Annotated in this window: 36 protein-coding genes, 1 pseudogene and 1 riboswitch; of the genes and pseudogenes, 18 read left to right on the top strand and 19 right to left on the bottom strand. The window is 44.3% G+C overall.

Annotated features, from left to right (window positions below; translation table 11 throughout):
- The first annotated feature begins 370 nt into the window (after positions 1-370).
- Complete coding sequence (gene purH, locus AC4IFT_RS20910) at positions 371-1,960, top strand: bifunctional phosphoribosylaminoimidazolecarboxamide formyltransferase/IMP cyclohydrolase (RefSeq protein WP_490752604.1); 1,590 nt, start codon at positions 371-373, stop codon at positions 1,958-1,960.
- A gap of 18 nt (positions 1,961-1,978) precedes the next feature.
- Entirely contained in the window at positions 1,979-3,262 is a 1,284-nt protein-coding gene (purD, locus tag AC4IFT_RS20905; protein WP_490737133.1) for a phosphoribosylamine--glycine ligase, read from the top strand.
- Between the two features lie 320 nt (positions 3,263-3,582).
- Here the strand turns inward: purD and AC4IFT_RS20900 are convergent, their stop codons facing one another.
- From AC4IFT_RS20900 to nudC, 6 genes are all read right to left on the bottom strand, one after another.
- Positions 3,583-4,209: a DUF1481 domain-containing protein gene (locus AC4IFT_RS20900; protein WP_490737131.1), complete on the bottom strand. Its 627-nt coding sequence runs from the start codon at positions 4,207-4,209 to the stop codon at positions 3,583-3,585.
- A gap of 89 nt (positions 4,210-4,298) precedes the next feature.
- Complete coding sequence (locus AC4IFT_RS20895; RefSeq protein ID WP_206086787.1) at positions 4,299-4,571, bottom strand: HU family DNA-binding protein; 273 nt, start codon at positions 4,569-4,571, stop codon at positions 4,299-4,301.
- A 199-nt stretch (positions 4,572-4,770) separates the two neighbouring features.
- Positions 4,771-5,358, bottom strand: a complete 588-nt coding sequence (locus AC4IFT_RS20890) for a YjaG family protein (RefSeq protein WP_430255374.1) — start codon at positions 5,356-5,358, stop codon at positions 4,771-4,773.
- Between the two features lie 74 nt (positions 5,359-5,432).
- The gene (gene nfi / locus AC4IFT_RS20885; protein WP_490737129.1) at positions 5,433-6,104 is read right to left on the bottom strand and encodes a deoxyribonuclease V; all 672 of its coding nucleotides are present in this window, start codon (positions 6,102-6,104) and stop codon (positions 5,433-5,435) included.
- Between the two features lie 108 nt (positions 6,105-6,212).
- A complete protein-coding gene (gene hemE / locus AC4IFT_RS20880) occupies positions 6,213-7,277 on the bottom strand; it encodes a uroporphyrinogen decarboxylase (RefSeq protein WP_219245485.1) in 1,065 nt (354 codons plus the stop codon).
- 92 nt (positions 7,278-7,369) lie between these two features.
- Complete coding sequence (gene nudC, locus AC4IFT_RS20875) at positions 7,370-8,161, bottom strand: NAD(+) diphosphatase (protein ID WP_206086791.1); 792 nt, start codon at positions 8,159-8,161, stop codon at positions 7,370-7,372.
- Between the two features lie 266 nt (positions 8,162-8,427).
- Here nudC and AC4IFT_RS20870 point away from each other — a divergent pair, with 266 nt between their 5' ends.
- The 12 genes from AC4IFT_RS20870 (at position 8,428) to thiH (ending at position 19,790) form a co-directional block, all read left to right on the top strand.
- Complete coding sequence (locus AC4IFT_RS20870) at positions 8,428-9,480, top strand: ABC transporter substrate-binding protein (protein ID WP_490737125.1); 1,053 nt, start codon at positions 8,428-8,430, stop codon at positions 9,478-9,480.
- 32 nt (positions 9,481-9,512) lie between these two features.
- Positions 9,513-10,328 carry an alkaline phosphatase family protein gene (locus AC4IFT_RS20865; RefSeq protein ID WP_490752602.1) on the top strand — a complete coding sequence of 272 codons (816 nt, stop codon included), beginning with the start codon at positions 9,513-9,515 and terminating at the stop codon, positions 10,326-10,328.
- Positions 10,328-11,230, top strand: coding sequence for an ABC transporter permease (locus AC4IFT_RS20860; protein WP_490752601.1), 903 nt, complete (start codon positions 10,328-10,330; stop codon positions 11,228-11,230). The genes AC4IFT_RS20865 and AC4IFT_RS20860 overlap by 1 nt, the downstream gene beginning before the upstream one ends.
- Positions 11,220-12,044: an ABC transporter permease gene (locus AC4IFT_RS20855; protein WP_490737119.1), complete on the top strand. Its 825-nt coding sequence runs from the start codon at positions 11,220-11,222 to the stop codon at positions 12,042-12,044. Before AC4IFT_RS20860 ends, AC4IFT_RS20855 begins: the two co-directional genes overlap by 11 nt.
- Positions 12,044-13,060 carry an ABC transporter ATP-binding protein gene (locus AC4IFT_RS20850; RefSeq protein ID WP_490752608.1) on the top strand — a complete coding sequence of 339 codons (1,017 nt, stop codon included), beginning with the start codon at positions 12,044-12,046 and terminating at the stop codon, positions 13,058-13,060. Before AC4IFT_RS20855 ends, AC4IFT_RS20850 begins: the two co-directional genes overlap by 1 nt.
- Positions 13,061-13,078: 18 nt before the next feature.
- Positions 13,079-13,741 carry an HAD family hydrolase gene (locus AC4IFT_RS20845; RefSeq protein ID WP_490752599.1) on the top strand — a complete coding sequence of 221 codons (663 nt, stop codon included), beginning with the start codon at positions 13,079-13,081 and terminating at the stop codon, positions 13,739-13,741.
- 243 nt (positions 13,742-13,984) lie between these two features.
- A riboswitch (TPP riboswitch) is annotated at positions 13,985-14,097 on the top strand.
- 146 nt (positions 14,098-14,243) lie between these two features.
- Positions 14,244-16,229, top strand: a complete 1,986-nt coding sequence (gene thiC, locus AC4IFT_RS20840; RefSeq protein ID WP_490752597.1) for a phosphomethylpyrimidine synthase ThiC — start codon at positions 14,244-14,246, stop codon at positions 16,227-16,229.
- On the top strand, positions 16,213-16,878 hold the full coding sequence (gene thiE, locus AC4IFT_RS20835) for a thiamine phosphate synthase (protein ID WP_490737113.1): 666 nt from the start codon (positions 16,213-16,215) through the stop codon (positions 16,876-16,878). The genes thiC and thiE overlap by 17 nt, the downstream gene beginning before the upstream one ends.
- 74 nt (positions 16,879-16,952) lie before the next feature.
- Entirely contained in the window at positions 16,953-17,711 is a 759-nt protein-coding gene (locus AC4IFT_RS20830) for a HesA/MoeB/ThiF family protein (RefSeq protein ID WP_490752595.1), read from the top strand.
- A complete protein-coding gene (gene thiS, locus AC4IFT_RS20825) occupies positions 17,699-17,899 on the top strand; it encodes a sulfur carrier protein ThiS (protein ID WP_490737109.1) in 201 nt (66 codons plus the stop codon). Before AC4IFT_RS20830 ends, thiS begins: the two co-directional genes overlap by 13 nt.
- A 2-nt stretch (positions 17,900-17,901) precedes the next feature.
- Positions 17,902-18,672 carry a thiazole synthase gene (locus tag AC4IFT_RS20820; RefSeq protein ID WP_490752593.1) on the top strand — a complete coding sequence of 257 codons (771 nt, stop codon included), beginning with the start codon at positions 17,902-17,904 and terminating at the stop codon, positions 18,670-18,672.
- Positions 18,669-19,790 carry a 2-iminoacetate synthase ThiH gene (thiH, locus tag AC4IFT_RS20815; protein WP_490752591.1) on the top strand — a complete coding sequence of 374 codons (1,122 nt, stop codon included), beginning with the start codon at positions 18,669-18,671 and terminating at the stop codon, positions 19,788-19,790. The genes AC4IFT_RS20820 and thiH overlap by 4 nt, the downstream gene beginning before the upstream one ends.
- 69 nt (positions 19,791-19,859) lie before the next feature.
- On the opposite strand, the pseudogene AC4IFT_RS20810 reads toward thiH, so the two are convergent.
- The 3 genes and pseudogenes from AC4IFT_RS20810 to AC4IFT_RS20800 form a co-directional block, all read right to left on the bottom strand.
- A pseudogene (locus tag AC4IFT_RS20810) lies at positions 19,860-20,130 on the bottom strand (type II toxin-antitoxin system RelE family toxin).
- Positions 20,120-20,371: a type II toxin-antitoxin system Phd/YefM family antitoxin gene (locus tag AC4IFT_RS20805; protein ID WP_213914521.1), complete on the bottom strand. Its 252-nt coding sequence runs from the start codon at positions 20,369-20,371 to the stop codon at positions 20,120-20,122. Before AC4IFT_RS20805 ends, AC4IFT_RS20810 begins: the two are co-directional and overlap by 11 nt.
- Positions 20,372-20,454: 83 nt before the next feature.
- Positions 20,455-21,756 carry a uracil/xanthine transporter gene (locus AC4IFT_RS20800; RefSeq protein ID WP_490752589.1) on the bottom strand — a complete coding sequence of 434 codons (1,302 nt, stop codon included), beginning with the start codon at positions 21,754-21,756 and terminating at the stop codon, positions 20,455-20,457.
- A gap of 787 nt (positions 21,757-22,543) precedes the next feature.
- Here AC4IFT_RS20800 and pepT point away from each other — a divergent pair.
- Together pepT and dcuC are read left to right on the top strand one after the other, a co-directional pair.
- Complete coding sequence (pepT, locus tag AC4IFT_RS20795) at positions 22,544-23,797, top strand: peptidase T (protein ID WP_490737101.1); 1,254 nt, start codon at positions 22,544-22,546, stop codon at positions 23,795-23,797.
- Positions 23,794-25,167 carry a C4-dicarboxylate transporter DcuC gene (gene dcuC / locus AC4IFT_RS20790; protein WP_490737099.1) on the top strand — a complete coding sequence of 458 codons (1,374 nt, stop codon included), beginning with the start codon at positions 23,794-23,796 and terminating at the stop codon, positions 25,165-25,167. The genes pepT and dcuC overlap by 4 nt, the downstream gene beginning before the upstream one ends.
- Before the next feature lie 69 nt (positions 25,168-25,236).
- Here the strand turns inward: dcuC and AC4IFT_RS20785 are convergent, their stop codons facing one another.
- Positions 25,237-26,154, bottom strand: a complete 918-nt coding sequence (locus AC4IFT_RS20785; protein WP_490752606.1) for a VWA domain-containing protein — start codon at positions 26,152-26,154, stop codon at positions 25,237-25,239.
- Between the two features lie 337 nt (positions 26,155-26,491).
- Between AC4IFT_RS20785 and AC4IFT_RS20780 the strand changes: the two genes are divergently transcribed.
- Together AC4IFT_RS20780 and AC4IFT_RS20775 are read left to right on the top strand one after the other, a co-directional pair.
- Positions 26,492-27,208, top strand: a complete 717-nt coding sequence (locus AC4IFT_RS20780; RefSeq protein ID WP_490752588.1) for a class I SAM-dependent methyltransferase — start codon at positions 26,492-26,494, stop codon at positions 27,206-27,208.
- Positions 27,209-27,249: 41 nt separating this feature from the next.
- Positions 27,250-27,759, top strand: coding sequence for a pyridoxamine 5'-phosphate oxidase family protein (locus AC4IFT_RS20775; RefSeq protein WP_490737095.1), 510 nt, complete (start codon positions 27,250-27,252; stop codon positions 27,757-27,759).
- 77 nt (positions 27,760-27,836) lie between these two features.
- Here AC4IFT_RS20775 and rpoC read toward each other — a convergent pair whose 3' ends face one another.
- From rpoC to AC4IFT_RS20730, 9 genes are all read right to left on the bottom strand, one after another.
- Complete coding sequence (gene rpoC / locus AC4IFT_RS20770; protein WP_490737093.1) at positions 27,837-32,060, bottom strand: DNA-directed RNA polymerase subunit beta'; 4,224 nt, start codon at positions 32,058-32,060, stop codon at positions 27,837-27,839.
- A gap of 108 nt (positions 32,061-32,168) precedes the next feature.
- The gene (gene rpoB / locus AC4IFT_RS20765; protein ID WP_490737091.1) at positions 32,169-36,197 is read right to left on the bottom strand and encodes a DNA-directed RNA polymerase subunit beta; all 4,029 of its coding nucleotides are present in this window, start codon (positions 36,195-36,197) and stop codon (positions 32,169-32,171) included.
- Positions 36,198-36,553: 356 nt separating this feature from the next.
- Positions 36,554-36,922, bottom strand: a complete 369-nt coding sequence (rplL, locus tag AC4IFT_RS20760; RefSeq protein WP_206086830.1) for a 50S ribosomal protein L7/L12 — start codon at positions 36,920-36,922, stop codon at positions 36,554-36,556.
- Positions 36,923-36,982: 60 nt separating this feature from the next.
- Positions 36,983-37,480 carry a 50S ribosomal protein L10 gene (gene rplJ, locus AC4IFT_RS20755; RefSeq protein WP_102140205.1) on the bottom strand — a complete coding sequence of 166 codons (498 nt, stop codon included), beginning with the start codon at positions 37,478-37,480 and terminating at the stop codon, positions 36,983-36,985.
- Between the two features lie 325 nt (positions 37,481-37,805).
- Complete coding sequence (gene rplA, locus AC4IFT_RS20750) at positions 37,806-38,507, bottom strand: 50S ribosomal protein L1 (RefSeq protein WP_275076776.1); 702 nt, start codon at positions 38,505-38,507, stop codon at positions 37,806-37,808.
- Positions 38,508-38,511: 4 nt separating this feature from the next.
- Positions 38,512-38,940 carry a 50S ribosomal protein L11 gene (gene rplK / locus AC4IFT_RS20745; protein WP_004264379.1) on the bottom strand — a complete coding sequence of 143 codons (429 nt, stop codon included), beginning with the start codon at positions 38,938-38,940 and terminating at the stop codon, positions 38,512-38,514.
- Positions 38,941-39,114: 174 nt separating this feature from the next.
- On the bottom strand, positions 39,115-39,660 hold the full coding sequence (gene nusG / locus AC4IFT_RS20740; protein ID WP_490737086.1) for a transcription termination/antitermination protein NusG: 546 nt from the start codon (positions 39,658-39,660) through the stop codon (positions 39,115-39,117).
- Positions 39,661-40,047 (bottom strand): preprotein translocase subunit SecE, encoded by a 387-nt coding sequence (secE, locus tag AC4IFT_RS20735; RefSeq protein WP_004265885.1) that lies wholly within the window; start codon positions 40,045-40,047, stop codon positions 39,661-39,663.
- A 581-nt stretch (positions 40,048-40,628) separates the two neighbouring features.
- The coding region (locus AC4IFT_RS20730; RefSeq protein WP_445576139.1) for an EF-Tu C-terminal domain-related protein at positions 40,629-40,715 on the bottom strand (87 nt) is incomplete at its 5' end.

The following is a 40,715-nucleotide window of genomic DNA, read 5'->3' as shown; positions in this document are numbered from 1 at the left end:
TGTTCCCGGTCAGTGGATGCGCATTATAGGGAGTCAGAAAAATCTGGCAACCCCTTTTTTGCATTTTTTTATTCAACTGCTGCATTCCACAGCAAAACCCCTACTTATACTGACTTATCCACTAAGTTATCCACACAGTGAAAATAATTTAAAATTTACCGCGCTTTACGCAAACGTTTGCGTTACAATTGGCATGAAATTTCAGCATTGATTTTGTTTTTATGTTCTGAAATTGTTAGTGACTTATATATAGCTATTGAAGAAGCAACCAAATTCCGCTTTTATAAATAGGTATATAAGAAGAGCCAGCGGCTTTTCACTCATTGATATTCGTATTGCCTTATTTATTCAAATCCAAGGGATCTATCTCATGCAACTGCTTCGTCCTATTCGTCGTGCCCTGCTTAGTGTGTCTGATAAAACAGGGGTTGTTGAATTCGCTAAAGCGCTTTCCGAACGCGGTGTTGAACTTCTATCAACTGGCGGTACTGCGAAACTCCTCGCAGAATCAGGTCTTAACGTGACTGAAGTTTCAGATTACACCGGATTCCCTGAAATGATGGATGGCCGCGTAAAAACATTGCACCCGAAGGTTCATGGTGGAATTTTAGGTCGTCGAGGTACTGATGACGCAATCATGCAAGAACATGATATTTCACCTATCGATATGGTTGTTGTGAATTTATATCCTTTTGCTCAAACCGTCGCAAAACCGAACTGCACACTGGAAGACGCTGTTGAGAACATCGATATCGGTGGTCCAACCATGGTGCGCTCCGCCGCTAAAAACCATAAAGACGTAGCGATCGTAGTCAACAGCAATGACTACCAAACTATTATTGATGAAATGGATAACCACCAAAATTCTCTGAATTGGGCAACCCGTTTTGACTTGGCAATAAAGGCATTCGAACATACCGCGGCATACGACAGCATGATTGCTAACTACTTCGGCGAGCTTGTTGCACCTTATTATGGTGACACCACACAGCCTTCAGGCCGCTTCCCTCGCACCTTGAATTTAAACTTTATAAAAAAACAAGATATGCGCTATGGCGAAAACAGCCACCAAGATGCCGCTTTCTATATAGAAGAGAATCCAAAAGAAGCATCGATTGCGACCGCACAGCAAATTCAAGGCAAGGCACTTTCTTATAATAATATCGCGGATACTGATGCTGCTCTTGAATGTGTTAAATCATTCGACGAACCTGCTTGTGTGATTGTGAAGCATGCAAACCCTTGTGGTGTCGCTATCGGCAAAGATATTCATGCAGCTTATGATAATGCATTCAAAACTGACCCGACCTCTGCATTCGGCGGTATCATTGCGTTTAACCGTCCGCTAGATAAAACAACCGCACAAGCGATTATCGAGCGCCAATTTGTTGAAGTGATTATTGCGCCATCCGTCGCTACTGATGCATTACCTATTCTAGAAACCAAACAAAACGTTCGCGTACTTGTTTGTGGTGAATGGAATAAACCAGTTGCAGGCTTAGATTTCAAACGTGTCAACGGTGGTTTATTAGTGCAAGACCGTGATTTAGGCATGGTAGAAAAAGAAGAGTTACGTGTTGTTACGACACGCCAACCGACTGAACGTGAACTAAAAGACGCCCTATTCTGTTGGAAAGTCGCGAAATTTGTTAAATCAAATGCCATTGTTTATTCAAAAAATGACATGACCATCGGAATTGGTGCAGGCCAAATGAGCCGTGTGTACTCAGCTAAAATTGCGGGTATCAAAGCGGCCGACGAAGGTTTAGAAGTTGCAGGTTGTGCGATGGCTTCAGATGCTTTCTTCCCATTCCGCGATGGTATTGATGCAGCTGCCGCCGTTGGAGTGACTTGTGTAATTCAACCAGGTGGATCGATTCGCGATGAAGAAGTTATTGCTGCGGCAAATGAACATGGCATCGCAATGATTTTCACGAATATGCGCCATTTCCGTCACTAATTTATTAGGAGATCACTCATGAACATATTAATTATTGGCGGTGGTGGTCGTGAACATGCATTAGCGTGGAAAGCGGCGCAATCACCTTTAGCAAAAAAAGTTTATGTTGCTCCGGGTAATGCAGGAACAGCGCTCGAACCTGCTCTTGAAAATGTGAACATTTCTGCCACTGATATTGATGGCCTGCTGCAATTTGCCAAAGAAAAACAGATCGATTTAACGATCGTCGGCCCTGAAGCGCCATTAGTGATTGGCGTTGTCGATGCATTTAAAGCGGCTGGCTTAACAATTTTTGGCCCAACAAAAGGCGCTGCTCAGCTCGAAGGTTCGAAAGCATTTACTAAGGACTTTTTGGCTCGCCATCATATTCCTACTGCCGCTTATGAAAATTTCACCGAGGTGGAACCTGCTTTAGCGTATTTAGATAAAGTCGGCGCGCCTATCGTGATTAAAGCCGATGGCTTAGCGGCGGGCAAAGGCGTGATTGTCGCGATGACACTCCAAGAAGCAAAAGACGCTGTGCAAGATATGTTAGCAGGCAATGCGTTCGGTGATGCAGGCCATCGCATTGTCATTGAAGAGTTTCTTGATGGTGAAGAAGCCAGCTTTATCGTAATGGTTGATGGTGAGAATGTCATCCCAATGGCGACTAGCCAAGACCATAAACGTGTTGGTGATGGTGATACGGGACTCAATACAGGGGGCATGGGGGCTTACTCTCCTGCTCCGGTTGTCACCGATGAAATTCATCAACGAGTGATGGAACAAGTGATTTATCCTACTGTTAAAGGGATGGACCAAGAAGGTAACCGTTACCAAGGCTTCTTATACGCAGGGCTAATGATTGATAAAGCGGGCAACCCAAAAGTTATCGAATTTAACTGCCGCTTTGGCGATCCTGAAACGCAACCTATCATGATGCGTCTACAGTCTGACTTAGTCGCACTCTGTTTGGCGGGTGCAAATGGTGAGTTGGCAGGCAAGGATTCACTGTGGGATGAGCGACCTGCTTTAGGGGTTGTTATTGCCGCAGGTGGTTACCCTGGGGATTACCGAAATGGTGATGCCATTTCTGGATTACCAACCACTGAATCCGCTGATAGCAAAGTGTTCCATGCTGGCACTCGCATGAAAGATGGCGAAGTCGTTACCGCCGGTGGCCGTGTATTATGCGTAACGGCACTGGGTGATGATATCGAGAAAGCCCAAACAAAAGCGTATGAAGCTGCTAAAAACATTCGCTGGAATGATAGCTTCTATCGCAACGATATCGGCTACCGCGCTATCGCACGTATTAAGTAATACAAAGCACTAAACCATTCCCTAAGCTGATAAGAGGAAACTTTTATCAGCTTTTTTATTGTTGTTTGTTTTTACTAGTAGGCAATGGCTCTAAGGATTTCAATTCATGGCTAGGTGGAAAAATGAGGATAGTTTGGGGAACATAACGGGCCATTATTGAATAAGTTAATCTGTTTCTAGCTTACCGTAATTTCCTAAATCATTCGCATTGTGGCTAGGCGGCAAAATGAGTATAGCTTGGGGAGCATACATAAGTATGTGACTAGGGTAGCTGAGAGCAGCTAACAACGCCATGGATTGAAAGACGACGAGCAATGAGGTTACAGCGAATCTTTACTAGGTTGCCAGCGGCAAAAATCCGTATCCGCCACCATCAAAAGCTGATTCCCCTCAGAAGATTCTAGCCAGGCCAAGTTCAATTGGGAGTGCCACACTTTCGCACGGCTTTGTAACCAGTTTTCAGCATAGGGTTCGAAAGTCACTTCCCGCACGTCACCTTCACAAGTTGTCACTTTGCCTTGCTGCCAACGCCCTTGGTAAAGTTTAACGCCACCAACAATAAGTGCAGTGTTGGTCTCAAGTACCCTTTGCGCTTCAAAACGCCAACGTGTGATTTCATCCGTAGAAAGTGGGGTCTTGCTGCCATCCTGAGCACGCTGCATAAAAATAACGTCATTATTTTTATCGAAGCGTAACTGTTCTGTGATATCGCCACCTTGTTGATTCAAGATTTGGCTGCGAATTTGCCAGAGATTACCAGAACGGTATTCAAAGAAATTAACGGAAGTGTCTGTGCCTTTATAGGGGCTATAAACCACCATCAGGACAAGAGGTTGGCTTTTTGCATCGTTCAGCCGCCACATCCGAATGACGCCATCATCAGCAATAAACCCGCTTGCACTAAACTCTGGGAGTTTTGGCGCATTCGAGGAACAGGCGCTTAGCATTGAGAGAGCTCCCAATACCAGCAACCCTTTTTGAATAAACAAAAGGGGTAGTTTCTTACCCCCTCTGATAATTCGAGTATACAATGTACTTATTTTACAGCTTCTTTCAGTGCTTTACCGGCAGAGAAAGCTGGTACAGTTGTCGCAGGAATTTGGATCTCTGCTTTAGTTTGTGGGTTACGACCAGTACGAGCAGCACGGTGGCTAACTTTAAAAGTACCGAAACCGACCAGTTGTACACTGTCACCTTTTTTCAGCGTTTCAGAAATAGCATTCAGAGTAGATTCTAAAGCTGCTTTTGCCTGAACTTTGGTCAGGTCTGCTGATTCTGCGATAGCATCAACTAATTCAGTCTTGTTCATAAATTATCCTTACACAGTGTGTTTATCGTTTGCAAAGCATCGAGTGCGTCGGATATGCCAAATTGACAGCCCCTGATACACGCCCCCGATAGCCACTTCTTCTCGCCCCTAAATGTAGACCAGAGTAGGGGCAAATGTGAAGTCTTAGTACTCAGCATTACTGCGCTAAGTCACGTTTTCGATAACGAAAGCGTAAAAATTAGCCTAAAGTAATACCTATATTGCTCACCCCCGCTTCGCGAAGGTCAGATTTTAATCCTTTAATTAACTCTAAGTCGCGCTCTTCACAAGCTGCCAGTAAACGGAAAATGTCCCACTGGATATCCCACTCTTCTTCAATCGCAGGAATTTCTTTGAGTTCTTCTTCTGTCATTTCCCGCCCTGCTTGAGTCATTTCGAGCATGGCAACCGTACGAATGGAGGCTTCGCTAACCAATATCGCATGTTCAAGCGTTTCACCACTCAGTTTTGAGTGAATAACTTCACCCAATGCAATACAGGCATCAATAGCTGGATACACACCATACATATCGAAATCATCTGCTGATGGGATAATTTCTTCTAATTTTTCTAACTGACTGTCGAAATTGACTTTGCTATCTTTAATGACCAAAGTTTCCCAAACTAAATCAAGGATGGAACGATAAACTTTTGCATCGGCAAATTCAGTTTGCTGACAAAACATCTGAAAGTTGGGGTACATTCTTTCACATAGACTTGCCATGAAAGTTGTATGCTGCCAGCTTTCTAATTTTTCCAACCTCAAATGAATGGGATTTCTTAACATAATTTCTGACTCATCAATCTTAATACTTCGCAGTTTACCTGAAAATCTGTCAATGCCACATATTTTGCTGATAATTAGCTGATTTTCTCATTCATTCGCTTAAAAAACGTTCGATTTGATGCAATTCCGTCAGCAAAACGTGTTGGTTCAGGCAACCTATAACCTTTTAGACACTGTTTAACCCACTCTAAGGAAGACGAAAAACCGACTTTATGCCCCGGCGAAACATATAATGGTTTGCAGCGTTTTTTGCTCCGCAAGACCCAACCGAGTTGATTTTCACCTGCCATTAATGGCTGAACACTTTCGGGGGCTTCATCTAATTCGGCTGCATCGCCACATAAACGGCTTTTTGCTACACCTATCGTTGCCACATTGGCTTGCAAACCAAAATGGCAAGCCACACCAAAGCGCCTTGGGTGAGCAATGCCTTGCCCATCCACGAGAACTAATTCAGGCTTATGCTGTATTTTTCCCCACGCGGCCATTAAACCAGGTACTTCACGAAATGAAAGTAACCCAGGTATATAAGGCAGTTGAGTCGGTATGCGTGCGATTTGATACTCAACAAGCTCTAGCTGCGGCCAAGATAGAACTGCCACCACCGCACGGGTGATAGTGCCATCTTGTTCAAAGCCCACATCCGCTCCACCAATCAGTTTCACTGGTGGAAACTCATCTTGCAAAATGATTTTTGAGGCTTGGCTAACTTGTTCTTTTCGTAACTGTTGAGTATCTAAAACCATAGCGCATCCAATGCTTCGATACTGAATTATTCTTAATCATAGATGATAATGGTGTACTTACAAGGTTCCATAAATACACCACAAATCAAGAACATCAAGAAATGATGATTACTGGTGATATTGACGAGAGAAACGGTGAACCGCATCAACAAATGCGCCTGCATGCTCAGGTGGTACATCCTGATGGATACCGTGACCTAAGTTGAATACATGCCCTTCGCCGTGACCAAAACCAGACAGGATATTTTGCACTTCGTCTTCAATACGTGCAGGTGGTGCATACAACATAGAAGGATCCATATTGCCTTGCAATGCAACTTTATCCCCCACACGACGACGTGCATCAGCAATTTCTGTTGTCCAATCAAGACCTAATGCATCACAGCCTGTTGCCGCCATTTCTTCTAACCACTGACCGCCACCTTTAGTGAATAAGGTAACAGGCACTCGACGACCATCATTTTCGCGAATTAATCCATCGATAATCTTATGCATATAATTCAGTGAAAACTGTAAATAATCACGTTTAGTTAATACACCGCCCCATGTATCAAAAATCATGATGGATTGAGCGCCCGCACGAATTTGCGCATTTAAGTATAAAATAACGCTATCCGCCAGTTTATCCAGTAATAAATGCAGTGTATTCGGGTCTTCATACATCATTTTTTTGATTTTAGTGAACGCTTTGCTACTGCCACCTTCCACCATATATGTCGCCAATGTCCATGGGCTTCCAGAGAAACCAATCAGCGGGACATTTCCTTCAAGGGCTTTACGAATGGCGCGAACCGCGTCCATCACATATCCCAGCTCCATTTCAGGATCGGGAATTGGGATGTTTTTCACATCTGCCGCACTGGTGATAGGCTTTTGAAAACGTGGGCCTTCGCCTGTTTCAAAATACAACCCAAGCCCCATAGCATCAGGGATAGTTAGGATATCAGAGAATAAAATTGCGGCGTCTAATGGAAAGCGACGTAATGGCTGAAGTGTCACTTCGCACGCAAGCTCAGTATTTTTGCACAGAGCAATAAAATCACCAGCCTCGGCGCGCGTTGCTTTGTATTCAGGCAAATAACGCCCCGCTTGACGCATCATCCATACCGGGGTCACATCTACAGGCTGACGTAGCAGAGCACGTAGATAGCGGTCATTTTTTAACTCAGTCATTATTTACTCCATTATTATTAGTGGCCGCCGCAAATGGCTATAAGCAAAGATGGCTATTGTAACATGTAAAAGGCAACAATATCAGCGCACTGCTATTTGTCCGATTCGTACTCACTTTGACGGCACAATGCGACTGTATCCTCAATTAAGCGCCTTGCGATGGTATCCCCAGGCGGAATAAGTGGTAAGTCATTGTAATGATACCAATTTGCGCTAACCAGTTCGTTCGGATCAACCTGAATATCACCGCTCTCGTAATCCGCAAGGAAACCCATCATTAAGGAGTGAGGGAACGGCCATGGCTGTGAGGATACGTAGCGAATATTTTTCACTTTTATTTGGCTCTCTTCCATGACTTCGCGCATAACGGCTTCTTCTAATGTTTCACCCACCTCAACAAAGCCTGCCAATACGGTAAATAATGGGTTTTGAGAATGACGTCGGTGCTGTGCCAAGAGAATATGGTCATCACGGCGGATCCCCACGATAATGCAAGGGGCAATTTGCGGGTAGTAACGCTCATGGCAATGATCACACAAGCACGCCCATTCCGTCGCACTATGGCGCATGGCGGTACCACAATAGCCACAATAGCGGTGGGAGCGATAGAATTCCGCCAATTGCACGCCGCGCCCAGCTAGGCGAAATAAACCTTCATCCTGCGCGGCAACAACCCGCGGAGATGCCATATCGGATGGCATTTTTTCCGCGATCAGCCAGACAATTTCCCCTTGCCATTCACCGATTGGCGTCGCACTTTTACCTTCTAATGAATAGTCTTTAGCACTGCCGCGTGGAATGTCCCCTTTCGGTAACCACAGCCGACCAGCGAAACAGACGAACCACCAGCCACTTTCTGTTCCTACTAACGTTAATTTATTCATTTTCTCTATCTTTTTTGGCTTTTCATTGTTGATAAAAAGGTTGTCGATAAAAAAATCAGTTTCGAATCACACAATACACTTCTTTGACACAATGTCATTCAAACGTTTGTTTCATTTTCTATCCCTGTCAATTTTGACACTTTTTAGACAGTTCATCCCCTAAAATGTCTAAAAACTGTCATAAAACGGTCAACTCACTGTCACTTATTAAAATTAGGATGCTCAGTAACCAATCTGGTTCACCGTTCCTCAAAAGTGAGAAAACAATGAAAACTATCGTTCCTGCGATTTTACTATCACTGACCGCATCCAGTATGACATTTGCTGCGGATGCTAATTTAACAGAGTTGATCAATGCGGCGAAAAAAGAAGGGCAAGTTTACAGCGTTGGGATGCCTGATTCTTGGGCAAACTGGAAAGGAACTTGGCAAGATTTAGCCACGCAATATGGCTTAAAACACCAAGATACAGACATGAGTTCTGCACAAGAAATTGCCAAATTTGCCGCCGAAAAAAATAACGCAACAGCAGATATCGGTGATGTTGGTGCTTCATTTGGCCCTGTCGCGGTGCAAAAAGGGGTTACTCAGCCTTATAAACCAACCACATGGTCACAAATCCCTGATTGGGCAAAAGATAAAGACGGCCATTGGGCGTTAGCCTATACCGGTTCGATTGCTTTTATGATTAATAACGACTTAGTCAAAGATGCGCCAAAAAGTTGGGACGACTTACTGAAAGGTAAATACAAAGTCACCGTGGGGGATGTTGGAATTGCAGCGCAAGCCAATAACGCCGTTTTAGCCGCTGCATTTGCCCGTGGTGGCGATGAAAACAACCTCAAACCCGCCATTGAATTATTTGCTGAGTTAGCGAAGCAAAAACGCCTATCCGTTAATGACCCTACTGTTGCAAACATCGAAAAAGGTGAAGTGGAAGTTGGGATCTTATGGGACTTCAACGCCTTGAATTATCGCGATCAGATCAACCGCGATCGCTTTACGGTTGTGATCCCATCCGATGGCTCAGTAATTTCTGGCTACACCACGATTATCAATAAGTTTGCGAAAAACCCAAATGCGGCCAAGTTAGCGCGTGAATTTATTTTCAGTGATAAAGGCCAGTTGAACCTTGCTGAAGGCTATGCACGCCCAATCCGCGCACAATACCTGACATTACCTGATGACGTTAAAGCCAAATTGCTGCCAGAAGCACAATATAAAAATGTTCAGCCAATTAAAGATGCTGAAGGCTGGGAAAAATCATCGCGTAATTTACCAAAAATGTGGCAACAACAAGTTCTGATCCACCAGCAGTAATCGAATTTGTTGAATTTAGGAATAAAAGTCTGATGTCTGAGAAAGTCATACTTGTTGTCCTAGACGGTTTAAGTTATTCAGTAGCCCATCATTGCATGGGCTATCTCAATGGACTCATCAAAGCCGACAGCGCAACACTTTACCAATTGGAGTGCGAACTCCCTTCCATGTCTCGCCCGTTGTATGAGTGTATTTTAACGGGTGTACCACCAGTGCAAAGCGGGGTCGTCAACAATGAAGTTGTACGTTTATCCCACTTTGACAGCATTTTTTCTCTCGCGCGTCTTGCGGGTAAAACCACGGCCGCTGCCGCTTATTATTGGGTGAGCGAGCTCTATAACCGCGCACCCTTTGTGGCGACTCGAGACCGTTTTACGCATGATGAGCTACTTACTATTCAGCACGGCTGCTTTTACCAAGCAGACAGCTACCCCGATGACCATCTCTTTCTGGATGCAGAATATTTGCGTAGTCAATTTAACCCTGACTTCTTATTGATTCACCCAATGAATATTGACGATACAGGGCATAAGTTTGGGTTTGATTCACCCCAATACCGCAATGCAGCTCGCCACGCAGATATTATTTTGTCGAATTACATCCCGACGTGGATTGAACAGGGGTATCAAATTCTTGTCACTAGCGACCATGGCATGAACAACGATCGCAGCCATGGCGGTACACTCTCCGAAGAGTGTCTAGTTCCGCTATTTGTCATCGGTTCAAAGTTTGCCCATCAGCCTTGCGATATTCAGCAAATCAATATTTGTGGCACGGTCTGCCGTTTATTGGGCATCGACCCACTCGATAAATCGGTATGTGATGCACTATTACAAGGAGATGCATAATGGCTGACCTGACTGCACCCTACGAGCAAGCCCAACCACAGCTAGGGAAAATGGCCATGTTAAAAAAAACTTTTGCCCGTTTTCATTGGCGCGCGGCATTATTATTGCTGCCCTTTTTTGTGCTGTTTGGCCTATTTCAAATCGCCCCGATGATTTGGGTGCTTATCAACAGCTTTATCTATGAAGAAGCCTGGTCCTTCAGTCATTACCTTGAGGTGTTTACCAATGATTTTTACCTGCAAGCCTTCGAAAATACTTTATGGTTATCACTAATTTGTAGCGTAGTCGGTTTGTTTATCGCCAGCGTTACCGCCTTTTCTATCTACAAGATGCAAGGCAAGGTGCGTCGAATGATGATTTCATTCACCACCATGGCAAGTAACTTTAGCGGCGTTCCCTTAGCTTTCGCGTTTATCATTATTTTGGGCTTTAATGGCGCAATCACGTTGCAGCTCAAAGCATGGGGAATTATTGAAGATTTTAATATCTATAGCGCCAGCGGATTAATGCTGCTGTACGTCTATTTTCAAATTCCACTCGGTGTGTTGTTGCTTTACCCAGCCTTTGATGCCCTCAAACCTGAATGGGAAGATGCGGCAAAAACCATGGGGGCCAGCAAATTAACCTATTGGTTAAAAGTCGCGATTCCGGTGCTTTCCCCTGCTTTACTCGGCACGTTTATTATCTTAATTGCCAATGCGATGGGCGCGTATGCCAGTACTTATGCGTTAACCAGCGGTAACTACAACCTTGTGACCATCCGTATTGCCAGTTTAGTGTCTGGTGATTTATTCCTCGAACCGAATATGGCGGCGGCATTATCCGTCCTGCTTATCGCTATCTTAGGGTTTATCACTGGGATCCATCATTGGTTAATCAAGCGGAGCTACCATGCAAAATAACAATGTGATTAGCCCAGTAATAACCAATAAGAATGCTGGTTTATGGTTTCATAAGTTAGTGTTAATCAGTATTGCCAGCTTATTAGCGTTGCCGATTATTGCCACGTTTTTGTATTCCATTGCCAGTTCTTGGGGAGCAACCGTATTACCCGATGCGTTGTCCATTAAATGGTATCTGCAATTATGGCAAGACCCGCGCTTTTTAATGGCATTTGGTCGTTCGTTGATTATCTGTTTTGGCACACTGTTAATCAGCACCTTGGTCATTTTACCGATGACATTTGCGGTGTTTTATCGCTTTCCCAAGCTAAAAGGATTGATGGATTTATTGATTATCCTGCCTTTCGCTATCCCACCAGTGGTGTCATCTGTCGGTTTATTGCAAATTTTTGCGGACGAACCATTTATGTTAGTAGGCACGCCGTGGATCTTAATTGGCACCTATTTCACCATCACGTTGCCATTTATGTACCGCGCCCTCGCCAACAGTTTTCAAGGAATTAACTTACATGACCTGATGGATGCTGCGCATTTATTGGGTGCGAATACCTTTAACGCTTTCATGATGATTGTGTTACCAAATATCCGCAAAGGTATGTTGGTTTCATTATTAATTTCATTTTCATTTTTAATGGGTGAGTTTGTGTTTGCCAATATTTTAGTGGGAACACGTTATGAAACCTTGCAAATCTACTTGTTCAATATGCGCCAAACCAGTGGGCACTTCACTTCCGCGCTGGTGATGTCTTACTTCTTATTTACGTTATTGCTGACGTGGTTAGCGATGCGTTTGAATCGTTCAGGAGATGAATGATGAGCTATGTAATTGCTGAGAATTTAACAAAATCCTTCGGGTCAAATCAGGTCTTTGCGGATATTCAATTTACCATTGAAAAAGGCGAATTTATCACTCTATTGGGGCCGAGTGGTTGTGGGAAATCCACTTTATTACGCTGTATCGCAGGCCTCGAGCAACCGAATAGCGGTGAGCTTTATATTAACCGTAAAAATATTACCCATCAGCCTGCCCAGCAACGTGGCGTGGGTATGGTGTTTCAAAGCTATGCACTTTTCCCCAATATGACCGTCGCGGACAATATCGCCTTCGGCTTAAAAATGCGTAAAATCGATAGAAACGAAAGAGCTAAAGCCGTTGCAGAAGTTATCGAAATGGTTGAGTTGCAAGGAAAAGAACAACAATTTCCTCACCAATTATCCGGCGGGCAGCGCCAACGCGTCGCACTGGCAAGGGCGCTAGTGATGAAACCGCAAATTTTGTTACTCGACGAGCCGTTATCCGCCCTTGATGCGCGCATTCGTAAGCATTTGCGCCAGCAAATTCGCCATATTCAGCGGGAGCTTGGACTCACGACGATTTTTGTTACCCATGACCAAGACGAAGCGATGATCATGTCCGATAGGATCTTTTTGATGAATAAAGGGCAGATCGTACAAAGCGATACGGCAGAGAATATTTATACCCAGCCCGCCAACGAGTTTGTTGCTCGCTTTATGGGCCACTACAATTTGGTGGATGCTCACAAAGCCAACGCAATGTTAGGCGTCAATTTACAAGGCACCCTCGCTATCCGCCCTGAGTCTATTTATGTGAAAGAAGCAGGTCGCCAGTATGGTAGCCATATATCACACCCTGTCGATGCCGTGATTTTAGACCATCAACTACTTGGCAATATTATTCGTTATAGTGTTAATACCCCCGCAGGGGATATGACGGTAGATTTGCTCAATCGCTCCTCTGAACGTTTATTTGAACCCGGCACCCGCCTTGAGTTAATGTTTAATAAAAATGAAATTCGTGCACTTAGCTAATCATACGATAGGAATATAATGCAAAACAAATTAGCCATTTTTGACTTAGATGATACGTTGATTCAAGGGGATAGCAGCGTATTGTGGACGCAATATCTGTGGGATAAGCAAATTATCCGTGACCCACAGTTTGTGGAAGCCGATAAAGCCATGATGGCGCAGTACAATGCAGGAACGTTGGATATGCCAACTTACCTGCGCTTTAACCTGCAAACCCTCGCTGATATCAAAACGGAGCAAGTGGATATCTGGCTGGATGATTTTGTGCAAACCGTGATTTTACCGAGGATCTACCCTGATGCGATTCAAACGATCGCCCACTACCGTGCCAAAGGGATCCCAATTATTGTGATCTCCGCGAACGTTTCATTTATTGTCAAAAAGATCGCAGATCAACTCAATGCCGATGTCGCGATGGGCATCGATATTAAACAGCAAAATGGCTGCTACACCACTGAAATTGACGGTATCCCGACCTTCAAGGAAGGCAAAGTTAAACGCCTTATGGATTGGGTTCGCCACCAGCCAATCACCGATGCGTATGTGTATTTCTACACCGACTCTGCCAACGATCTCCCAATGTGCCAATTCGCCGATGAAACGTTTATCGTTAACGGTGACCCACGCCTTCTCAAAGTCGCCAATGAAAATAATTGGCCGCAATATCAGTGGAATTTATAAACCTTATTTTTAATTTTTAATTTTTGAGGTTTTAGGTTTTAGGTTTTAGGTTTTAGGTTTTAACTAACTTGCCTTTCAAAGGTTCCTCTAAATTATTCGTGCTAGAGGAAGGCGGCAAACTAAGATATCCCTAGGAGCATACACAAGTATGTGACTAGGGTAACTTAGTGCAGCCAACGCACCTATCGCGCGAAGAATGACGAGGAAAAAGCTTGAGAATCACAGGAAGCTCTCTATACTGATTAATTCTTGTCGGAGTGCCTAGTATGTGAAAACATCAGGCTGAGACCGTTAATTCGGGATCCGCGGAACCTGATCGGGTTAATACCCGCGAAGGGAACAAGAGTAATCACTCAGCGCCATTTTTGCCATTTTCCGTTTGGTGAAAATTTAAACGCAACGTCTTTTTATTACTCCTCCGAACTCCTGACAAGCAACTTTCTTTCGATAAACCCGCTTGGTGCGTTTTGCATCATAGCCGTGACAATGTCAGGAAATTGCTATGTCCAATATTACAAATAATGTTATCCCGACCGCTGATTTATCCCCACAAGCTGCACCTGCTCGCACACGTAAAGCCCAACGTGACGCCGCTGAAAACTTTATCAACACAGTTTCTGGCGTTTCATTTCCCAATTCTGAACGTATTTATCTCCAAGGTTCGAGAGACGATATCCAAGTTCCGATGCGAGAAATCCAGCTTTCTCAAACCCTTATTGGTGGCGACAAAGACAACCCGCAATTTGAAGACAACGAACCCGTTCCTATCTACGATACTTCTGGCCCTTACGGCGACCCAACATCAGAACTCAACGTCCACAAAGGTCTGAAAAAAATTCGCGCTCCGTGGATAAACGAACGCTCAGACACCACCAAAGTAGAAAACTTAAGCTCTGATTTCACGCAACAGCGACTTGCCGATGCAGGCCTCAACCACTTGCGCTTTAACAACCGCCCACACCCATTAAAAGCACAAGTCAACAAATGCGTCACCCAACTTCACTACGCTCGTAAAGGCATCATTACCCCAGAAATGGAATTTATCGCCATCCGCGAAAATATGGGTCGTGAACGTATTCGTGGCGAAGTTCTACTGCAACAACATCCGGGGCAAGGCTTTGGGGCTAATTTGCCCGAAAATATTACCCCTGAGTTTGTTCGCCAAGAAGTCGCCGCAGGTCGTGCCATCATCCCTGCTAATATCAATCACCCTGAATCTGAGCCGATGATTATTGGCCGTAACTTCTTGGTGAAAGTGAACGCCAATATCGGTAATTCGTCGGTCACTTCATCCATCGAAGAAGAAGTGGAAAAACTGATTTGGTCAACACGTTGGGGCGCAGATACCGTCATGGATTTGTCCACAGGCCGTTACATCCATGAAACACGTGAATGGATTTTACGTAATAGCCCAGTCCCTATCGGCACAGTGCCAATCTACCAAGCCCTTGAAAAAGTCAACGGCGTAGCGGAAAACCTAACGTGGGAAATGTTCCGCGATACGTTATTAGAGCAAGCAGAACAAGGCGTTGACTACTTTACTATCCACGCTGGGGTCTTGCTGCGTTACGTGCCAATGACCGCTAAACGCTTGACGGGCATTGTCTCACGCGGTGGTTCTATCATGGCAAAATGGTGCCTCTCCCATCACCAAGAAAACTTCCTGTATGAAAACTTCCGTGAAATCTGTGAAATTTGTGCCGCTTACGACGTTTCCTTATCATTAGGTGATGGCTTACGCCCAGGCTCAATCCAAGATGCAAACGATGCTGCACAATTTGCCGAGCTTCATACCCTTGGCGAGTTAACCAAAATTGCGTGGGAATATGACGTCCAAGTGATGATTGAAGGCCCCGGCCATGTCCCGATGCAGATGATCCGCCGCAACATGACGGAAGAATTGGAACATTGCCACGAAGCCCCATTCTATACCTTAGGCCCACTTACAACCGATATTGCACCGGGTTATGACCACTTTACCTCAGGTATTGGCGCAGCAATGATCGGCTGGTTTGGCTGTGCAATGCTCTGTTATGTAACACCAAAAGAGCATTTGGGCTTGCCGAACAAAGATGACGTTAAACAAGGGCTTATCACCTATAAAATTGCAGCGCACGCAGCTGACCTTGCCAAAGGCCACCCCGGTGCACAAATTCGCGACAATGCTATGTCGAAAGCACGTTTCGAATTCCGCTGGGAAGACCAATTTAACTTGGCATTAGACCCCGAAACTGCACGTAAATACCACGATGAAACCTTACCGCAAGCCTCAGGAAAAATTGCCCATTTCTGCTCAATGTGCGGTCCGAAATTCTGCTCGATGAAAATTTCCCAAGAAGTGCGTGATTACGCAGCCCAAAAAGAGGCAAACGAAAAAGAAGCGGGTATGGAGCAGATGTCTGAAGCCTTCCGTGCCCACGGTAGCGAGCTATACCATGGCGCAGAAATTGTGAACGCAGAGGTCGCTGATAATGAAAAAATCGCCTAATGCTATTGTTGCGCCAACATCACCTTTTCCAGAGACCGAGCAATACCTCGGCCTTTACCCTGTTGTTGATTCCGTTGAATGGATTGAACGCCTGCTTAGTGCAGGTGTTTCCACCCTCCAATTACGCATCAAAGACAAAGCAGATGCTGACGTGCGTGATGATATCCAAAAAGCTATTGCTTTGGGTAAAAAACATAACGCACGGTTATTTATCAACGACTACTGGCGCTTAGCCGTGGAGTTTGGCGCCTACGGCGTACACCTTGGCCAAGAGGATTTGGAAACCACTGACTTGCTGGCAATCCACCAAGCTGGCCTTCGGTTAGGTATTTCCACCCACGATGAGCATGAGCTAGCCATCGCCAAATCTGTGCGCCCCTCTTACATTGCCATGGGGCATATTTTCCCCACGCAAACCAAAGAGATGCCATCGTCCCCCCAAGGGCTGGAAACCCTTAAAGCGATGGTAGAAGCAACGCCGGATTATCCCACTGTCGCCATTGGTGGAATTTCCATTGACCGCGTACCGGCTGTCTTAGCAACGGGTGTCGGCAGTGTGGCTCTGGTCAGCGCGATCACCAAAGCTGATGATTGGCGGGCAGCCACTGAAACGTTACTGAATTTAATTGAGCGTCATCGCGCTTGTTAATTAATTCATAATCAAATAATTAGCCGTGTATTTAGTGAAATAGACACACGGCTGATAATTCGAGGAATTTAATCATGTTAAGTGACCAAGAATTCATGCGTTACAGCCGCCAGCTATTACTTGAAGACGTTAGCCCTGAAGGGCAACAAAAACTGAAAAATAGCAAAGTGCTGATTGTCGGTTTAGGCGGGTTAGGCTCCCCCGCTTCCCTCTACTTAGCCGGTGCTGGCGTTGGCGAGTTATGGCTTGCTGACCACGATGATTTGCATGTCTCTAATTTACAAAGACAAGTACTCTACGATACGGATGATATCGAACAGTCAAAAGCGCAATTAGCTGCAAAGCGGCTTCGCCAACTCAACCCGCTCGTGAAAACGCACGCAATTGTGCAGAAATTAGAGGTTGAGACATTAATCCCACTCGTCGAGCAAGTCGATTTAGTCCTTGATTGCTGCGATAACATGGCAACGCGCCATGCCGTCAATGCCGCCTGCGTCATGACCAACACAACACTCGTGAGTGGTAGTGCGGTGGGCTTTGGTGGACAACTGATGGTACTCGAACCGCCGTTTAGTTCAGGGTGTTATGCCTGTCTTTATCCCGACCAAGATGAACCTGAGCGTAACTGCCGTACCGCTGGGGTATTGGGGCCTGTTGTTGGCGTTATCGGTACGCTACAAGCCCTTGAAGCCCTTAAATTACTTGTCGGGTTGCCTTCATCTTTAAGTGGGAAATTACGCTTATTCGATGGGAAACAACAACAATGGAACACCTTGCAGCTAACGCCATCGTTGCAATGTCCAGTTTGTCGGGAAGAAGCATGCATATCCTAATTAATGACCAAAATATGACGCTTGATGCCCCGCTAACCGTCAACCAGTTGTTTGAGGCGCTAGGCCGCTCCACTGCGGGCACCGCACTGGCCATCAACCAAGTCATCATTCCAAAGAGTCAGTGGGATTCTCATCTCATTAATGACCAAGATAATATCTTGTTATTTCAAGCTATCGCAGGGGGCTAACCATGTTAAAAATCGCTGATGTGACCTTTCAATCACGCTTATTTACGGGAACAGGGAAGTTTGCCAATGCTACGTTAATGCAAGAGGCCATTCAAACCTCGGGTAGCCAATTAGTTACCATGGCGATGAAGCGGATTAACCTGCGCGGGCAGGATGATGGTATTTTACAGCCACTTCAAGAGCTTGGCGTAAAGCTTTTACCCAATACATCCGGGGCAAAAAACGCGCAAGAAGCCGTTTTTGCTGCGCGACTGGCGCGAGAAGCCCTTGGTACCCATTGGGTCAAACTCGAAATTCACCCTGACATGCGCTATCTATTACCCGACCCTATAGAAACACTGTTAGCAGCGGAGCAACTGGTCAAAGAGGGGTTTGTGGTGTTGCCTTATTGCAGTGCAGACCCCGTATTGTGCCGCCGTCTTGAAGAAGTTGGCTGCGCAGCAGTCATGCCATTAGGTGCGCCTATCGGTACCAATAAAGGTTTAGCTACCAAAGAAATGCTGCGAATTATTATCGAGCAAGCCACCGTGCCAGTCGTGGTAGATGCAGGGATTGGTGCGCCAAGCCACGCCGCAGAAGCTATCGAAATGGGGGCAGATGCCGTACTGGTGAATACGGCGATTGCCGTTGCCAAGCAACCCATTTTAATGGCAAAAGCCTTTAAACTGGCTGTCGAAGCTGCCGAATTGGCTTATCAAAGTGGCTTAGCAGCACCGAAGCAGCAGGCGCAAGCATCCAGCCCACTCACCAGCTTTTTGGGGGCACTATCATGATCCCCCCTTTCCAAGAGCGCCTAAATGCACTGGATTGGGACGATACTACGCTGCGAATTAATAGCAAAACCGCCCACGATGTAGAACACGCCTTAGCCAGTGATATCCTCACCCTCGACGATTTTATGGCGCTACTTTCCCCTGCTGGAAGGCCTTACGTTGAAGCAATGGCGCAAAAAGCACAACGGCTTACTCGCCAACGTTTTGGCCACGCAGTTGGGTTTTACGTCCCACTTTATTTATCAAACCTTTGCGCAAACGATTGTACTTACTGTGGTTTTTCGATGAGCAACAAAATCAAACGTAAAACACTCAATGACACTGAGATTGTCAATGAGTGCGAAACAATCCGTAAAATTGGGTTTGATAGCTTATTGTTAGTCACAGGGGAACACCAGAGTAAAGTGGGGATGGATTACTTCCGTCATACTTTGCCTATCATTCGCCCTTATTTCAGTTCATTGATGATGGAAGTGCAGCCATTAAGCACTGAAGAATATAAGGAATTGAAAACACTGGGATTAGATGGTGTGATGGTTTACCAAGAAACGTACCACGAGCCGACCTACCAACTGCATCACCTCAAGGGCAAAAAGCAAGATTTTCACTGGCGTTTAGCCACCCCTGAACGTCTTGGCGAGGCTGGTGTAGATAAAATCGGCCTTGGCGCATTAATTGGTTTATCTAACAGTTGGCGCACCGATTGCTACATGGTGGCTGAGCATTTGCTGTATTTGCAGCAATATTATTGGCAAAGCCGCTATTCCATTTCGTTTCCACGTTTGCGCCCTTGTGCGGGTGGTGTTGAGCCTGCATCACTGATGAATGAAGCGGAATTGGTCCAACTCATTTGCGCCTTTCGCTTACTCGCCCCGAATGTTGAGCTTTCGCTGTCGACTCGTGAGTCCCCGTATTTTCGCGATCATGTGGTGCCACTCGCCATTAATAATGTCAGCGCAGGCTCAAAGACCCAACCGGGGGGTTATGCAGACACCAAAGAAGAGCTAGAACAGTTTTCACCAAACGATAACCGCAGTGCGGCACAAGTGGCAAATGCCCTCGTACAAGCAGGGTTACAACCCGTTTGGAAAGATTGGGATGGCTATTTGGGGCGTTAAAATTAAAGGGCTAACATGACGTTAGCCCTTTAATTGCCTATGCCTTAGAACTTCTCGTGTCAACGTTCATCAGAAGAAAAGTAAACCACATTCCCCCTCTCTTTTACCGATTGCAATAACCAGTAAAACAATTTTGCCCTCGATCACTTCATAAACTAAGCGGTAGCCTAATGAGCGTAGCTTTATTTTATAACGATTGTGTTTACCACTAAGTTGAGCTGATGGTACAAAAGGATTTTCAAGGCGTTCCGCTAATTTTTTTAAATTGATTCTGAATCGAAGGCGCTAATTTCTGCCATTCCTTTAATGCACGTTTATCAAATTCGAGTTTATAGGTCATCGAGATTTACACTAACGGTATCGAGTGATTGGACACGCTCATCTGCAATCTTATTAAGTTCTGCATCTTCTGCTAGTTCCATAAACCACGCGAATAACTCAGGCGGCACACAATAAAAAGCTGGTTCATTTCGATTAAGAATAGCAACAGGGTTGCCTTCACCTTCAGCAATAATACCCATTGGATTTTTTTTCAAATCAGTGATACTTGCAGCAGTATCACTCAAAATTTGATAAGTCATGCTTTATCTCCAAACTGAAATTTCACACCCATAATGGCACTAGTAAAAGCACCTTTAAAGATACTTTCCGCAATACCACTTTTCTAAGCAATTTTGTCCCACTTAATGGTGTTTTCCAGAATGAGTGCAAAAATAATCCCCATTAAAAGCCCATTACCTAACAGTGAACTGAACATTGTGGGTAACGAATCTAATACCGCTGGCGGTGCTGACATTAAAAATATTCCGACAAAAATCGGCAGCGCTAATCGGTAAATATTACGTGCATTTAATTTCATATCCGTCAGAAATGAGAATGACGAAAACAGCAACGGCAAGTACGTAGCTAACATCACCGCGCTGCCAATCGCGAGGGGCAATGAACGGAAAAATTGCGTCAGTACGGCAATTCCCCCGACACACAGAAAAATCACACTGCCAATGACAAATGAAATGCGAGAACTGTCTTTTGTTTGAGTAATCAAGCCAATAGAAGATACGAAAGGCGAAAAAGGCACAATGCCCAGCGGGGCAGCAAGTACCGTCACAAAGCCTGACATCACAAAACTGCGTCGGTATAGCGACTTCGTTGGTTGTGAATTTGGATAAAAAACATCGGTTCCTCGCATCGCCCCAAAGGTATTTGAGGTGTTCAGAATACCTGCAAAGATAGCAGTTAAAATAATACTCACGCTAATTTCATCCGATTTACCGAGCGGAAAAAGCGCCCACGAAGAAGAAGATACGGGTAATGAACTGCTACCAAACAGTGTGCTATACACTGCCCAACCAATGATTGTCCCAATCAGCAACGCATATTTACTGATACTTGCGGGTAAATAAATAATAACCCCAATCACTAGCGCAAGCACGGCAAGGGCTAGAAAGAAAACAGGGTAATTTACCGCTACTTCTGCTCCGCCAACACCAAAAGGAAGGCCTAACATTCCTTTTAAAAAGATGGTCACCAATTGAGCACCCAACAAAAACATAAACACCACTAACACACCCGGCTTAAATAAACTGGCTAGCCAGCCACCAAGCCCACTTAAACCAATTAAAATGGTGATAATCCCCGAGAGAAAAATACCTATAGCAAGACTCCAACCAATGGTACCAAGGGCAGTTCCTTGCATTGATTCCGATAATGTCACGGTTAAAATCGTCGCCCACCATAGCCCCGTTGGCCCTTCCATCACCGACCGCTTATGCCCTAAAAAAGCTTGCAACAAGCAGGCTAGCGCAGTTAATAGAAATGAATACTGGGTAATGGTAAAAGTAGTTTGGTCTGATAAATGAAAAGCCGACTGTAGCGTTGGAGGAATAACGACCGTATTGCAGAAGATAAAAAAGAACCATTGAAAGCCAGAAATAATATTATTTTTTTTAATGTTAATTGAAGCCATCCTGATCCCTTGCCTTACTGTATTAAATATAGAATATGGCCCCTCACTTCAGTTTTCTTTTTATTTCATTAAGTAAACTCGCTAGGCACCAATTGCATCATGTCAAAAAAACACCATAGGTGCCATTAAAATAAGATTTAAAAATAAAACATATTTGATTTTGTGGTTCAATCCTATTCATTAATCTATTTTATCCATTTATAAATGGATATTAATAATAAACTAGAACCTTAATTCTTGAACTCTCCCACAATTCAAGTAAAAATACTAAACAGTTAATTACAATAGTGCCAACTTCAAAGACAATTAAGTACTACCATCCCAAATTAGTTTTAAATACTAAAACATCACCTTATCCATTCATAAATAACTCACTAAAGAGCGATTTAACTTTCAGAAAATCAAAATAAAAATTCAGTAGTAATGATTAAAATTAATTTAGTTTATCCAGTTTAGATTATTAATAAATAGATTTCAGATAAGGCAAGATAACATCAGATGTTAAATAAAAAAACATACAGGATGGATTTATTACTCTTTAATATCAATAAATTAACATAATTAAATAGGCAGGGTATAAAGTTGCGCATTTTAATTCATTATACGAATAAAGCCAGTATTAATTATTGATTTTATATTCTTCCTAGCATTTCTTAAAAAAATTCAACAGGTCGGATATTCAAGCTCTCTTTAGTTATGATAAAAGAATAATACTGTGAAATGAGATTACAAACACAGCGATAACTAAAGTATAAAACATTCATAATAATGTTGGAGCATGAGAATAATGAATATTGTTGACCGTTTTATTTCTTACACCAAAGTGAACACCACCACTGATCGGGAAAAAGGCGCTGCGGGGATCATGCCATCCTCCGAAGGGCAACGTGTATTAGCGAAACAACTCGTGCAAGAATTAGAAGCACTCGGCGTTGAAGATATCAAACTACGTGATACCGCCATTGTAACAGCCACTCTCCCCTCTAACCTTGATTACGACGTCCCAACTGTCGCATTTTTTGGTCACTTAGATACAAGTGCAGAGCAAACCAATGATACTAAAGCACAAATTTTGCCCTATACCGGTGAAGACCTGTGCATGAACAAAGAGTTAAATATTTACCTACGTAAAAGCGAATTCCCTGAGTTGGTCAATTACATTGGCGATGACATCATTGTCACTGATGGAACCAGCTTATTAGGTGCCGATGATAAAGCCGCTATCGCGTCGATTATGGATATGCTGCAATACTTCAAACAAAACCCAGACGTCAAACATGGCACCATCAAAGTCGGTTTTGTACCGGATGAAGAGCAAGGCCTACGCGGTGCCAAAGTATTTGATGTGAAAGAGTTTGGTGCTGACTTTGCCTACACCCTCGACTGCTGTGGTATTGGTGAATTAGTGTATGAAAACTGGAATGCAGGGGATGCAGAGATTATCTTTACCGGTAAATCAGCTCACCCAATGTCGGCAAAAGGTAAATTAATCAACTCATTACTGATGGCGCAAAAATTTATTGCCATGCTACCGGGCGGTGAAGCACCTGAATATACCGAAGGTCGTGAAGGCTACTACTGGGTCAAGCAAATGTCAGGGAATAGCGCACGTACCGTGTTAAAAATGGACGTTCGAGATTTCACTGAAGAAGGCTACCGTGCACGTATGGCTTTCTTGAAAAAACTGGCTGAAAACTGTGAAGACTTGTGGGGCAAAGAAAGCGTCGTTTGTAAGCTAGCGGATCGCTATTCTAATGTGTATAACAGCCTGCAAGGTGAAAATAGCTATCCGATTGATATTGCTGTCGATGCTTACCACGCCTGTGGCATTACACCAAAAGTTATCCCAATGCGCGGTGGCTATGATGGCGCGGCATTGTCGCAAAATGGCTTACCTTGCCCAAATATTTTCACTGGCGCTCATAACTTCCATTCAATCTATGAATACCTCCCAGTGAAGTCTCTGTATGCAGCAAGTGATGTTCTGAAGCAAGTGGTCCAGATCACCGCTGAACGCTTCAAACCAGGAGCAAAAGCATGATCCCAATTCTAACGGTTCTGATTATCGTTGTTTTGGTTGCACGGTTTATTTTGAAGGGCTACAAAGCAGAACCGGTGTTATTAATCGCCGGTTTAGTGTTGATGATCTTCACCATGGCATTGGGTTGGGGTCCAATCCTGCCTAAAAACGTTGCAACCACAGGGATAACTTGGCTTGACCCATTTGAAGTGATGCGCGACCTTTTCAGTAGTCGTGCAGCAGATCTTGGTTTGATGATCATGGCTCTGATGGGCTTTGCACAATATATGGACCATATCGGTGCCAATGAAGCCGTTGTTCGTGTTGCCACTAAGCCTCTGAAAAACATGCGCTCACCCTATGTGTTGTTGTTTTTCTCTTTCTTATTGGCAAGTATCCTACAACTGGCAATCCCATCAGCAACGGGCCTCGCTGTGTTACTCATGGGAACCATGTTCCCGATCATGATTGGCTTAGGTTTGTCGCCCGCATCTGCGGCTGGGGTTATTGCAACCTCCCTTGGTGTTGCATATACACCAACAGCCATCGATGCGATCCGTGGCGCAAAAGCCGTTGATATGTCTGTCGTTGAATATGTGCTTTACTACCAAGGTCCAGCGGCATTAGCCACTGTGCTGGTGGTGGGTATTACCCATATTTTCTGGCAACGTCATTGTGACCGTAAACAAGGCTTTGTGCCTGAGATCGGGAAAGCCGTTCAGTCTCACGAAAAAGAAGAAAGTAAAAAATCCGTCCCGGGATACTATGCATTTCTTCCTATGCTGCCAATCGTAATGGCGGTCGGTACATCCAATTTATTCTTTGCAGGTATTCACTTAGATGTGGTGACCATTGTATTGATTGCGATGGCAATTTGTATGGTGATTGAAACTCTAAGAGTACGCAATTTTAAATTGGTCTGTAATGGCTTCCAAACGTTCCTCAATGGAATGGGGCATGCTTTTAGTAATGTTGTTGGCTTATTGGTTGCTGCTGGGGTATTTGCACATGGTATCAAAGTCAGTGGTGCAATCGACCAACTGATTTTAGGCGCAGAATCTGTCGGTTTGCCTCCGTTTGCCATGGCGATCGTTTTCGCCCTCGTCACACTCGCTGCCGCAATTATCATGGGCTCAGGTAATGCGCCATTCTTAGCGTTTGTGGAGTTAATTCCACAAATCGCACACAGCATGGGCGTGAACCCGATTTCAATGATCCTACCAATGCAGCAAGCTTCCCATATGGGTCGTGGTATGTCTCCAGTTGCAGGGGTGATCATTGCCGTGTCCAGTGGTGCTAAGCTACAGCCTTTCGATGTAGTGAAACGAACGGCGGTGCCGCTAATGGTCGGTTTTGTTGCACACTGTGCAATCATTGGTATCTTCTATTAGTCCATAGCGCTATACGCAAAAATAGAAAAGAGGGAGATTCTCCCTCTTTTTTTGTCTGTTAATCAGACATTAATGGTCACATTGGCAAGCCTTTGCCACATCAAGGTGCTTATCAGGTTCTTTTGGGCAGCAAGCATCAATCGTCTTATTGATAATCTCAGCCAACGTATTAACCGTCGCTATAATCAAAGGAAGTTGCTCACAAACTGTTGCACAGCTAGATTTCTCTATTTCTGGGCGCCCAGGAGGCGTTAAGCTATCGCATAAAATTTCCTGTAAGACTAACGTGAAATTCGCGATCCCAGTGGTATAAATGTATGAACGTCCTCCCGTTTGTCCTGCTAGGCGCTCGTATTCTTTCGTGACTTTGTCACGGTCACCCAAGGTTGGGAAGCGATCTATATTCGAAGGATCATCATTCGGTGTTCCTTGGTAGGTATACACTTTGACGTGGGCGTTTTGTGCAACGGCAATGGCCTCATTATTTTTCAGTACTGCCGCACTGGTTAATGTCCCTCCTCCCCCTTCTAAGCCTTCATCACCTAACACAAAAATCGCGCGGCGGGCGTTATCGCGCCAATCAAAATAGTTACTGACATCAATGACAGCACGGCACAAATCCTCTTTGTTGCCAGCATGGTCAATGCCATCAGCCTCTTTAAAAGGCTGCCTCGCTTGTAAGCTCCCTTGGCTAACCCCCAAAGCAGTTAAATAATCACTCACTGACTGATCGAATTTAGTGTTATCCCACGTCCCTTGAATGCCTAAAAATGTCGCTCTTAATTGAGAGGGACAATTTGCTGCGGCTTTTTCAATTGCTGCATCAATTTGCTGGCTCAGGTCATTTGATTCATCTGACATTGAGCCACTGGTATCAATGATAACGACTAAATCCAATGCAATAGAGCCACTACCAGTGACAACTTGAGAAGTATTAATCGCACCAAAAGTATTCGAAAAACCACCTTGTTGAGCCGGCAAATTCATTTTTTCATCATCAACTTGATTATTTATCATATCTTTATCCATTTAATATTCCTTTTAAATTTAAAATAAAAAAATAATTGATTCCTTTGTTATTTCCTCAAAGTGTTATCGAGGCCATTTATTATCACTGTTTTTTATTTATCATCACCCTACAAAAATTAATAAATACTAATAAAACTCGATATTTATATATTAGTTACTCACCTTTATATTATTTCAAATTTTTTATCACTCATTTAAAAGGAATTTAAAAAAACAAGTAAAAACATAAGATTACAAAATGACAGTAAAATATAAAACAAGCGATTAATATCATTTAATAATTACTTCAATAAATATGAAAAAATTTGATCAAATCACTGAGATTTACAGCTATTCCTTTCTGTGGCCCTTTCGTATGCACGTTGATATTCCTACGATAAAATCATATTTAAATCAGTCAGAAACACGAACTATTTTAGATTATGGGTGCGGAGCAGGTTTTATATCACATTGGCTAGAAAAAGAAGGCGAAAAAAATATCGTAGGATTCGATACTTCACCCAACATGCTCAGCCTCGCAAGAAAAAATGCAAAAAAGTATGGTTTAGATATTATTTATACCTCAAGCCTTGATAATTATTTTGAAACTTTTGATTTAGCTCTTGCCATTTATATTATCCCTTATTGCAAGAATTTAGATGAAGTCCGTTCCGTTGTACAGTCAATATATCGTGTATTAAAACCAAATGGCCGTTTAATTTTATTAACAATTAATCCCGATTTTTCTACAGATAGTGAATATTATCGCTCTTATGGTTTCAGATTAATTGAAAAACACCCCAGAAAGGATGGAAGTTCCATTTATTTTAATATTTGTATGCCTCCTTATAATGAAATCATACAAGCTTACTATTATTCCGATAGCACTTTAGGAAAGGTTATTTTACAAACTGGATTCAACTATCTCCAGTATGGAAATATGATTGCTAACCATCCTGAAACCATAGAACCATTTTTTAATTACCTCCAATGCCCTCATGCTCAACTTATAACAGCAGTGAAAATAGCCTAATTACGGCTAATAAACCTACATTTTGGATAAAAGGACTCAATATGAATTTAAAAACACGCAGTTTGTTATTATTGCAAAATACCCGCTTTTTAACACTCGCCACACAGGGTGATGACCAATTACCTTGGGCATCAACCGTCGAACATTGCGTCAAATTAAACCCTCTGCGCTTTATTTGGTTCTCATCTCGACAAGCCAAGCATTCTAAAAATATCCAACATAATGAAAAGGTCAGTGGCTCATTATTTAATCATTCATTACCTGAAATGCATAAATTGGGACTAGATGGAATGCAATTTACTGGAAAAGCACGAGAGCTATCTGCGCTGGAATGTGAGGAAGCACTGGATGAGTTTTACCCTCAATCCCCCTTTGATGAGGTTTCTGCCACTGCTACTCGAATTCCACTTGATGAACTAACCGGTAATGGTCATTCGCGTTTTTATGAAATCACTGTTGAAAATTTATGGATGTTCGATATGAAAAGCTGGGAGGAAAAACAAGAAAGTCGAAGAGTCACCGTACCAATATCATTGCTTAACAATAAATAAGCTTATTTCCATTAAGCATAAAAAAACCGGCGCCTTACGACACCGGTTTCAATCAAGAGACACTTGGATATCAGAAATTAGTTCTGGTTATCGCTAGTGAAACCTGCATTTAACAGTTCAGCTAAGTTCGCTGTTGCTTCATCTGCACTAACTTGTGGAGCATCCACAACTTCGTTCAGATGACGACGACGAATACGGTCTTGGTGATACGCAAAACCAGTACCCGCTGGGATCAGACGTCCAACAATAACGTTTTCTTTCAGACCACGCAGTTCATCGCGTTTACCCGCAACCGCTGCTTCTGTCAGTACGCGTGTTGTTTCTTGGAACGATGCCGCTGAGATAAAGGATTCTGTTGCCAGAGATGCTTTAGTGATACCCAACAGGTCGCGTGCGTAATTAGCTGGAATTTTACCTTCTTGTTCCAGTTTACGGTTTGAAACTTTAACACGTGAGTACTCGACTTGTTCACCTTCGAGGAATTCAGAGCTTCCTGCATCCGCGATGGTGACTTTACGCAGCATCTGACGAACGATAACTTCGATGTGTTTATCGTTTATCTTAACGCCTTGTAAGCGGTAAACTTCCTGAACCTCGTTCGTGATATAACGCGTAACAGCATGGACACCACGCAGACGCAGAATATCATGTGGAGATTCTGGACCATCAGAAACAACGTCACCACGTTCAACAATCTCACCTTCGAACACGTTGAGCTGACGCCATTTAGGGATCATCTCTTCGTACGGATCGCTACCATCTAATGGCGTGATAACCAGACGACGTTTCCCTTTGGTTTCTTTACCAAACGAGATAATACCGCTGATTTCAGCCAAGATTGCAGGCTCTTTCGGACGACGTGCTTCGAACAAGTCAGCTACGCGTGGCAGACCACCCGTGATATCTTTAGTACCCACAGATTCTTGTGGAATACGCGCTAAAGTATCACCCGCATTGATAGCAACGCCATCGTCTAACTGAACAATTGCTTTACCCGGTAAGAAGTACTGAGTTGGCATGTCCGTGTTAGGGATAAGAACATCGTTACCATTTGCGTCAATAACACGCAGAGCAGGACGCAGGTCTTTACCACCACTGGTACGTTCCGCAGAATCCAGAACAACGATTGAAGACAGACCGGTTAATTCATCAGTCTGACGTGTCATTGTTTGACCATCAAGCATGTCAGAGAAGCTGATGAAACCAGAAACTTCACTGACGACTGGCATGGTATGTGGATCCCAGTTCGCAACAGTCTCGCCACCCGTTACCGCAGCGCCATCACCTTTAGACAGGTGCGCACCATAAGGAACTTTGTAGCTTTCTTTCGTACGACCGAATTCGTCAATTAGACGCAGTTCAGTATTACGTGAAGTAATAACCAGTTTGCCTTCTGAATTCGTCACGTATTTCGCGTTGAACAGTTTCAGCGTACCTGTGTTACGTACTTGGATGCTAGATTCAGCTGCCGCACGAGATGCCGCACCACCGATGTGGAACGTACGCATCGTTAACTGTGTACCCGGTTCACCGATTGACTGTGCCGCGATAACACCGATAGCTTCACCTTTGTTAATGATATGACCACGAGCAAGGTCACGACCATAACAGTGAGCACACACACCGAAGTCAGTTTCACAACTTACAACTGAACGCACTTTCACGCTGTCGACAGAGTTAGCTTCTAACAGGTCACACAGTTTTTCGTGAAGCAGAGTGTTACGTGGAACCAGAATGTCCGCTGTACCTGGGATCAGGATATCTTCAGCAGTCACACGACCCAGTACACGCTCACGCAGTGGTTCTTTAACGTCGCCACCCTCGATAACCGGAGTCATCAGGATACCTTCATGAGTTCCACAGTCGTCTTCAGTAACAACCAAGTCCTGTGCAACGTCGACTAAACGACGAGTCAGATAACCGGAGTTCGCTGTTTTCAATGCGGTATCGGCAAGACCTTTACGCGCACCGTGCGTTGAAATAAAGTACTGGAGAACGTTCAGACCTTCACGGAAGTTTGCCGTGATTGGTGTTTCGATGATGGAGCCATCTGGCTTAGCCATCAGACCACGCATACCCGCCAACTGACGAATCTGAGCGGCGGAACCACGAGCACCGGAGTCGGCCATCATAAAGATACTGTTGAAAGAAACTTGTTGTTCTTCGACGCCATCACGGTTGATAACGGATTCAGTTGACAAGTTTTCCATCATCGCTTTAGCAACACGTTCGTTTGCCGCTGCCCAGATATCGATAACCTTGTTGTAACGTTCGCCTGCTGTAACCAGACCAGACTGGAACTGTTCCTGAATTTCTGCCACTTCTGCTTCTGCTTCGGCGATGATCCCAGCTTTTTTCTCTGGAATAACCATATCGTCGATACCAACTGATGCACCTGAACGTGCCGCATAGGCAAATCCGGTATACATGATTTGGTCAGCAAAAATAACCGTAGGCTTCAGGCCCAGAACACGGTAACAGGTGTTCAGCATTTTAGAGATCGCTTTCTTACCTAACGCTTGGTTAACCAGCGCGTAAGGCAGACCTTTTGGTACGATCATCCATAAAATTGCACGACCAACCGTGGTATCAACTAACCCCGTGTTGATAGTGATGTTACCTTCCGAATCTTTTACTTCTTCAGTGATACGGACTTTAACGCGGGCATGCAGTGAAGCATGACCTGAACGGTAAACACGCTCAGCTTCTTTAGGACCGGCTAATACCATGCCCTCGCCTTTCGCGTTTACGCAGTCACGCGTCATGTAGTAGAGACCCAATACAACGTCCTGTGAAGGAACGATGATAGGCTCACCACTTGCTGGTGACAGGATGTTGTTGGTTGACATCATCAACGCACGTGCTTCTAACTGAGCTTCCAGAGTCAGAGGAACGTGTACCGCCATTTGGTCTCCATCGAAGTCGGCGTTGTATGCCGCACAAACGAGTGGGTGCAATTGGATAGCTTTACCTTCGATCAGAATTGGCTCGAACGCTTGGATACCCAGACGGTGAAGTGTTGGTGCACGGTTCAGCATGACTGGGTGTTCGCGGATAACTTCATCCAAGATATCCCAAACAACCGCTTCTTCGCGCTCAACCATTTTCTTCGCAGCTTTGATGGTTGTTGCCAGACCACGTAATTCTAATTTGCCATAGATAAATGGTTTGAATAATTCAAGAGCCATTTTCTTCGGCAGACCGCACTGATGCAGACGCAGGTATGGACCTACGGTGATAACAGAACGACCTGAGTAGTCAACACGCTTACCAAGTAAGTTCTGACGGAAACGACCTTGTTTACCTTTGATCATATCTGCCAAAGATTTCAGAGGACGTTTGTTAGAACCTGTGATAGCACGACCACGACGACCGTTATCTAACAGCGCATCAACCGCTTCTTGCAACATACGTTTTTCGTTACGTACGATGATGTCTGGCGCAGCCAGATCCAGAAGACGTTTCAGACGGTTATTACGGTTGATCACGCGACGATACAGATCGTTCAGATCCGACGTAGCGAAACGGCCACCATCCAGTGGAACTAATGGACGCAGATCCGGTGGTAATACTGGCAGCACGTTTAAGATCATCCACTCTGGTTTGTTACCAGATTGAATGAACGCTTCCAGCAGTTTGATACGTTTGGTCAGCTTTTTACGCTTAGTTTCAGAGTTAGTTTCGTTTAACTCTTCACGCAGCGTTTCACACTCGTTCTCAAGATCGAGGTTTTTCAGCAGGCCTTGGATAGCTTCCGCACCCATTTTCGCATCAAATTCGTCACCGAATTCTTCCAGCGCATCTAAGTATTGCTCTTCTGTCAGAATCTGTGCGCGCTCAAGGCTAGTCATACCGCCTTCAACAACCACATATGATTCAAAGTACAGAACGCGTTCGATATCGCGCAGTGGCATATCGAGCAGCAAACCGATACGGGATGGCAGTGATTTTAAGAACCAAATATGTGCAGTCGGAGAAGCAAGTTCAATGTGACCCATGCGCTCACGACGGACTTTGGTCTGTGTAACTTCAACGCCACACTTCTCACAAATCACACCGCGGTGTTTTAAACGTTTGTACTTACCGCACAGACATTCGTAGTCTTTTACTGGCCCGAAAATACGCGCACAGAAAAGACCATCACGCTCAGGTTTGAACGTACGGTAGTTAATGGTTTCTGGCTTTTTCACTTCACCGAATGACCATGAACGGATCATATCAGGTGATGCCAGAGCAATCTTGATAGCATCAAACTCTTCGGTCTTGGTTTGCGCTTTCAGAAACTTTATTAAGTCTTTCACAAAATGCTCCTGTCGGAGTTAGACCTGTCAGGTGAGTGTTCAAAGCCACTCTCCCCAAATCCCAGTGCTTACATTGGCCGGAAGGCGAACCCTCCGGCACAAAACGAATTACTCGTCTTCCAGCTCGATGTTGATACCCAGTGAGCGGATTTCTTTCAGCAATACGTTGAAAGATTCCGGCATGCCAGGCTCCATCTGATGGCTGCCATCGACGATGTTTTTATACATCTTCGTACGGCCGTTAACGTCATCCGATTTAACTGTAAGCATTTCTTGAAGAGTATAGGCTGCACCGTATGCTTCCAGTGCCCACACTTCCATCTCCCCGAAACGCTGACCACCGAACTGCGCTTTACCACCCAGCGGTTGCTGAGTAACCAAGCTGTAAGAACCTGTTGAACGGGCGTGCATCTTATCGTCAACCAAGTGGTTCAGTTTCAGCATGTACATGTAGCCGACAGTAACTTGACGCTCAAAACGCTCGCCAGTACGACCATCGAATAATGTAATCTGACCTGAAGTTGGTAGACCGCCCAGTTTCAGCAGTTCTTTGATTTCTTTCTCTTTCGCACCATCAAACACTGGTGTCGCAATTGGCATACCTTTTTTCAGGTTCTCAGCCAAACGCATAACTTCTTCGTCAGAGAAAGTGTTCAAGTCAACTTTCTGGCGTGGATCATCACCTAAATCGTACGCTTTTTGGATAAACTCACGCAGTTTGGCAACTTCTTCATGCTGTTTAAGCATAGCATTGATTTTCTCACCAATACCTTTTGCTGCCATCCCTAAGTGGGTTTCCAAAATCTGACCGATGTTCATACGTGATGGTACGCCCAGTGGGTTCAGAACGATGTCAACTGGGTTACCGTTTTCATCATAAGGCATGTCTTCAACTGGGTTGATTTTTGAGATAACACCTTTGTTACCATGGCGACCCGCCATTTTATCACCCGGTTGGATCTGACGTTTAACAGCCAGATAAACCTTAACAATTTTCAGTACGCCAGGTGCCAGATCATCACCTTGGGTAATCTTACGACGTTTAGCATCGAGTTTTTTCTCGAACTCAGATTTCAGTTCGTCATACTGTTCAGCTAATTGCTCTAACTGGTTTTGCTTCTCTTCATCAGCTAAAGATAACTCTAACCAACGGTCGCGAGGCAGTTTGTCCAGTTTTTCAGCTTCAATTCCGCCGTTAACCAGTACAGAACGGATACGAGCAAACAGGCCAGCTTCGAAAATACGCAGCTCTTCTGTTAAGTCTTTCTTCGCATCACGTAACTGAGTTTCTTCGATCTCTAACGCACGTTTGTCTTTCTCTACACCATCACGGGTAAATACTTGTACGTCGATAACCGTACCAGAAACACCGTTAGGAACACGTAAAGAAGAGTCTTTAACGTCTGACGCTTTTTCACCGAAGATAGCACGCAGCAGTTTCTCTTCTGGGGTTAACTGAGTTTCACCTTTCGGTGTTACTTTACCAACCAGAATGTCGCCGCCTTTCACTTCTGCACCGATATAAACGATACCAGATTCATCCAGTTTAGAAAGTGCAGCTTCACCGACGTTTGGAATATCCGCAGTGATTTCTTCAGGCCCTAATTTGGTGTCACGAGACACACAAGACAGTTCCTGAATGTGAATAGTTGTGAAACGGTCTTCTTGAACAACACGCTCAGAAACTAAGATGGAGTCTTCGAAGTTATAACCATTCCATGGCATGAATGCCACGCGCATGTTTTGACCCAGTGCTAATTCGCCGAGGTCTGTTGAAGGACCATCTGCTAACACATCACCACGTTCAACTGGCTCACCTAAAGATACACAAGGCATCTGGCTAATACAGGTGTTCTGGTTAGAACGGGTATATTTAGTCAGGTTATAAATGTCGATTCCAGCTTCGCCCGGATACATCTCATCTTCGTTAACTTTGATAACGATACGAGAGGCATCAACGTACTGAACTGAACCACCACGTCTTGCAACAGCTGTTACACCAGAGTCAACCGCTACTGCACGTTCCATACCTGTACCGACTAATGGTTTGTCAGCGCGTAAAGTTGGAACCGCTTGACGTTGCATGTTCGCACCCATCAATGCACGGTTGGCGTCATCGTGTTCAAGGAATGGGATCAGTGACGCACCAACAGAAACAACCTGTTGAGTCGAAACGTCCATATATTCAACCTGTTCGCGGCTGAATAAGCTTGATTCACCTTTGTTACGACAAGTGACTAATTCTTCGATAAAGCTACCATCTTCACCTAATACGGTGTTCGCCTGAGCAATGATGAAGTTTCCTTCTTCAATCGCAGACAGATAGTGGATTTCATCAGTCACTAAGCCATCACGAACTAAACGGTATGGGGTTTCTAAGAAACCGTACTCATTGGTCTGTGCATAAACAGATAATGAGTTGATCAGACCGATGTTTGGACCTTCAGGCGTTTCGATTGGACATACACGACCGTAGTGAGTTGGATGTACGTCACGTACTTCAAAGCCCGCACGTTCACGAGTCAAACCACCTGGGCCTAATGCAGAGATACGACGTTTGTGCGTAATTTCAGACAGTGGGTTGTTCTGGTCCATAAATTGTGACAGCTGGCTGGAACCAAAGAACTCTTTAACTGCGGCTGAAATAGGCTTAGCGTTGATCATATCCTGTGGCATCAATGCATCGAGGTCGCCCAGAGAAAGACGCTCTTTCACTGCACGCTCAACACGAACCAGACCGACACGGAATTGGTTCTCTGCCATCTCGCCAACGGAACGAATACGACGGTTACCTAAGTGGTCGATGTCATCGACTTCGCCTTTACCGTTACGGATATCGATGAGTTTGCGCATCACCTCGATGATGTCTTCTTCGCTCAGGATACCAGAACCTTCGATTTCATCGCGGTTCAGTGAACGGTTGAACTTCATACGACCTACAGCAGACAAGTCGTAACGGTCTTCAGAGAAGAACAGGTTCTCGAACAGGTTTTCTGCCGCTTCACGGGTCGGTGGCTCACCAGGACGCATCATGCGGTAGATTTCTACCAATGCACTCAGACGGTCGTTAGTTGGGTCGACACGAACGGTTTCAGAAATGTAAGCACCGTGGTCTAAGTCATTGGTAAACAATGTTTCGATTGTTTTATGACCAGATTGGCTCAGACGTGCCAACATGTCTAAAGAAAGCTCCATGTTCGCTGCACAAATCAGCTCACCGGTGCTTTCATCGATGTAGTCTCTTGCAACAACTTTACCTGCGATATATTCAACAGGAACTTCGATGTTGTTAACTTCTTCTTTTTCTAACTGACGAATATGACGTGCAGTGATACGGCGGCCTTTTTCAACATAGACTTTACCGTTCGCTTCGATATCAAAAGAAGCAGTTTCACCACGCAGACGCTCAGGAACCAGCGTCATCATCAGTTTATTATCACGGATTTGGAATACAGTTTTATCGAAGAACAGATTTAAGATTTCTTCGGTATTGTAATCCATTGCACGCAGAATAATGGTCGCAGGTAATTTACGGCGACGGTCAATACGTACAAACAGGTTATCTTTCGGGTCGAATTCGAAATCAAGCCATGAACCACGGTAAGGGATAATACGTGCGTTATATAACACTTTACCTGAAGAGTGTGTTTTACCTTTATCGCTATCGAAGAATACACCTGGACTACGGTGTAACTGGGATACGATAACACGCTCTGTACCGTTGATAACGAAAGTTCCGTTTTCAGTCATGAGTGGAATTTCACCCATGTAGACTTCTTGTTCTTTGATATCTTTAACGGTGCCTTCTGGTGCTTCACGCTCATAAACGATGAGGCGTAATTTAACACGCAGAGGAGCAGAATAAGTTACACCGCGAATTTGACATTCTTTAACATCAAAAACAGGCTCGCCTAAACGATAGCTGACATATTGCAGTTCAGCATTACCGCTGTAGCTCTGAATTGGAAACACAGAACGGAAAGCTGCTTCCAGCCCATTCTGGCCATCGGGATCTTGCTCGATAAACTTCTGGAACGAGTCAAGTTGGATAGAAAGGAGGTAAGGTATGTCCAAAACTTGTGGACGTTTACCAAAGTCCTTACGAATACGTTTTTTCTCGGTATAGGAGTAAACCATAGGTTTCCTCAGCTCGTTGATCAGTGACCCAAGTGGTTAGCTCTTAAAAAAGAGTCTTAACCGCAACGCGTTTTATATAAGAAATGGAAAATGAATACTTTCCGTAATACTCATTGCTATTACTCTTAAATCATTTCATTGCGCGCTTTGGCTACCGAGCTACCCGAGCGGGTCGTAGCGAAGAACACAGTATATTAAGTCGTCAATAGAAAAAAGTATTGGAGGGTTGTTGTTAACAATAAAACTGCGTGAAAAGCTGTTAACACCCATCACGCTTTACAGCGCAAAAAGGCTGGTGATTAAAAAATCACCAGCCATCAGCCTAATTAGATTAAGCTGCGTTCTTGAAATTGAACTTATTTAAGTTCAACAGAAGCGCCTGCTTCTTCAAGAGCTTTCTTCAGAGTTTCAGCTTCGTCTTTGCTAGCGCCTTCTTTGATGGTCGCTGGAGCTGATTCTACCATGTCTTTAGCTTCTTTCAGGCCAAGACCGGTTGCACCACGAACTGCTTTGATAACTGCAACTTTGTTACCGCCGATAGCAGACAGAACAACGTCGAATTCAGTTTTTTCTTCAGCAGCTTCAGCAGCAGCACCTGGAGCAACAGCAACAGCCGCAGCAGCAGAAACGCCGAATTTTTCTTCCATCATAGTAATCAGTTCAACAACGTCCATTACAGACATTTCTGCAACTGCATCAAGGATTTGGTCTTTAGTGATAGACATAACAAGTGTTCCTAAAATTCAGAAATAGTTTATACGTTAAAAAGCAACGAAGGAAAGGGCTTATGCAGCTTCTTTCTGATCGCGCAGAGCAGCCAGAGTACGAACCAATTTGCCGGCAGCGGCTTCTTTCATGGTTGCCATCAGGCGTGCGATTGCTTCATCGTAAGTTGGGAGAGTTGCCAGACGATCGATATCTTTCGCTTGGATTAACTCACCTTCAAAGGCCGCAGCTTTAATCTCAAATGCTGGATTCGCTTTCGCGAACTCTTTGAACAGACGAGCGCCAGCGCCCGGGTGTTCGTTAGAGAAAGCAATTAAGGTTGGACCGACAAACACGTCTTTCAGTACATCGTAAGAAGTACCTTCAACAGCACGGCGAATCAGTGTGTTACGAACAACACGGATATAAACGCCAGCTTCGCGACCTGCTTTACGCAGTTCAGTCATTTTTGCTACAGTTACGCCGCGTGAATCAGCAACAACTGCAGAAAGCGCGCCTTTGGCTACTTCGCTGACTTCAGCAACAATCGCTTGTTTGTCTTGAAGATTTAGTGCCATTAGCTTCTTGCTCCTGGATTAACCGGGAAAACCCCGGGACTCACATCACTCAGATACAACATGTATTTGAGCGCTAAAACACGGTGAGCAGAATAGAATCCAGAATAAAATTCTAGGTATCTCTGTCACCGTCTACGCAGGTAAATTAAGTGACTATAAATAGCACACCTGCGGTCTTGGACGGGGTCTGGAAAGGCCAGACTCCATACCGAAATTTGTGGTTTGTTGGATATATTGCTATACCCAACAAACTCAAGGCGTCAAATTTTATACAAATTTGACGCAAAGGTAAAGCCTAATTACTTATTAGCCGAAGCTATAGTAATTAAACTGTCGCTGACAGACCAGCTTGGTCAACAGCAACACCTGCACCCATAGTGGTAGACAGGCTAACTTTCTTGATGAAAATGCCTTTAGCAGAAGCTGGTTTTGCTTTTTTCAGCGCGATCAGCAGTGCTTCTAGGTTTTCTTTCAGTTTGTCAGCGTCGAAATCAACTTTACCGATAGTGGTGTGGATGATTCCGTTTTTGTCGTTACGGTAACGAACCTGACCAGCTTTAGCGTTATTAACTGCTTCAGCAACGTTAGGAGTTACAGTACCAACTTTCGGGTTTGGCATCAGACCACGTGGGCCTAAAACTTGACCTAATTGGCCAACAACGCGCATTGCATCTGGAGAAGCAATAACAACGTCAAAGTCCATTTCGCCAGCTTTGATTTTATCAGCCAGATCTTCCATACCAACCAGTTCAGCGCCAGCCGCTTTAGCAGCTTCAGCGTTTGCGCCTTGTGCGAACACAGCAACGCGAACTGAACGGCCAGTACCGTGTGGCAGTACAGTTGCACCGCGAACGTTCTGGTCAGATTTACGAGCATCGATGCCCAGGTTAACAGCAACGTCAACGCTTTCAACGAATTTAGCAGTCGCTAATTCTTTCAGCAGTGCAACGGCTTCAGTGATGTCATACTGTTTAGTAGCATCAACTTTTTCACGGATATTGCGCATGCGCTTAGTCAGTTTAGCCATTGTCTTAGTCCTCCACAACCAGGCCCATGGAACGAGCAGTACCTTCGATTGAACGCATCATAGCGTCAACGTCAGCACCAGTCATGTCCGCAGCTTTAGTTTCAGCGATTTCGCGAATCTGAGCAGAGGTCACTTTACCAACTTTGTCTTTGTTAGGCTTGCCTGAACCAGACTTAACGCCAGCTGCTTTTTTCAGCAGAACTGCTGCAGGTGGAGTTTTGGTAACGAAAGTGAAAGAACGGTCTGCGTAAACAGTAATAACAACAGGAATTGGTAAACCTTTTTCCAGGCTATCTGTTTTTGCGTTGAACGCTTTACAGAATTCCATGATGTTAACACCTTGTTGACCCAGAGCTGGACCAACTGGTGGACTTGGGTTCGCCATACCAGCTGCAACTTGCAACTTGACGTAGGCTTGAACTTTCTTAGCCATGATATTTCCTCTAGATGGGTGATAGCGCCTTAACGTTTGTAAGGCTCCCCGTTAATTAAACATGCCCCGCCTATGTAAGCTCAATTAAGAAGCAAATTGGCAAAGCATAAAAACAAAAGGCGCGAAATTGTAGTCAAATTTCACGCCTTTTGCAAGTCAGTTTTGTCGTTTAGATTAAGCTTTTTCTACTTGACCAAAATCTAATTCGACTGGAGTTGCACGACCAAAGATAGAAACAGAGACTTTTAAGCGGCTCTTTTCGTAGTCGATTTCTTCGACAATACCATTAAAGTCAGCAAATGGACCTTCGCTAACACGAACCATTTCACCTGGTTCGAACAGTGTTTTCGGACGTGGTTTATCACCAACTTGTTGCAAGCGGTTCATGATAGCATCAACTTCTTTATCGCTAATTGGTGCTGGACGATCTGACGTCCCACCAATGAACCCCATTACACGAGGAACACTACGTACTAAGTGCCAAGAGTCATCATTCATGACCATTTGGACTAAGACATAGCCTGGGAAGAATTTACGTTCACTCTTACGGCGCTGACCGCTACGAATTTCAACAACTTCTTCTGTTGGAACCATAACTTCGCCAAAAGAATCTTCCATAGCATGTAATTTGATATGTTCACGTAAAGATTGAGCTACGCGACCTTCAAAACCAGAGAATGCCTGAATGACATACCAGCGCTTTTTAGGTGAATCGGACATTTAGAATAACCTCAGGCTTGTAATAAATGAAACTAAACGCACCAGGATACCATCTAATCCCCACAGTATTAATGACATTACAGCCGTTACTGCAGCAACAATTAAAGTAGTTTGTAATGTTTCCTGGCGAGTTGGCCAAATGACTTTTCTCATCTCGACACGAGCTTCGCGTGCAAACGCCAGTGTTGCTTTACCTTTTGTTGTCCATAAAGCGACAGCACCTGCAATAGCGACCACAGCCACAACTGCAAAAGCACGCAGCGCGAGATTATATTGACGGAAGTAATAGTTGCCAACAATCGCAATTATTAATAGGGCACAGACAATTACCCATTTGAAAATGTCTGCACTGCGTCCACTTCCTTGAGCTTCGCTATTCGCACTCATAATTCAACCTGTTACCATGAAGTATGTACAAAGCCTGTTACCTACAAGGGTAAGTAATCAAGCCAAACCAATAGAATATGCCAACATATCCCTCAATTACTACAAACCAAGCCTGCAAAATTTGATAGGGATATCAATAACATCACCCGCGAGTTAAAACAATTAGCCTTGTTGATGGAGGTAATTAGCGCTATTCGTTCTGCAAATACAGCCCATGCAGCCACATTCTATTTCGCAAGTACTATTCGTTCGTCAGTACTTTCCATTTCACAAGTGCTATCCATTTTGCAGGAATTTTCAGCATGCTCAGTAAATTTTCAGCCACACCAATTGGAAAAATTAGGTTCTTTTTGTGGCAGCGGTAAAATATACCATATCTTCTGAGCAAAACCTTAATAAATCTCATATAACTGCGCAAAGGAGTTCACGCAATTATCAATTCGTTGTTTCAGAGCCTATCTCACCAATAATTATTGAGAAATGATTGATGAGATAGGTTCTTAATTTTGCAACGTATAAAAAGGACGTCTATAAGACGCCCTTTTTACTAAGTAGTTCTTTCTTATTCAGAAAGAGCGGTATTATGCAATAATTTTTGCAACAACACCCGCACCTACAGTACGGCCACCTTCACGGATTGCGAAACGTAAACCGTCGTCCATCGCGAT

The sequence above is a fragment of the Providencia sp. UF-183 genome, assembly GCF_058246155.1.
This window is presented reverse-complemented; position numbering and strand designations above follow the sequence as displayed.

Excerpts from the sequence above, each read along its gene's own strand:
- purH (WP_490752604.1), top strand. The coding sequence starts at position 371 with ATGCAACTGCTTCGTCCTATTCGTCGTGCCCTGCTTAGTGTGTCTGAT.
- purD (WP_490737133.1), top strand. The coding sequence starts at position 1,979 with ATGAACATATTAATTATTGGCGGTGGTGGTCGTGAACATGCATTAGCG.
- AC4IFT_RS20900 (WP_490737131.1), bottom strand. The coding sequence starts at position 4,209 with ATGCTAAGCGCCTGTTCCTCGAATGCGCCAAAACTCCCAGAGTTTAGT.
- AC4IFT_RS20895 (WP_206086787.1), bottom strand. The coding sequence starts at position 4,571 with ATGAACAAGACTGAATTAGTTGATGCTATCGCAGAATCAGCAGACCTG.
- AC4IFT_RS20890 (WP_430255374.1), bottom strand. The coding sequence starts at position 5,358 with ATGTTAAGAAATCCCATTCATTTGAGGTTGGAAAAATTAGAAAGCTGG.
- nfi (WP_490737129.1), bottom strand. The coding sequence starts at position 6,104 with ATGGTTTTAGATACTCAACAGTTACGAAAAGAACAAGTTAGCCAAGCC.
- hemE (WP_219245485.1), bottom strand. The coding sequence starts at position 7,277 with ATGACTGAGTTAAAAAATGACCGCTATCTACGTGCTCTGCTACGTCAG.
- nudC (WP_206086791.1), bottom strand. The coding sequence starts at position 8,161 with ATGAATAAATTAACGTTAGTAGGAACAGAAAGTGGCTGGTGGTTCGTC.
- AC4IFT_RS20870 (WP_490737125.1), top strand. The coding sequence starts at position 8,428 with ATGAAAACTATCGTTCCTGCGATTTTACTATCACTGACCGCATCCAGT.
- AC4IFT_RS20865 (WP_490752602.1), top strand. The coding sequence starts at position 9,513 with ATGTCTGAGAAAGTCATACTTGTTGTCCTAGACGGTTTAAGTTATTCA.
- AC4IFT_RS20860 (WP_490752601.1), top strand. The coding sequence starts at position 10,328 with ATGGCTGACCTGACTGCACCCTACGAGCAAGCCCAACCACAGCTAGGG.
- AC4IFT_RS20855 (WP_490737119.1), top strand. The coding sequence starts at position 11,220 with ATGCAAAATAACAATGTGATTAGCCCAGTAATAACCAATAAGAATGCT.
- AC4IFT_RS20850 (WP_490752608.1), top strand. The coding sequence starts at position 12,044 with ATGAGCTATGTAATTGCTGAGAATTTAACAAAATCCTTCGGGTCAAAT.
- AC4IFT_RS20845 (WP_490752599.1), top strand. The coding sequence starts at position 13,079 with ATGCAAAACAAATTAGCCATTTTTGACTTAGATGATACGTTGATTCAA.
- thiC (WP_490752597.1), top strand. The coding sequence starts at position 14,244 with ATGTCCAATATTACAAATAATGTTATCCCGACCGCTGATTTATCCCCA.
- thiE (WP_490737113.1), top strand. The coding sequence starts at position 16,213 with ATGAAAAAATCGCCTAATGCTATTGTTGCGCCAACATCACCTTTTCCA.
- AC4IFT_RS20830 (WP_490752595.1), top strand. The coding sequence starts at position 16,953 with ATGTTAAGTGACCAAGAATTCATGCGTTACAGCCGCCAGCTATTACTT.
- thiS (WP_490737109.1), top strand. The coding sequence starts at position 17,699 with ATGCATATCCTAATTAATGACCAAAATATGACGCTTGATGCCCCGCTA.
- AC4IFT_RS20820 (WP_490752593.1), top strand. The coding sequence starts at position 17,902 with ATGTTAAAAATCGCTGATGTGACCTTTCAATCACGCTTATTTACGGGA.
- thiH (WP_490752591.1), top strand. The coding sequence starts at position 18,669 with ATGATCCCCCCTTTCCAAGAGCGCCTAAATGCACTGGATTGGGACGAT.
- AC4IFT_RS20805 (WP_213914521.1), bottom strand. The coding sequence starts at position 20,371 with ATGACTTATCAAATTTTGAGTGATACTGCTGCAAGTATCACTGATTTG.
- AC4IFT_RS20800 (WP_490752589.1), bottom strand. The coding sequence starts at position 21,756 with ATGGCTTCAATTAACATTAAAAAAAATAATATTATTTCTGGCTTTCAA.
- pepT (WP_490737101.1), top strand. The coding sequence starts at position 22,544 with ATGAATATTGTTGACCGTTTTATTTCTTACACCAAAGTGAACACCACC.
- dcuC (WP_490737099.1), top strand. The coding sequence starts at position 23,794 with ATGATCCCAATTCTAACGGTTCTGATTATCGTTGTTTTGGTTGCACGG.
- AC4IFT_RS20785 (WP_490752606.1), bottom strand. The coding sequence starts at position 26,154 with ATGAATTTGCCGGCTCAACAAGGTGGTTTTTCGAATACTTTTGGTGCG.
- AC4IFT_RS20780 (WP_490752588.1), top strand. The coding sequence starts at position 26,492 with ATGAAAAAATTTGATCAAATCACTGAGATTTACAGCTATTCCTTTCTG.
- AC4IFT_RS20775 (WP_490737095.1), top strand. The coding sequence starts at position 27,250 with ATGAATTTAAAAACACGCAGTTTGTTATTATTGCAAAATACCCGCTTT.
- rpoB (WP_490737091.1), bottom strand. The coding sequence starts at position 36,197 with ATGGTTTACTCCTATACCGAGAAAAAACGTATTCGTAAGGACTTTGGT.
- rplL (WP_206086830.1), bottom strand. The coding sequence starts at position 36,922 with ATGTCTATCACTAAAGACCAAATCCTTGATGCAGTTGCAGAAATGTCT.
- rplJ (WP_102140205.1), bottom strand. The coding sequence starts at position 37,480 with ATGGCACTAAATCTTCAAGACAAACAAGCGATTGTTGCTGAAGTCAGC.
- rplA (WP_275076776.1), bottom strand. The coding sequence starts at position 38,507 with ATGGCTAAACTGACTAAGCGCATGCGCAATATCCGTGAAAAAGTTGAT.
- rplK (WP_004264379.1), bottom strand. The coding sequence starts at position 38,940 with ATGGCTAAGAAAGTTCAAGCCTACGTCAAGTTGCAAGTTGCAGCTGGT.
- nusG (WP_490737086.1), bottom strand. The coding sequence starts at position 39,660 with ATGTCCGATTCACCTAAAAAGCGCTGGTATGTCATTCAGGCATTCTCT.
- secE (WP_004265885.1), bottom strand. The coding sequence starts at position 40,047 with ATGAGTGCGAATAGCGAAGCTCAAGGAAGTGGACGCAGTGCAGACATT.